Origin of the sequence: Nostoc sp. (assembly GCF_036917375.1) — a bacterium.
GTDB lineage: Bacteria > Cyanobacteriota > Cyanobacteriia > Cyanobacteriales > Nostocaceae > Nostoc.
In genome coordinates this window covers 1-57,671 of sequence record NZ_JBALDN010000037.1, presented here as the reverse complement: position 1 = coordinate 57,671, position 57,671 = coordinate 1, and the positions used below count along the sequence as shown (strand labels likewise).

Here is a 57,671-nt window from a genome sequence, read left to right as displayed (position 1 = left end):
CCGCCCCTTATCCCCAGAGGGGACCCCATCTTCCCCCTTACCCTTTACCCCGCCAAGTCACGAAAGCGAACTACTAGTCCACTCACAGCAATAATCGGCAAGAGCGGATTTATATCTTGCAGTGCGAATGGTAGTTGCTCCATCCATCTTAGCCACTCAACATAGACTAGTAATGCTTTCTTCAGAGACAATAGAAAAAACCCACATAATATCAACGCAGTTATGACAACCACACTTACCTCTGCTGTTAAACCAAGAGCCGAAGATAGTTTTGCCATTACCTTTGCACCATTGTCTCTGGAAGAAATCTACGCCAAATCCGACGATCCAGCCAATGGTGCTGTGGTTGTGATGAGTGGTATGGTTCGCAATCAAACCGATGGTAAACCTGTGATTGCTCTAGAGTATCAAGCTTATGAACCGATGGCGTTGCGGATATTTTATCAAATTGCTGCTGATATTCGCTTATCTATGTCTGATGTGAATCGAGTCGCGATTTATCATCGCGTTGGACGTTTGCAAGTTGGGGAAATCAGCGTTTTAATAGCTGTGGGTTCTCCTCATCGGAGTGAGGCGTTTGAAGCTTGCCAATATGCTATTGATACGCTCAAACATGAAGCACCCATTTGGAAGAAAGAACATTGGCAAGATGGTTCTAGTACCTGGGTAAGTATTGGTGCGTGTGAAACATCAGGAGAAAATTGTTGATTTGAAAAAGAATTCAGAAATCAGAATTCAGGAGTCAGATTGACAAAATCTTGACAAGTATAGGTAAATTGAACTCATCGACACCACTCGCCAGAACTTTGAAAACCGTTATAACTTCTCTACGAGACACTGCGCGAACTTTGACTGGTGTCGATTGTTTCCATAGTAAGGGTTTCAGGCTACAAAATCGATTGTTTGTCGCTGTGCAAAAGTACTCTTAACGAACTCTGCAATCTCTATACGATTCCCACCGGGATCTCGGAGGAAAAACCGCACGCATCCTGGAATTGGTCGTTGGTCGCGAATAATTTCTATCCCATGCTCTTTTAGGTGTTGTTCAAAGGCGTTCAAGTTATCGACTTGGAAACAAAAATGTCGTCTAGATGCTTGGTTATTGGCGTTTTTCTCTCTACTAACGTGCAGTTCAATATCTCCCAACTTGTACCACGCTCCTGAATCATTTTTGATGACATCAGGTCTGGGAATTTCACTCAATCCTAAAACTTTACTATAAAAAAACAGCATTGTATCCTCCACTTCTAGAGGATAGGTTACTTGAATATGATGAACTGCATTAAGCTTCATAAATTTTTCTCCTAATTTAGGTTAAATTTGGTGACGCTACAATTACCTTTTGCCGTAATACTGGCGTATTTCTAAAGTTTTTCTGTTCCAACGACAAGCTTTCCCATACTGATGCGTTCTTCAATGAGATAGCCAAGTTTTTTATAAAACTCAACTACTTCTGCGTTGGAGACACGAACTTGGAGATTGATTTTGAGGCATCCCATCGCTATCAATACTTTCTCTGCGTGCTGCACTAGCTTGCTACCAATACCCTGCCGTTGATACTGAGGACTGACTGCAACTGTGTATAGCCAACCGCGATGCCCGTCATATCCTGCCATGATAGTGCCTACAATTACAGAGTTAATCTCAGTAACGAAAAACAACTCTGGCTGTACAGCAAGCTTCTGACTGATTACCAACTTTGGGCTGCTGTGCGATGGGTTATTAGGAAACACCTCGTCCCACAAAGCACTGACTAATTCAGCATCAGATTGTTTGTATGGTCTTATATTCATCTACATCTCTCAAATCGAAAGACTTGCCTTTGCACATTGTTTGTGAAATACTACTCTTAAAACTACGGCAAATCGATATATTTTAAGTAGTATTGTACAAAAATTACCATAAAACATCGCGTCCTGAAAGCAATTACAGGCTAATCCGAAGATGACAAACACAGAAATTCGCACTGCTCAAGTTAAAGTTCCTAACGGAGATTTGCAAATTGATGCTTACTTAGCTGAACCAGCAAAAAAGGGAACCTTCCCAGCCGTTATTGTGATTCAGGAAATTTTTGGGGTTAATATTCACATTCGGGAAGTTGCTGAGAAATTTGCCAAAGAGGGGTATGTGGCGATCGCACCGACTTTATTTCAACGCACCGCTCCCGGTTTTGAGGGTGGATACACTCCTGAAGATGTTCAGCAAGGGAGAGGGTATAAAGAGCAGACAACAGCTGAGGAAATATTGAGTGATATTAAAGCTGCGATCGCCTATCTAAGAACCTTACCAAATGTGCAAGGAGATGCGATCGGCTCTATTGGTTTTTGCTTTGGTGGTCATGTCGTTTATCTAGCTGCCACCTTACCAGATATTAAAGTTACAGCTTCCTTTTATGGTGGCGGGATTCCCAATTCAACTCCCGGCGGTGGAGAACCAACCATCACCCGCACTCCAGAGATTAAAGGCCCCATTTACGCCTTCTTTGGTCTTGACGATCAGGGAATCCCCTTAGAACATACAGAACAGATTGAGGCTGAATTGAAGAAAAATCAGATTACTCACGCTATCTTCCGTTATCCCGGTGCAGGACATGGCTTTTTCTGCAATCATCGCGCCAGCTACAATGCCGAAGCTGCCGCCGATGCTTGGAAAAATGTTCAAGAACTGTTCCAAAAGAGCCTTCAGCTTCAAAAAGTCTAAATTTTTAGGTTACGAGCAATACAACACTAGAGGCGTACAGATGTGCGCCTCTACGACTGAACATAGGCAAAATATTAGCCAAATAAGTCCAAAAGCAAATTAAAAAACAAAGTTCACGTCCATGATTCCCGTCTTCAAACAGCCACAAGTTAAGATTTTCCAACGTTTTTCACTATTCCTTTTACCTGGATTATTAACAATTTCAACAACTTTAATCAGTTGCTCAGTCCAAACCCCAAATTCAGCAAATCAAGCCACTGGGTTGAAAACCAAAGTTGTCCGAATGGGATATCAAAGTTCTGGAGATATTTTCAGACTTAAAGGATCGATTGAAAAACGTCTAAAGCCTTTAGGTATTTCCGTGGAATGGGCGCAATTTGCTGCTGGTCCACAACTGATGGAAGCGATGAATGTGGGCAGGGTTGATATTGGCTCTGTAGGCGAGACTCCCCCGATATTTGCCCAAGCGGCTGGTACATCTTTAGTTTATGTTGCTAGTAATAAACCCAGTACTGGTAAAGGAAGCGGAATTATCGTTCAAAAGAATTCACCAATTCGGACTTTAGCCGATCTCAAAGGTAAAAAAGTAGTTTTTCAAAAGGGTTCTGCTTCTCATTACTTATTAATAAAAGCTTTGGAAGAGGCTGGTTTGAAATATAGTGATATTCAAGCGATTAGCCTGCCCCCTTCAGAAGCTCGTGATGCTTTTATTCAAGGAAAAATTGATGCCTGGGTAACTTGGGACCCTTATTTAGCCGTGGCCCAAAAAAAAGCAAATGCTCGTGTTTTGAGAGATGCTAGTGGCATTTCTACTCAGGGCGGATATTACATGGCAGCGCGAAAATTTGCCACAGAAAACCCGAAATTAGTGCGATTAGTTCTTGAGGAGATAGATAACACAGGTCAATGGGCTGAGAAAAACCGAGCAGAAGTTGTAAAACTGACTATTCCTCACCTCAAAATTGATGAAGATATTTTAACAACAATGGTTGAAAGGCGAACTTACGGTATAAGACCAATTACGCCTGAAATTATGGAAAAACAACAGAAGATTGCAAATTTGTTTGCCAAAGAAAAAGTGATTCCTAAACCCATCAATATTAAGGAAGCGATGCTGACTAGCGAACAATATGCAGCCATCACGCCAGAAACCATTAGTCAGAAATAGCGCACGGAGATAATCAAATGGAAGTTTTTTGGTATTTGCCGACACAGGGAGATGAGCGTTATTTAGGTACTACAATCGGCAGGCGACCAGCCACTTATCCCTATATGCAGCAAATCGCTCAAGCTGTTGATAAATTGGGCTATGGCGGGATGTTAATTGGTACGGGACAAAAACAAGATACTTGGATTGTCGCTACTTCATTAATTTCAGTTACAGAACGCTTGCGGTTTCTCGTAGCCTTTCGTCCGGCAATTATGTCGCCTTCTTTGGCGGTTAGAATGGCTGCTACTTTTGACCAGATTTCTAATGGTCGAATTATTCTGAATGTTGTCACTGGTGGCGACACAAAAGAACTTGCAAAAGATGGGATTTTCTTAGATCGCGATCAGCGTTATGAACTCACAGATGAGTTTTTGACAATTTGGCGATCGCTCATGCAAGGTGAAGAAGTAACCTTTAATGGTCGTCATCTAAAAGTTCAAGGTGCAAAACTCCAATTTTCTCCCGTACAAAAGCCTTATCCAACCTTATATTTTGGCGGTTCTTCAGATGCGGCGCTCCAAGTTGCTGCCAAACACATTGATGTGTATTTAACTTGGGGTGAACCACCAGATCGAGTTGCCCAAAAGATTGCAAAGGTACGTCGATTAGCAGCAGAACAAGGTAGAACAGTCCGGTTTGGGATTCGGATGCACGTTATAGTCCGCGAAACTACGCAAAAAGCTTGGGATGCGGCCAATGAACTGATTCAGTATGTCGATGATGAAACTATAGCAGCTGCACATCAGCGGTTTGCTCAGTCTGAATCAGAAGGACAACGCCGCATGGCTCAACTGCATAATGGCGATCGCAAAAACCTAGAAATTAGCCCCAACTTATGGGCAGGTGTTGGCTTAGTCCGTGGAGGTGCTGGGACTGCCTTAGTTGGAGATCCAGACACAGTTGCAGCGCGGATGCTGGAATATGCCGATTTAGGAATTGATACCTTCGTTTTCTCAGGTTATCCCCATCTCGAAGAAGCTTATAGAGTTGCAGAATTACTGTTTCCTCGCTTACCAGTGCAAACGCCAGGCATTGCATTACCGCAGCAGGTTGCAAGTACATTCAGTGAATTTGTTACCAAAACAGATTTACTCAAACCCCAGCCTGTGTAAGCAATTCAAAATTCAAAAAACTAGCGTGATTTAACTCATAACACCTTAGTACAACATTGCATAAATTCGGCAAAACTCTGCGTTCCTCTGCGCTTACTTTGCGTGCTTACCCTGCGGGAAGGCGTACCCTTCGGGAAGCAAGCTACGCGTAGCGTCTCGTAGAGAAGCGCCTATGCGTTTAAAAACACTACGATTTTACAGAAAAAAGCATGAGTACGAAAAAACCTCAACTTAGACTAGGTGCATTCTTGCCCAGCACTGGTCATCACGTAGCGTCATGGCGACACCCCGAAGCGCAAGCTAATGCTGGTTTAAGCTTTCAGCATTATAAAAGGCTCGCACAGACGGCAGAACGCGGCAAATTTGACATGATTTTCTTTGCAGATGGCGTGGGCATCGTCAGATTCTAGGCACACCAGAACAAATTGCCGACCAGCTAGAAGATTGGTTTGTCAATGGCGGGGCAGATGGCTTTAATATTATGCCGCCCTGGTTGCCCGGAGGATTGGATGAGTTTGTAGACTTGGTAATTCCTGAATTGCAACGTCGCGGTCTGTTCCGTACAGAGTATGAAGCACGAACCCTGCGCGAAAATCTTGGTTTACCTCGTCCAGTAAATCAGTTTAGCAAAGTTGCTACTCGTGAAGCGGCGATCGCCTAACTTTTTCTAAAGCGATTGCAGCAAAAAGGCTCAAGCATTCCTGCCTGAGCCATAACTAAATTCAATTTATAGATTAGCTTCAAGAACTATATCTTTCGATCGCTAGTGGATAAGCTCAGTTAAAATTTATCGCCATAGTAATGTAAGATAATTATCTGGATGATGTCTGGTTGAAATCTATAACCTAAACAAAATCTAAATTACTAAAGCTGGGAGTTGGGAAACTCCGGTGAAATTCCGGGACTGTGCCGCAGCTGTGATGGGATGACCCAAGTCAGAATGCCAACTCTCAGGATGTCCTCAAGACACACTCACCGTCTACTCCCTGCGTTGCACGGGGAAGGAGTTATAAGTTTGGTTTCTGGATTTGCCACTTGTCCTGGCTTGTTTTATGCTACTCCCGCCGCAGATGGTATATTATCTCGCGTTAGAATACCAGGTGGAATTATTAGTAGTCAGCAGTGCCGTGCGATCGCAGATATAGCAGAACAGCACGGTGGCGGCTATATAGATGTGACTAATCGAGCTAACCTGCAAGTTCGTGAAATCCGCACGGGGATAAATGCTGAGGTTCTGAAGTACCTACAAAATATGGGATTGGGTTCTGGCAATACTGTTGTAGACCAAATCCGCAATATTATGACCAGTCCAACTGCTGGTATCGATCCCCAAGAATTAATCGACACTCGCCCTTTTGTCCAAAGTTGGGATGATTATATTGCAGCACATCCGGCGCTTTCGGGACTGTCGGCCAAATTTAGCGTTTGCTTTGATGGTGGTGGGATAATTCAGGTGGGCGATCGCTTGAATGATATCGCCTTTGCAGCTGTCTTAGTTAACGATAATGTTTACTTTCGTCTCTATCTCAGTGTTGGTGAAAAGGGTCAACCCCCCAGCAATACGGGAATTTTGTTACCACCAGAGGACTGTTTGCCCGTCTTAGCAGCTTTGGCGGATGTCTATCTAGCTTATAGTCATCCTACGAGTAAGCGGCGGCTACGTCTGAGAGAGTTATTGAATACTTTGGGTTGTGAAAATTATCTCCAAGAAGTTGAGCAGCGTTTACCTTTTTCTCTTTTGTACAGTGACAGAAAAGACCTACTCCCTCAGCAAGGCAAGTTACAGTGTACACACAAGTCTGAAACAGTTCACTCATCTGAGTTTAAGCGTAAGTTTTACCCCTCCCTAACCCTCCCCTTGGAAAGGGGAGGGAACTGTATTTCTAGTTTCCCCCCTTTACAAGGGGGGATTAAGGGGGGTAATTCAACTTGTATGTACACCGTAGACCAAGGCAAGGGAGAGGAGAAATATCAGCATATTGGCATCCATTCCCAACGTCAGCAAGGCTTATTTTACATTGGTGTCGTCTTGCCCCTTGGCCGATTGGAAAGTAGACAGATGCGGGGTTTAGCAGATTTAGCAGCAAAATACGGTAGTGGAACTCTCAGGCTAACCCCTTGGCAAAATTTGCTCCTTACAGATATTCCTCAGCAATGGGTTGCTGATGTCCAACGTGAAATTGCTTTATTAGGATTAGATTCTTCTGCAACCAACATCAAGGGTGGATTAGTTGCCTGTTCGGGAAAAAAGGGTTGCGCCGCTTCTGCCACTGACACCAAAAGTCATGCATTGGCATTGGCAGAGTATCTTAAAACTCGCGTTACTCTCGATTACCCAGTTAATATCCACTTCACTGGCTGTGAAAAATCTTGTGCCCAGCATAGCAAAAGTGATATTACTCTCCTCGGCGTCAGCATTGAGGCTGAAAATACAACTGTGGAAGGCTATCACGTTTATGTTGGTGACAGCAATCAGAAATTTGGACGCGAACTATATCAATATGTAACTTTTGCCGAACTACCTGCATTAATAGAGCGGATGCTATATGTATATAAAATTCAACGCTTAAATTCTGATGAGTCCTTTGGAGAATTTGCTAATCGATTTGCACTGGAACAATTACAGCAATTATTTAATATAATCCCTCAATCAATTGCCAACAACAAGATTGTCACCTTTTCAGAGAAGTCGGCAATCTGAGCTTGTTGATTTTTATATGTCAATCCCAAATTTAAAATCCCAAATTTAATGCCCGACTATATCCGAGATGCCAACGAAATTTACCGTAATTCCTTTGCAATCATCCGGTCAGAAGCGAACTTAGATGTGCTGCCACCAGATGTAGCAAAAGTTGCTGTGCGTCTAATTCATGCCTGTGGTATGACGGATATTGTCACTGACTTGGGATACTCACCAACAGCAGTACAATCCGCAAGGGCAGCACTGGCAGCAGGAGCGCCAATTCTGTGCGATTGTCGGATGGTTGCCGACGGCGTTACCAGACGGCGGTTGTCTGCAAACAATCAAGTTATCTGTACCCTTAACGAGCCAGAAGTGCCAGAACTTGCCCAGCGTATGGGTACTACCCGGTCGGCGGCAGCTCTAGAATTATGGCGATCGCACCTAGAAGGCTCAGTGATCGCAATTGGTAATGCGCCCACCGCCCTGTTTAGGCTGTTAGAAATGCTCGATGCAGGAGCTAACAAACCTGCGATTATCTTGGGCTTTCCAGTGGGATTTGTCGGTGCAGCGGAATCAAAAGCCGCATTGGCAGCAGACAGCAGAAATGTACCATTTTTAACCTTACACGGTCGGCGCGGTGGAAGTGCGATCGCGGCAGCAGCAGTTAACGCCCTGGCAACGGAGGAAGAATGAATATGCAACCCAAAGGTCGTCTTTATGGAATTGGTGTCGGCCCAGGCGATCCCGAACTATTGACTCTGAAAGCGCTGCGGTTATTACGTGCGGCTCCTGTGGTAGCCTATCAATCAGCCACAGATAAAGAAAGTATCGCTAGAGCGATCGTGGCGCAGTATCTTCCTGGCAATCAAATCGAGGTACTATTTCACCTCCCCCGCGCTTTGGAACCAGAAAAAGCCAAGTCTATTTATGACCAGGAAATTGAACCAATCGCCGACCATTTAGCAGCCGGTCGAGATGTCGTGGTGTTATGCGAAGGCGATCCATTTTTCTATGGTTCGTTCATGTACCTGTTCACGCGGTTATGCGACCAGTACGAAACAGAAGTTGTCCCCGGAGTTTCCTCGCTGATGGCTTGTCCGGTAGCCTTGGGTGTACCTTTCACCTACTACACCGATATTCTCACCGTCCTACCTGCGCCATTGCCAGCAGAAGAACTGACTACACATCTGCTGATGACTGACGCAGCCGCAATTATGAAACTAGGTCGTCACTTTACCAAAGTACGAGATATCCTGCATAAATTAGGGCTAGCGTCACGAGCAAGATATATTGAGCGGGCATCAACATCACAACAACGCATCATCCCCCTAGATGAAGTCGATCCCGCCGAAGTACCCTATTTCTCAATGATTGTAATTCCCACCAAGAATCGACTATAGACTGACCTTTTCTTTTTAGTTAAGGTATTGTTTAACTGATGATTGAGACTTCACCATAAAGAAATACTTCAATAAAATTTGATGGCTTCTAATAGCACCTTCACTCCTAATACGATCGCTGCTGGCTTTCATGCCCTGTCTGACCCTCTACGGATTCAGGTATTAGAACTTCTGCGCTCTCAAGAACTATGCGTCTGTGACCTGTGTGACCACCTGGGAACCACTCAGTCTAAACTGTCTTTTCACCTCAAAACCCTGAAAGAAGCGGGTTTAGTTCGCGCTCGTCAAGAAGGGCGCTGGATTTACTACAGCCTCAATCTACCGCAGTTTGCTGCCTTAGAGCTGTATTTAGCAGAATTCCGCCGTTTTAGCCCCATATTACCTATTCGTCCTCCCTGCGAACCTTAAATATTCATCAATTTTTTTTGTAATATTTTGTTTAATTTGAGTTTTATCGGCATTGACAAATCAATTTTTTTTGAAATGATGGAGATATACTCTTGATATAACTCACGAATTTTAGATTTTCAATTTTGGATGTTGGATTGAACAATCTGAAATTCCTGCTCAAAGCTCCTGCATTCATGTATGGGGTTAATTGTAATGAACAAAAAAACTTCAAAACGCCTCTCCTTTTTTGACCGCTTCCTAACCTTATGGATTTTTTTAGCAATGGCGATCGGTGTTGGTTTAGGCTATTTTTTTCCTGGAGTAGAAGCCTTTATCAATCAGTTCCAGATGGGAGCAACCAATATACCGATCGCCATCGGGTTAATTCTGATGATGTATCCGCCCTTAGCCAAGGTGCGGTATGAAGAATTAGGGGATGTATTTCACAACGAAAAAATTCTTGGTGTTTCACTAATTCAGAATTGGATCGTTGGGCCAATTTTGATGTTTGCTCTGGCAGCTATCTTCTTACATGGTTATCCAGAATACATGACGGGATTAATTTTGATTGGATTAGCCCGGTGTATTGCAATGGTAGTTGTGTGGAGTGACTTGGCACGAGGCAATACAGAGTACACGGCTGGATTGGTTGCCTTTAACAGTATCTTTCAAGTCATCTTTTATAGTCCTTATGCCTGGTTTTTCATTACTGTACTGCCGCCACTGTTTGGCTTACAAGGCAGTGTTGTTAATGTCAGCATTGCTGAGATTGCCAAAAGCGTGCTTATCTATCTCGGTATTCCCTTTTTAGCTGGATTTTTCACTCGTTACTTCTTAATAAAAGTGAAAAGTAAGCAGTGGTATCACGAGGAATTTGTGCCTAAAATCAACCCGATCACACTGATTGCTCTGTTATTTACAATCGTCGTTATGTTCAGCTTGAAAGGGAATTTGATTGTTCAGATACCCTTCGATGTGGTGAAGATTGCAATTCCGTTGATCGTCTACTTCATCATCATGTTTCTGATCAGCTTTTACATGGCTTGGCGCGTTAAAACAGACTATTCTAGAGCCGCAAGTGTCGCCTTTACATCGGCAGGAAATAATTTTGAATTAGCGATCGCAGTTGCGATCGCAGTATTTGGTATTAATTCGGGTGTTGCTTTTGCCGCCGTGGTCGGGCCTCTGGTGGAAGTGCCTGTATTGATTGGTCTGGTTAATGTAGCTTTCTGGTTTGAAAAACGTTATTTTTCGCCATCTGAATCGAGAATCTTTTAAATTTAGCCAAATTATTCGGAGAATTTGAACCATGAAACGTGTGATGTTTGTCTGCAAAAAGAATTCTGCCCGTTCCCAAATGGCGGAAGGTTTTGCTAAAACTCTTGGTAAAGGAAAGATTGCAGCGATTAGCTCCGGGTTAGAAGCAAGTCAGGTTAGATCGGAAGCGATCGCAACTATGAAACAAATTGGTATCGACATTACCGATCAACACTCCAAACCCCTGAGTGATTTCCAAGCACAAGACTTTGATGTAGTGATTTCTTTGTGTGGTTGTGGGGTGAATTTGCCGCTTGAATGGGTTGTGCGGGAAGTATTTGAAGACTGGCAGTTAGACGATCCAGCAGAACAACCAGAAATTTTTCCGAGAGTCCGCGATGAAATCAAAGAACGGGTCACTCAATTAATTGAGTCTGTAAATAAAGAATTTACAACTGCTCGATAAATATTATTTGTAGCACCGGGATTAAACTAAGGCTCGAACCAATGGAGCAAGAAGCAATTCAACCAATTTCAGAGAACCTCTGGTGGGTGATTTTTGCGAGAGTTGGAAAAGAATAAGCAATTACCATGACGACATTTTGACTATTGAGTATCCAAAAAAAGATAACCTCCTGGCAGATTGAACCAGGAGATTTAAAAAAATTGATTCATCTTTACAAGCGTTGTAGCAGACTCAAACCGTGGCTATCAGTACCACAGGTATTGAAAAGAAAGTATTCATCAGCCAACTTTTGCACTTGTTCTGATTCTAATACGCTGGGTTTCCAGGGGTTAGGGTTATTGTAGGCATAGAAAGTTTCCACACCATCGATGCCCTTTTGTGCCGCAGCTGGAATTAAGTCGAAATGCGATCGCTTGTAACGAGCTGGATGAGCCAGAACTGCCAATCCTCCAGCTTCATGAATAGCGGCAATCACGTTACTTGCCTGATATTCTTGCCCTGTAGTCGGCCTTCTTTGCAGATAGGGTTTCATACTAGGGTGTTCTGTTGCAAAAGCGTAAGCCAAAATGTGAACTTCTATATTCAAAAGGTTGGCATTGATTTCCACGCCGCTCCACAGGTGAGGAGTGGTTGCATGAGGATTATTCCACTTCCAATCTTCTAGCCAAGCAAGGGCCGCTTGATAGCCGAGAATACCATGATGATCGGTGATGGCTAACCCTTTTAACCCAATAGCGATCGCTTGCTCCATCAATGCACTCGGCTGCAACTTGCCATCTGAGAAGACAGTGTGCATGTGAAAGTTGAATAACTTTGGACAACTATGTGCATCAATGTTGCGGAATACTTGCTTTAAAAGTTCTGCCGAAGTTGTAGTACGGGCCAAATTTACAACCATAACCCCCTCTGAATAAAAACATATTTTTTTAACACACTAAAATGCCACATCTCTGGATGAGAAACAACCAACACTAAAAATTAGTATCGGCTGCTACTTTCTCAGCTTTCTCAGCAAATTTTTCAATATGTTAAGACTACGTTAGCAAATCTTAATCTCAGTAGTCATGGGTAATACAAACTACTTTATTGTTAAGCAGTAGTAAATGTTACATTCAAATTTTCATAAATGCGTCTATAACATCTGTGTTAAATAGCTTATAAAATAAAGGTTTAGTAGATTAATTATCTTTAATAAGCCTGAAATACAAATTGATTTTGTGTGTAAAAAAATCAGTTGTCTCAGTAATTACAGCTTTTTTTTAATCAATAATGACTTTAGCGTAGGCGTAGCCCGCCGCAGGCATCGCATAAGTGAGTCTAAAATAGCTTCAAGATAAATTAGCGATGTCTACGATGGTCACTGAGCCTTGTCGAAGTGCGGGCTATGCATACGCTTGGGCTGCATTATACCCCTCGCGCAATTCCAAAAGAATCTCCCTTCAAGGTGACTCCAAGGGGTTCTATCACTACCTCGCGGGAAAGAGACGCTTCAACTCTTCCAGCGATCGCAGCCGAAAGTTGATGTTCTCTTGCAAGAAGGACAATTCTTTCTGCATCCTGCTCTGACTCTGTATAGAATGCAAATCCTGCACCGTAATTGAACACCGAAAGCATCGTCTCGACCCCGCCCTCAAGATGACTCTCAACAAATGTAAATATCTCTGGTACTGGGAGCATCGTTTCGATAACGTACCGAAGCGGCTTCACCGACCGCATCAGCTTTTGCCAACCATGACCAGTGATATTCTCCATCGCTGTGGGACGAATTCCTTCACCCAGCACCGCCTGTACAAGGGGCGTGTAGAGATACGACGCAGCATTCATCGCTTCCCAGAATTCCTGCCCACTCGGAAGTTTTGTTCTATAGCCATCAGGGAGCGACTCAGCAAGTTTTCGTAGTGGGGTAAAACCGTTCTCATGGGGGCCCGAACTTTCCACCAGAACAATAGTATTTCCGGCATCCAGACGCGAGCTATCAATAGGAGCGACACCAGCGGGCATAACCCCAAAAACTGAGCCGGCGATGTCGAGCCGCCCTGGAATCATCTTAGTTTTTAGTTGAGGAGTTTCCCCTGAGAGATAGACACACCCGACTTGTTTGCACCCCTCAACTACTCCATCAAGAAACCCATCAAGGAAAGCGGGGGTAAAAATTGTTTCAGGAGTACTCGAAGGTAGATAAAGACCGAGAAGTATAGTCTGCATACCTGAAGTTGCAGCATCGTTCGTCAGACACGAGATGATCTTAATCCCAATATTCCACCAGAATCGTCGAAGTTCTTCTTCGGAAAGATCGTCAGGGCGCGTATCGTCTGCGGTGCCCAGTCCTTCCGGCACAAGTGTCATCGAAAGTTCTCTAGCCCCCGCCTCTAGAAACGGAGCGAGGTTGAAGCTGAAAGCGTTAGCACTTGCTCCAAGACCCGATGCTGGGACGATGCCATAGGCGCTTGCAAAGCCAAGTGTGCGTTTTGCAGCATCGATGAAGCGTCGTTTTGCAGCATCGAGAGTATCGTAATCGACTTGATCGAGAGCTTGAGCCATCAGGTTGTGTTTTAAGTTCGGAGTTAGGAGTTAGGAGTTAAGAGTTAGGAAAACTCATAACTCCTCACTTTAAAATACCTCATCTTCAATACCACGCCACCATTCACCCAATTTCATCAAGTCTTGGTAAATATCTTCTAATTCTTTGGTATAAACATCGTTTGTCAGAGTGGCTCGACGCTCTTGCAATTTTTTGAGACGCAGTTGTACCAATACCCAAGGTTTGGAGATGCTATTCGTTGCTTCGATGTATTGCGCTAGTTCTTTGCTATCCATATATTTTGATTTATCTAACAGAATTCAGGAGTCAGAATTCAGAATAAATTCTTTCCTCCTGCCTCCCGCCTCCTGCCTTCTGCCTTTCTTTGGGCAAGTAATTAAGCTTTAGCCAAGTTTTCAGCAGCAAAGTCCCAGTTGACCAAGTTATCTAGGAAATTCTTGATAAACGCTGGACGGGCGTTTTTATAGTCAATGTAGTAGGCGTGTTCCCAAACATCCAAGGTTAAGAGTGCCTTCTTACCATGAGCTAGGGGATTTTCTGCATTTGGTGTTTTGATCACCTTTAGCGTACCACCATCATCGATCAGCCAAGACCATCCACTGCCGAATTGAGTTGCAGCCGCGTTAGAGAACTCTTCCTTAAATTTGTCGAAGCTACCAAAATCTTTATCGATTTTGGCTGCGAGTTCACCTGTGGGTGTACCACCACCTTGTGGTTTCAAAGAATTCCAGAAGAAGGTGTGGTTCCAAACTTGGGCAGCGTTGTTGAAGATTCCTACCTTAGAGGAGTCTTGGAAAGAAATTTTGATTACTTCTTCCAGGGACTTATCAGCAAGTTCTGTACCTTCAGTGAGCTTGTTGAGGTTGTCTACATAAGCTTTGTGATGCTTGCCATAGTGATACTCGAAAGTTTCAGCTTTCATGCCAAAAGGCTCTAGAGCATCTTTTTCAAAAGGTAGTGGGGGCTGTACAAATGCCATTGTGTCAAATCCTCTCTTTACCGGTTTCTAGTTTGTAAGCTATTGCAGAAGTTTGGGAAATTAATAGCTTTTATTTTTAGAAGTTTTATGCCTTTGATTAGTGAAACATAAAACTTAACATCGTCATTCTACTACCAAAGTGAAGACAAAGTGAAGACGTAAACAAATGTACTTCAGTGATAAGTCAAATCGCTAGGAATTCCTAACTATAAATAAAAATGACTAATATCTTATAACTAAAGACCAATAACTAACTAGCATTTAGCAATTAAAGCTTTCATACTTCTATCTTTAGTAGGATTAATTACGATATTAAAAATCAGTCGAAAGCGAGATGATTTAATATTTAAATAAATGTAAAATATATTTATGTATAAATATTAATTTTTAAAAAAGATAAGCAGTAGTAAAATATATTTTTTATTTTTAAATATAATTTTGAGGATGGTAAGTGAATAATCACTCACCTACCACCCTTTGAAACTAAAAAACTAACAGCAAATAACAGTAATTAACGCTGAGATAAACGCTGTTGGTAATACTTAACAATCTGTGCCGTGACTTCAGACACGTCCAAACCATCAGTTTGAAGTTCGATCGCATCTGTTGCTTTCTGCAAAGGAGAAACCTTGCGTGTACTATCTTTCCAGTCACGTTCGGCGATGTCGTGTTCCAACTGCTCTAAACTCACTTCAGGTTGACCTTGGGTGTTAAAGTCTTGCTGGCGGCGACGGGCGCGTTCGCCGACAGAAGCCGTTAAGAAGATTTTCACTTCAGCATCGGGAAATACGTGAGTACCAATATCCCGACCTTCAGCAACTAAACCACCTTTTTTACCCCAGCTTTGCTGTTGTTTAACCAGTGCTTGACGGACAGCGCTTTGTGCCGCGATCGCAGATACAAGAGAAGTTACCTCAATGGTGCGAATTACCTGGGTAACATCAGTACCGTTAATCCAAACCCGCACGGACGATTGTAAATCCTGGGTGGGAGTCAGCTCAATTTTGCACTGATTAGTTAATTCGGCGATCGCACACTCATCGTCAATAGCAATTCCCTTTTGCAGTACTAACCAAGTGACAGCACGGTACATCGCTCCTGTATCTAAATACACTAAATTCAGGTTTGCTGCCACTTGCCGCGCCACTGTGGATTTTCCAGCCCCAGCTGGGCCATCAATGGCGATAATGGGTTGGCGATCGCGCAATATGATATTGTCAATCAAACGTGTAGCACCAAAACGAGCTGCGATCGCCAACATTCCTTCCTCCTCAACTTTTTCTAAAGACATCAACGTAGTCGGTTCAACCAATTCAATATATTCCACTGAGACCGTGCTGACCATTGCCACTTCTTGCTGTGCCACTGCTATCAACTTGTTGCTATTGCGATCGCCTGCAATGAATGCAGCTTCCGCTCGTCGCAAACCCCGATATAACACCGCCGCTTGCTCTTTTGCCGTTGCAGTCAAATATTGATTGCGAGAACTGAAGGCCAGACCCGACGCTTCCCGTACTGTTGGACAAGCAACAATTTCTACTGGCAAATTTAAGTCAGCTACTAAGCGTTTAATAATTGCTAGTTGCTGACCATCCTTTTCACCAAAGTAGGCACGGTCAGGCTGTACCAAATTGAAAAGTTTGGTAACAATCGTAGCGACACCCTGAAAATGACCTTGCCGAGAACGACCACACAAGCCTGTCATCATAGCAGATGGAGGGATAACTTGTGTAACCTTTGATTCTTGTATACTCTTCTGGGGAACTGCCATTTCTTCCGGAGTCGGTGCAAAAATGGCATCTACCCCAGCTTGTTCGCAAAGTTGTTGGTCTTGCTCTAAAGTGCGGGGATAGCGTTGATAATCCTCATTAGGAGCAAATTGCAGGGGATTGACGAAAATACTCACAATCACCGTAGAATTTTCGTGCCGCGCCCGTTGGATCAAGCTTAAATGACCTTGATGCAAATTTCCCATCGTTGGCACCAGACCGACTGCCGTCTGATACCAGCCAGTCATCTCATCTAGTCTCAGATCCTCAGCAACCGCAATTAGCTTGTTTTCTGAGCAGCGTTTAGTTAAATAGCAGCGTAAAGCTGCGACTGTTGTCAGCAGGCGCACAAAAAAATACCCCTAGTTCTTATCGATCCCTCCCCCGTTAGTTTATATCTGAAATAGAGGGAAGAGTTGATTGAACTAGGGGAATTAAGTGATACGGAACTGGGATTGGGGATTGGGCATAGAGAAGAGACAAGGAAGAGGGGAAAGACAAGGAAGAGACTTGTTCAATAATTCCCCCTTGTCTGTTAATCCTTTCCTGTCCCTGCCTCCTGCCTCCTACTTGATTATTTCCCTAAGACCTCAATATGCACTGGTGCTACGCCACTGCCCATCATTCCTAAAATTCGAGCCGCGCCGGCAGACACGTCAATGACTCGACCCCGAATGTATGGGCCTCGGTCATTAATCCGCAGCACTACGGAACGACCGTTGCGAGTGTTGGTTACACGCACTTGCGTACCAAAGGGTAAACTGCGATGGGCGGCAGTCATTGCTTCGGGATTAAATCTCTGACCGCTAGCAGTACGATTACCAGAACCGTCATAGCCGTAATAAGAAGCCATGCCTCTCAGGGTGGCTCGCACTACTCCGACGGCAATCTGTTGCGGTAGCTTTGGTATTGATATTTGTTGACGCACTGGTAAATTTGCAATCTCTTTTATGGGAGATGCATTGCCTAGTAGTCTCCGCAAGCGATTGGTTGCTTGCAATGCATCTTGCGCTAGATCGTTGGTAGTACCTGCTAATCGCGTACCTTCGTTGATTTCGACCAACTCTTCGCCATTAATTTTAATTACATAGCGATCGCCATTTTGTTGGACAGGGACACTTTTGTTTTGCGCTTGATTGGCAGTAGATTTTTCCCCTGCTTTCCAACTGACGGTAATCTTACTCCCGTCCGCGTTTTCCCGATTCAACTGGTTGATTTTAGCTGCTATTACACCAGCTATCTGAACCGGGTCATCGTCAGCGGAGCTAATCTGGTTACTCACATCTGTTACGTTCCCAGTATTTAATGCATTTGATGAATTGTTAGCAATAAGGGCGTACGATTGTACGCCCTCAGTATTGCCAATTGCACCAACTTTTTTAGTCTCAAGATTCGTATTTGATACAGAACTCAAAAAGGTGAGAACAGGTATATTTTTGATAAAAAGGGTTGCCGCCTTACGTCCTCTAATGTTGTGAGGATGAATTTCTGTAATCACAGCATCCAAGGTTTGTTTCCCTGCTGTTGATTGGTACTCTCCCACCTTAACCACATTAGGGGCAGGTGATTTTTGGGATGCTAGCGCATTTCCCTTGGTGGTTTGAGTGCAACCGACTGAGGGTACTCCCAAAACAGCCATAAGCAGGGCAACAATAGTCCACAAATGTCTTTGATTCATGCGTCCGTTTTTGAAAGCGACTGTAGAACTTAAAGTTTTATAACTTGTGGGATTTATCACTAATGAAAGTGATTTCCCTTTTGAAAAACTCGAACTCGTTCCGTTTTCACTTTGTTCTTTATAACTGCAACAGACTAACACGAACCTTTTGGCTTGGGGATCAGGGTTTTAGCGTAACTATCGGCCACTTTCTCAAATTCCCATTCCAATTAGAAGGTCGAAACCTTTCTCAAAAGCGGACTTTGGCTATGTAACGCTTTTTTCCGTAAGTCAAAAATTTCTTAAAAAAACTTTACGCCTATTTCACACTAAAGTAGCAATACCCTATTCACATCACTTCTAAAGGCTCACAACTCTTCGTGTATTCTAGATCACATTGTTTTTAGCTATTTCCTATAAGAGGCTAATATAACTTTAATTAAATAGCATCGGCATAAATACTTAAAATCATTTATTTAATGAAATATTTAGATTTAACTATGAATAAGTCACGATCTGAGTTACATCTTAAAAAATTATGCAAATTAATTTGAGTCTGATATCTTTTTTCAAAGTTTTTTCTACTTACATCAATCATTACTTTTATTCTCCACAACTAGACTGATATTAGTAATAAATATCACCTTTATTTACCGTATTGCTGAGTATAAAAAAAAGGACAATACTCAAATTAATATTTTTCAGGATTAATGACTTAAAAATTAAGAAAACTTTGCGATCGCTTAAACAACAGATATTGCATGTAACATAAATTACATCTTATTTTGCTTATCTTCAGTAATTGCTCAAGTATGATTTTTTAGAGCAAGCTATTTTTGACAAAATCTTTGTAACTGTAGGGATGTACAGCTGTACCTCTTCTATATATAGTAAGTATTTTGGGAAATGCCATCAGCCTAATGACAAATCAAGGAGATATAGAAATAGAACCATCGCCATTAAAAGCTGTTCTCAACGAGTTACATTCCCAGTACAAGTCTCTGCGGGAGGGTGCAGTAGCGAAATACATTCCCGAACTGGCAAAGGCAAACCCGGATTTGTTCAGCATTTGCATTGTGACAGTAGACGGTCAGGTTTATAAAGTTGGAGACTACGAGCAACTTTTTACCATTCAGTCAATTTCCAAGGTGTTTGCTTATGGACTTGCCTTAGAAGATCATGGACTGGATTATGTTTTAACTAGAGTTGGCGTCGAACCGACAGGGGATGCATTCAACGCGATTGTTTTGGATGAGCAATCGAAGCGACCTTATAATCCAATGGTAAATGCAGGTGCGATCGCCACCACTAGCTTAATCAAAGGTTCCGGTCCAACCGAACGCCTCAATCGGATGCTAGATATGTTTCGCCGATATATCGGCCGCGACGTATTCGTTGACATTTCAGTTTTTACCTCAGAACGGAGTACAGGGCATCGCAACCGCGCAATGGCGCATTTGATGCTCAACTTTGGCATGATTGACCGAAACATTGAAGAGGCGCTGGATCTTTATTTTCAGCAGTGTGCTGTAATGGTGAATTGCCAAGACTTAGCATTGATGGCGGCTACCCTTGCTAACAGAGGTATTAACCCCATTACCAAAGAACGGGCGGTAGATAAGCGTTACATCAAAGATATTCTGAGTGTGATGTATACCTGTGGAATGTACAACTTTGCAGGTGAGTGGGCTTATAAAATTGGGATTCCGGCGAAAAGTGGCATTTGTGGTGGGATTATTGCCGTTGTACCCAATAAAATGGGCATCGGAGTTTTTTCGCCCCTGTTGGATGTGCGTGGTAATAGTGTGCGTGGGGTAAAGGTTTGTGAAGAACTTTCCCAACGATTAGGTTTACATCTATTTGATTGTTCAGGTCAAGAGGTGAAATTTGATTGAAGGAGGGAAGAGGCAGGAGGTAGGAGATTTGAACCTTGAGTTTTATTAGCGCTATTTGAAGTCATTTATGACTTTTTCTAAATACTTTGTGCAAGCAGCTTCTGCTTGAGAGCGGAGAATCAACTCTGGCATTGTTAATGTAGAGCGAAGGTGGCAGTACAAGCGAATGGTATGTTGAAGCGATCGCGCAATTTCATGTCGATCGTGTTTAGCGGGAATAGTCTGCCGAAAATCGCTCAAATAAGACGGAATTTCCCTTTCCAAATTTCTCACGCCGCGTGGAAGCAGTCCGGCTTGCACCTTAGCTAATGGGGCCAGAACTTGCCCACGCAGAAAAGAAAGAAAATCAATGGCTTCAAAGAGTTCACCTCTTCCTAATTTAGTTGCACCGTAGTGTACCCAGACCCAGAAGCGGTCTTCAATCCACTGCGGGTCAAAGGGTGGATAGTTCCGTGGGTTCTTTGAAACAGCTAAAGTTAGTAGATTTCCTCGCTCCCATAGAATAATCGGATTTTCTACGCGGTCTGTTTGAAAATCTTCTAAAAGCAAAAACTTCAAATCGACGTGTACAAGAGGACTGTCATAAAGACAGATTAACAATCTAGGTTCGCCGACGTGTTCACCGGTAAAAGCTGCTAGAAGTTTCCCAAGCCTGGTGGCTAAAAGCCGACGCTCCTTTAAAACTTCCTGATAATGAACATTATCTATAACAATAATGAGATCCAGGTCGGAATACTCATCCATTTCTCCAGTCAAATAGGAACCACCGATCGCTACACCCAGTACACGCTCATCCGTCTGCAACTTTGCCAGAATTTGTTCTAAAAGCTCTTGTTGTGGTTCAGGAACAAGCATACTATCTCAAATTACAGTAGCGATCGCAAAATAAAACTATTATATAGTCGCCAAATTTTAAATTATCCCTTTTCGCGTGTCCGTCCAACCGTATGCAACCTCAATTAGCTGCACAGTGGCAATCTCGATTTGCTTTTGGTTCACCTGCTGACCACCAAGACTTTGATAGAACCTGGAAGCGGGATTATCAGCTAAAACCCACACTAACATTGAACTAATACCTGACTCGATCAACTTTGTTGCGATGGTGGAGATCAGGCGATATCCTAAACCTTGGCGCTGATACTTCTCCAGAATATAGATAGCGTACAGCTCACCTTGATAAAAGCGATCGCCTGTCCTCTCTTGACCTCCACTGGCAAAACCAACTATTTGTCCAATTTCATCCTCAACAATATATGTGAAATTATCCTGAGCTATATTGCTCAAAATTTTTACCCATTTTGCCTCTCGTTCTTCATAAGATAAATCTGCCAGGAACTTTGCTGGCATTAAGTTTTTGTAGGTTGTCCGCCAAGCGTCTACATGCACTCTGGCAATCGCGGGTGCATCGGCTAAGTTTGCTTTTCGGATCGCCATCAGCTATCTCCTGGCAAGAGTTCGATAGTTCTTTCTAGCTAGTTTATAATTCTTCTGCTTGCGGAAGTGGGAAGATTTCACCAGCTAAGTAAGCTTGAAAATGCTTTTGGAAGTACAACCAAGAAGTCATATCTTCTCCATCTATCAATGCTTTTGGGGCTTGTTTATATAGAGGGATACGGTTATTAATTTCGTCTTGCAGCACTGGGGGCAGTTCTGTTAAACCATTGACTTTGCTGCCAATAGCACTGTAGATTAGTTGACCGGGGCGATCGCCCATTTTCATCCAGGGAAGCCATTGACCAATCCGATCCCAACTCAGTTTGAGTTCAGAAACTGATTTAAGTGCTGGGTTGAATAAATCTGCGGTTGGCACAGTTAATTTAAACAATTCCGCTGCTTGATAAATTGGATTTGGGCTGTATTCGGCAAATTTGCGATCGTCTGCTAAGGGATTGGGGTAATAAGGAAATATATCAAAAACGAAGGTCGTGCTGTCGCCGTCTACTTGCGCAGGGAAATTTCCCTCAAACTTTCCCTGTACAGGATTATTGGCAACGTGAATCACCGGAACTGTCTCGCCTGTCCAAGGATTCTCCCATTTGGATAAAACCTCATCTGTTTTTGGGTTCAGGTAGTAAGTTAGTTCCCTAGAAGTAAAATCCCAGCTACCCTCTGCTGTAGGAATACATCGGCTAACGCTTAATCCCAGCATCTTAAACAGGAGTTGTCTTTTCTCACCGGGAATAAAAGCGTAAATTTTACCTTTCCAAATCAGGAAAGTGGATTCGCTAGGATCGAGGGAAGAACGAGTTTTAACCCAGTGCTGCGCTTCAAGTTCTTGAATTTGGGCAACCATCTAAAGCATCCTTAGTATTTGGATAACAACAAAAGAATAAGCTATCAGCATTCAAGTTGCATTTTTAAAAGTGGGAAGTGGGGAGATCGGAGAAACAACGTGAATAATAACCAATGCCCCATGCTCCATTCCCAATGCCTTCATCAATTAAACTGGTTCAGAAAGTTGCTTATCTAGACGGCGAAACAGAAATACCCAAAGAGGCAGAGAACTATTAATCGCAATTAGTCGCACTAAATGACCAGTTGTGACAATTTCAACATTATGATTCAATGCTAGGGAAACTAAGATCATTTCTGCCGATCCTCCTGGTGCTGTAACTAAAAGACAAGTTAACCAGTCCCAAGAGGTTAATTGCATCGCAAGTATAGCAGCGATCGCTCCGGCTACGAGAGTCATCCCCACAGACATCAAGGCATAGGCGACAGTCCGCTTTTTAAAGTTGGGTTTGTCTCCCCAATATTCACCAATCGTAATTCCCAGGAGCATTTGACCCAATAAGTTTATTAAAGGTGGCGGACTAAAGCTAATATCACCTACAAAAGGCAGCCAATGTAGCAAAGGATTAAACCCGATACCAATCAACAATGCACCAAAGAAATCGCCAGCAGGTATTTTAAATAATATAGCTGGATAAACTACTAATCCAGTAATTACTAGTACTAACAAGAGTAATTCTAGTTGAGATGGATCGAGATTGAGCCAAGCAGCTTTGATTGGGAGTGTTTGCGGGTAGTAATTACCAGTTGATGTTTTAGCGATGAAGGGAATTAGAACAACTACACAGGTGACGCGAATCGCCTGAACTAGGGCAACCAAGCTAACATTTTTATTGTAATCGGCTGCGATCGCCGCCATAATTCCTACGCCACCAGGAACTGTAGCTAGCATTGCTGTAAATAGGTTGGTTTTGCTGACGCGGGAGTAAATGTAACCGATACAACTTCCACTTAGCAGCAGAAATAAGGTAAGAAAAATAAATATGGGAATACCGGAAGCAATACTAGCTAGATTAGCATTGGCATTGGAAGCGCCGACAGTTAAGCCGACAAGTGCCATTCCCACTTTTCTAGCAGTGCGATTAGGTGGGGGGGAATATTGATAAAAAATTCGACACCCTTGGAGAATCACTGTACCTGCGGCAATCCCACCAAATATCCAGGCAATCCTGCCAATTTGGAATTTTGCGAGGAGTAAACCTAGAGGTAATGCCAGAAGCATTTCCAAGACAAGGACAATTAGTTGCTTCCTAAATAGCTGTTGTTTGGTAGCAACAGGATTTTGATGAGTGTGTTCTTCCAGGCTGGGAGTAGCACTTAGACTTTGATTCATCGATACTAAGCTTTTTTTTAAGTCTAAGCTATAGGTCAATACGGTTCAGTTAAGGCTAACAAGCTGAGGAGTGATGTGAAATTTCGGAACTTCTACTCGTTGTCCAGTGCCTCTGTGTTGCGGCTTTTTAGAACGAAACTTTGATACAGGTTTTTTCACAACTCTGGGATTAATACGGTGAACCCGTTCAGGTAACAATGTATCTATAATTTCTACAATTAACCAATCGAAAAAAAGGGAAAATCTTCTGGCTGTAAGTCTTGAAACTTAGGAATAGCTCGACGAATAACTCGTAATGTACCTGTAAAACTTAAGCGTAATGGTGGAATCCCAGCAGTAGTTGCGGCTTGAAACATTAATATTCGTACTGACCAATGACCTAATTGTTCTTGAGCGCTGTTAAATGCAGCCCGGAAAATTTCTTGGGCGTGCTTGGGTAAGTTTTCTTTGACTGAATCTGGTAAGTCTGCAATTTGTTTGTAAGGCATAACTTTTATTTCCCCAGTCTCATGTTTATCCTTTGCTTTGGTGTAGAAAGCTATACTGGATTATGCCTTCATTAGCATCAAACTACTTGGAGGTTTAGAAGAGTATCAAACCTTCATTAGCAAATCGCTAAATTTTGAGGCAGTAATTCCAGAGAATCAATATCGCTGATAACTGTTGCAATTTAGTCCAACAATCACATTTTTTAAATAATTCGTAATTAAATTGTTAACTACGAATTACGAATTCTTTGTTCTTTAAAGACGTGATGTTGTCAAAAAACTAATTGTTTGTAGCTTGAAACTCGATACGCTATCCCAATAATTAACCTGGTTAATATTCACCTTCAGCAAAGCAATATCGGGTTCATCTAGTCCTTTAGGAAACCAGGTTTGAAGTTCCGGCTTCCATAGCTCTCGCATCTTGTTGCGCTCTTTCACAAGTTGTGCTGTACCTGAGATAGAAACGTATCGCTGCTGCTCGGGTGAAGAGAAACTAATATTAACCTGCTCATGGTGTTCAATTTCAGTCACCTTATGGGAACCAGCATAAGTAAAAAACCAGAGTATGCTGTCAGAGTTAATCTCACCACTCTTTGACATGGGGTAACTATGCAAGCTGCCATCATCATCGACTGTGGTAAACATACCATAATCAATATCTTTGATGAGTTCACGCAGTTTTTGAATCTGTTGCTCTCGGTCTGTAGAAGTTGCCATTGTTTGTACTTTTTTCTCTATTTATCTATTTGTTTGTTGTCTAGCCTGTAATTTTTGATTACAACCAGATTTAATTTTGATAAAGTTATTTTTTAGTATTAACCTTTTGAGTTGAAATTGCGTGAGCCTAAAGGTGTAATTATAATAAAAATAGCTTTTTTAGTTATATCTATAGAGATATTTGTTGAGAGTGACTATTCTGTGCATAGACCATTTCTAAGTATAGTCAGGTTAAGTTTGTGCTTATTTCTTTAGACAGAAATTTGATAAAGTTTGTACTAAATTCAAAGTGCCTCTGTAACTTTAGACGATCAAGTCAGAATTTAGCAGACATATAGAAATCCGGTTTGATTCCTGAATTTACTTGCGTGGGTAGGGAACAGGTGTAGAGCGACGAATTATGTGACCGTAGCGACAAATTAAAAGTCAAGTTTTTTACACCTACAAGCTTTACTGAAAGGGCATCTAATTTTTAGGGTTTCTGCTATAAAGTTTTAGAAATTGCTTGAAAAGGCGATGCAGAAGGATTTGGATTAGTGACAAAGAATCTGTCGCTTTGGTCAAATAATTTGTCGCTCTACAACAGTGGCAAAGATACAATAAATTGTGTTTTGCCGGGGATGCTCTCTACGGTAATACCGCCCCCGTGCTTTTCAATCATTTTTTGAACGATAGTCAAGCCCAAACCGCTTCCTTCTCCCATTTGTTTTGTGGTGAAGAAGGGTTCAAAAATTTTTGATCGAATATCTTGAGGAATACCACTCCCTGTGTCAGTGATGCCAATTTGAACTTGATCACCCAAATGATCTGTAGAAATTGTGAGAATTCCTTTGTAATTCATTGCTTGCAAAGCGTTTTGAATCAAGTTTGTCCAGACTTGATTGAGATCATCGGGAAAGCAAGATACGGTTGGTAGCTCTGCATACTGCCGAATAACTTCAACATTGTGTTTAATTTGATTATGATAGAGCGTTAGTGCGGTTTCAATGCTATCAATCAAGTTGGTTTTTATCTTGGTACCCGTAAAGTCTTGATGGGCGTAACTTTTTAATGCCAACACCACTTTCGATGCCCGATCGCTGGCTGTAATAATGGTCTGCGTACTCTTCTGGATACTAATTAACTCATAGGCAGTATTCAGGATTTCACCGTTATCTTCAGCTTGCAGCAGAGGTAGAAGCGGATCAATGTCATCATAAATTCCAATATCAATCAAGGTATCTGCGATCGCGTCAGCATCAGCAATCCTAAATGCTTCAAGCTGTTGAATCAAGTTGCGCTTGTGCTGACGTTTTTCCTTGCTAGAAAGCGTCGAAAAGTGACTATTCGTTTGGGTTGAGCGATTAAGTAGGGTGAAGAAATCCTGTTTTCGCTCTGGTGAGAGCGATTGCAGAAACTGGGGCAAGGCTTCTAGGCTGTGATGGAGGAACGTGGCAATGTTATCAGAGGACGATCGAATGGCCCCTAACGGTGTATTGATTTCATGGGCAACGTTGGCAACGAGTTGACCTAAAATTGCCATTTTCTCCGATTGAATCAGTTGTGCTTGCGTGGTTTGCAGTTCATGGAGTGTTTGTTCTAAATCGTGATTTTTTTGCTGTAAATGGATTTGGAGCGATTTCATCGCTAAGTGGGTATTAATTCGAGCTAAAACCTCTTCAATTTGAAAGGGCTTTGTAATGTAATCCACTCCTCCAATCGCAAACGCTTTGACTTTATCAAACACATCATTTAAGGCGCTTAGAAAAATCACTGGAATATCTCGCGTTCGCTCATCCGCTTTAAGCTGCTCACAAACCTGATATCCATCCATTTCGGGCATATTAATATCTAGTAGAATCAAGTCGGGTGGCATTCCTTGAGCCGCCGATAATGCCATTTTGCCACTTGTCACTGGACGAATTTTGTAGCCTTGTTCGGTGAGTAATCCCACGAGCAAGCGCAAATTATCTGGAGTATCATCGACAACCAAAATGCTAAAGCTAGATTGATTCGTCTTGCTGGTGGTCATAGCGATGTCTCTTAAATGAATTAATGGATCATTTGAATTGCAGCTAAAATTTGCTCATACTCAAAGTTGTCAATTTGTTTTTTCAATGTAGAAGCAAGTTCAGAATTAATGCTGTTAATTTCTTTAATTAAGTCTGAGAGAGCATCTAAATCGACGTTGTGAAGAGATTTGTGTAACTCATTGATTAGATCGACAGATAGCGAGCGCAGTTGCTCCGATAAGGATTTGCTAGAGAGGATTGGTTGACTGTTGGTCTCCGTTGGGAGACTACTGGCTTCTGATGCATAGATATAGCGCACGCCAATGTGCTCTTGCATGGCGGCAAAAATCTCTGCTTGCTGGAATGGCTTGCGGATAAAGCCATCACATCCCGCCGACAAAACGATCGCTTTTTGCTCCTCCAAGGCACTAGCCGTCAGGGCAATCACCGCAGTGGCTTGTCCTTTTGTCGTGGCTTTAATCTGTTTTGTCGCTTCATATCCGTCCATAATCGGCATTCGCATATCCATCCAAATCAGATGCGGTTCCCATTCCTGGAAAATCGCGATTGCTTCTTGACCATTGCTGGCTTCTCGAAGTTCAAACCCGAAGGGCGACAATAGCTTGACGAGCAACTGGCGATTCACAGGCTTATCATCAACCACGAGAATGCGGTAATTGGATTGACCCGGTTCTAAGCCGATTACCTGGCGAATAGGATGGCGTTGATCCGTCGATGCGACGATCGCAGCCTGAATGTTAAATCGAAAGGTCGTCCCTTGGTGCAATGCACTATTCACTGAAATCTTACCACCCATTAGTTCGATAAACTGACGACTAATGGCTAACCCCAAACCTGTTCCCTCGTGGGTTTTACCTGCCTGGGTTTGGGAAAAGGCAATAAATAGATTGTTGGCTTCCTCAGGTGCAATGCCGATACCCGTGTCTTCAATCTCAAATAGAATGGAGACTTGAGGTGTTGTAATAGAAGATGGTTTCGCTTTTAGGAGTCCGCTGTCTGCGTCTTCAGGCATGACCCGTAGCGTAATCTTGCCCTGCTCTGTAAACTTGATGGCATTGCTCAAAAGATTAATCAGAACTTGACGGAGTTTTACTTGATCGGTGCGAATGTATTGGGGTAATTGAGAGCGACGATCGCATACAAGCTGCAATTTCTTTTCTTCTGCTCTTAGCGTAAACATGGTTTCTACATCATGTAGTAATTGGTGCAGATTGAAGTTACTTTCATTCAACGTTGTCTGCCCAGCTTCAATTTTCGATAAATCTAAAACGTTGTTGATTAAGGTCAACAAATGTTCGCCACTGTGAATAATGGTGTCAACGTTTTCCTGTTGTTCGTGGTTTAATGTTTGGCTCCGGTGGAGCAGTTGGGAAAACCCAAGAATAGCATTCAAGGGCGATCGTAGCTCATGGCTCATATTAGCTAAAAATTCACTCTTAGCTTTACTCGCGGCATCGGCTGCTGCTTTTGCCTGCCGCAGTTCTTCTTCCATGACTTTGCGTTGAGTCACGTCTCGCGCAATGCCAACGCAATACAGCACGTTGCCCGCGTCATCCTGCACAGCGGAAATATTGGAAATATGCCAGCACCAACTCCCGTCTTTGTGCTTGACCAGATATTCCAATCCCCAAATGGTTTGACCCGTTTCCACCAAACCCTGAACGGCATCGATACAAAGCTGAAGATAATCGGGATGAATGATCGGGGCCAAATGATTCCCCACCAGTTCGACTGGCTCATACTGGAGGGCATCTGTCAAACTGGGAGAAATATAAGCAAAAGTCCCATCTGGATTCAGGATGTAAATCACATCATTGACATTCTCAAGAATGCTACGCAATCTCAACTCACTTTCAAACAACACTTCTTCTATGTGTTTGCGCTCCGAAATATCGAACCCAACGGATAAAATTTCAACCAATTCACCCTGCTCATTCAAAATCGCTTTATTAGCCCACTTGACCCATACCTTCTTTCCATCACTACGGATATTTTCATTCTCATTGTCCTGATAGTTCGCTGGATTCTGACAAATGTCTGTCATCAAAGCTTTCAAGTCACGCCCAGACACCTCTATCTCAGGAACAATGGTACCGATGACATGACGGCCCAGAATCTCGCTCTCCTGAAAACCAAAGAATTTTTGACCGTATTGATTGATAAACGTGATTTGACCCGTTGTGTCCCAGCGCAGAATAATGCTGTTTGCTGTTTGCACCAAATCACGATACTTAATTTCGCTTTCACGCAGGGCTTCTTCTGCCAGTTTTAAGTCAGTTATGTCGATCACGACCCCAGACCAGACAGTTTCCCCATTTTTTAGACGCTGGGGCATAGAGCGGCAATGAACCCACTTGATTTGACCGCTAGGGGTACGCTGGCGAAATTGCAGGTTGAATACGGATAGATTTTGCATCGATGTTTCCGTGGCAGCTAGAACCTGTGGCAAATCTGCCTCGCATATCTGGTTGTAGAATGCGCTTGCATCCTTTAAGATGGCTTCCGGCCTAACTTCTGCAATTTGCTCAATTCCAGCACTGATGTACGTGAAGCGATCGCGCCTATCCAGTCCTCGAATCTGCTGATAAATGGCCCCATTGCTCAGGTTGTCGCCAATCGAACGAAGCATCGCTTCCCGCTCTTGCAAGGCCAGTTCGCTTTGTTCACGGATTTGAGCAATGGTGATTAGTTCCCCAACAACCTGCACTAATTGAATATGCTCTGGATTCCAGGTTTTTCTGGCATGGACGTGGTTCAGACCAATTAGCCCATAAACTTTACTGTTATAGATAATAGGAACAAGGACAAACGATTGGATGCCAAGCGGCTCCAAAGCATTTTTTTCGGGTGTAGCCTCCGGTGGTAGATCGGCAACCGATGGTACATGAACCACCTGCCCATCGAGAACCTGCCCCCAGGCCCAAAAGAATTGCTCGATCGGAACCTGCTGAAAGATAGGCCGGAATGGATTAATCCTATTTGTACACCATTCATGGGTGGTGCTCCATTCGCGTAAATCGCTGTCGTATTTCAGGATGTAACAGCGATCGCTACCGGTAAAGTTCGCCAGCTTTTGCAGTGTGTCGGTGATTGTCGCCTCCGTATCCTGGTTTAGAAAAGCGCGGGAAATATTGGTCAACAGGTTATCTTGCTGGGCACGCTGCTGAATTGCTTCTTCGGTGTGCTTCCGTTCCAGTTCCGCCCCAGCACGAGCCGCAAAGATTTTCAGAATGAGTTCGCGATCGAGATCGGTGCTCATTGGTTTGACATCCAGAACTGCCAGATGCCCCAGAATTTGACCCACAGAGTTCATCAAAGGCATTCCCAGATAACTCACGACACCCATTTCAATCAGATCGTGGTCATCCGCAAACTGAGTTTGAACATTATTTGGGTAGTAACGCATTTGACCCGCCAGCACCGTTTCACAGGGGGTTGCTCGAATGGGATATTCGATCGGTTCGCTCCAGTCACTCCCCGTCCAATACGCCAGAGAACAAACTCGCGTTTTTTCAGCATTGGCGAACTCAGATACAATTGCATACTGAACCTGTAACACTTCCGCTAAATAACGCACACAGGCTCGGAAGAAGCTATCGCCAGTCTGTGCTGCTGTCCCCTCGACAATGAGCTTCAATGCTTCTTTACTGTGTTGTAACGCTATTTCTGTTCGCTTGTGCTGTTGAATTTCACGCTCTAACGCTTGTGTGCGTTCTGACACTTTTGTTTCTAGCGATCGGGCATAGTCTTGTAATTGCTGGCGAGAGGCTTTGATTTGCTGGCTCATCCAATTAAAGGCATCTGCCAGGTTTTTTACCTCTTGAATGGCAGAGCCTGCGATCGGTTGTTCCAGTTCTCCACTAACAATCTTATGGCTGGCAACACTCATTTGAACAATGGGTCGGGTGACTCGACGTGCCGTAAACCCGCCAACTGCAATGGCTAGACCCAAGGCTCCCAGACATAGCCAAAGAGTCATTTCCGTGTTGGCATCAACGCGCGCCATAAAATCCGATTCGGGAACCACGACCACGATTCGCCAATCTAGTCCAGTATCCTTGGGCAGTGAAGTCACACGAAGAAAGTACAACTGTCCCTTGTGATTGAACTCCAATGTCTGACTCTGCTGCGTTCCAGCCAAAGTACCAGAGTCTTGCAGCAACTTGGCAGCGTGCTGAATCACAGGATGATTAAGTTCAGAAATATTCAAACGTCGATTTTGTTGATTAAAGGAGGGGCGATCGGTAGACGTGGCAATGAGTGCGCCCGATCGTTCCGTGATGAAAATAACCCCAGACTGCCCTACTTTGGTCTGTCGGAGTAAGTCGTCAATTTTGAAAAACAGACAATCAACTCCCAAAACTCCTTGGAATTTGCCAGTCGCATCATACACAGGTTGGCTGAGGGCAATTTTGAGGCTTTGTTGGTTAATGTCAGGGTAAACCTTGCTCCAAGTTGTCGTTCTAGCCTGAGTTGCGGCTCTATACCAGGGACGAACTCTCGGATCAAATGGAATATCCCTTTTTAATAGTGTGCTTGCTCGACCTTGAGCATCCGTGGCATAGCTGAAGTAGTGGCCTTGGGTACTGTGTCCCGATCGCCCAATTCGCCAAGTATTGCTCGGACGATGCCGACTTAACCCAGTAAACTCTCCCTGAGGGGTACCAAAATACATGGCTGCCCCACAGACATTGTCGAATAAAAAGCGTTGTTGCCAGAAATGACGGGTAAGGGCATTCGGATCTTGAGGATTGAGTTGCCCGGTTTGAATGGCATTGGCATTGAGGCGGTTGATGACCTGAGCGTTGCTCAAATAGGCCGAGAGTTGATTCTGCACACGCTCGCTTACTTCACCCATGAGCTGCTGGGCTAAATCTTCGATCGCCTGTTGCCCATTCTTGTAAGAAAGATAGCCAGTTAAGCCAATCGCACCGATAATTGGTATGACGAAAGACGCAATCAGAATCGATTGCAATGGGAAGTGATAGGCGCTTCGCCTTACATTTGAATAACTCGATGGTTGAGTTTGTTTCATCCCCATCTCGTTATTCCTCACCATCACAGATTAAGACTTGGAACTTGAACGGTGAACATCGTCCAACCAGAATCACTGCTGACTTCGATTGTACCGTGAAGTCGCTCTACCTGCTTCTTAACCAGCGCAAGCCCTAAGCCCGTACCTCCCTGTTTTCGTGAGTCGCTATTATGAATGCGATAAAACTTATCAAAAATAAGATCGTATTTACTGGCAGGAATCTCAACACCAGAATTTTTAATATGAATTGCGAATCTTGCCCCGTTCTTATTAACCGTCAACAGAATTGTTTCTCCGATCGGGGTGTATTTACACGCATTATGTAGCAGTTCACTCAGTACTCGTTCTAGATAGAATGAATCGGTATTTAAGTCTGCAATATCAGAGGCAATATCTACCATTAATTGTTGCTGTTGACTACGCGCCTGTTCAATAAATGGATCGATAACGATGGGTAACCAGAGTGGGAGGTTGATTGTTGCTACATTGAGAGGTGCAGCACCAGCTTCTAAACGTGCCATATCAAGCAAATCATTGATCAAGTTCGTTTCGCGCTGACATTGATTCTTAAGAATTTGAATCCATCGAGCCACGTTGCTTGGTTCGTTGCTAACTACAGCAGTGGACTGTAATACGCCTTCCAGCACCCCGATTGCCGTGTACATCGTTGCCAGCGGCGATCGCAGTTCATGGGAAATGTTGTTGAGAAAATCATCTTTAACCTGGCTCAATCGCTTTAGCTCTTCTACCTGGGTTTGCGAAAGTTGATACAGGCGTGATTGGCGCAGGGCGATCGCACATTGATCCGCCACATGCTCTACAACCCTCACTGCTACATCATCAAATACCTCTGATGAGGACTTGAATAACCAGACATCACCAATAACTTCCTTTTCATCTCTAAGAGGACAAATAAGCAACGTCGATCGCTGCTTTAACTGGTAGTAGGGTTCAGACGGCGATGGTAGAATACAACACTGAATTGAGTTGCCCTGAAGGACTTGACCATAAAGGTCAAGTGAATCATCCAACTGAATAATTGTCCCTTGGGCAGAATCAGCTTTGACCCGAATTGCTTCATAGCAAATCGTAGCGGTACGATGATTCAGGTCGTACAAAGTAGCGGCACAACAACTTAAATTCAATTCAGCCACCAACTCCTGCACCACCGTCTGAAGAATTTGGCTCTCATTCAGGCTTTCACGCGCTTTGTCTGTAATCCGCTTTAGCAGGGCTTCAAACTCTAACAACTGTTTGAGTTGGGCTGTGCGTTCTTCTACCTTCTGTTCCAACTCAACGTTAAACGCTTTCACTTGCTGGTAGAGTTGTTGCAGTTGCGCCGTTTGAGCTTCTAGCTTGCGGTCTTGCAAAAAGCTTTGAATTGCCTCAATCACGCTCGATCGAAGGTCATCAGGCTGCCAGGGTTTGGCAATATAGCGAAACAGCTTCGCTTCTCGAATCGCATTACTCACTGCTTGCAGGTCAGCCTGTCCGCTGAGCATAATATTGAGGGTATGGGGCGATCGAGCATGAATTTCGCGCAGTAACTCATCGCCTTTAATGTCTGGCATGATGTAATCCACCACGACCAGAGCAACTTCATACTCTTCTTCCTGCAACTCATCAATCAACTCTAGTGCTTCCTCACCACCATCAGCCGTCTCAACCAAACAGGAATCCCCTAACACCCGCTTGAGTTCTATCTTTAAACTTTCTAAGACAGTTGGTTCGTCATCCACACAAACAATGACGGGTTTACTCATGGCTGTACGTTTCTAAATCGAGTTGCGGATTCGGTTACTACTGGTGTGTTGGTTGATACTACACTCTAAGAAGCCTTAGGGTATGGTTTTCTTCGTATATCCTAAGACAGAATGACAGAATGACAGATAGACAGTATTTCCCAGCTCTACAGTTGTAGCTATCAAACCCAAAACTTACATCCCCGCATTAACCTGGAGAAGTAGTAAATCCAGCGTAGTGATCGGGGTTTGAGTAGTAGGCGATCCTGTTGGCGAATGTCTTATACATCCAGTTCGGCCCACCGTAGAGCGTGTAAGCCCAACCTAAACCAAGCACTATCAAAAACAAGGGTAGCACGAAAGCACCCCCAACCAAGCTCTGACTTTTCACGGGATGTGGAAAAGGGGAAATGGTTCGCGAAAAATTTGACTTATATACAAAAATTACAACAATATGAGCAGGCATTTACCAGAGCAACGCAGCAGCAGTATCCTTTGAATACAACGCAGCGTAATCAACTGCGGCAAGAGCAGCAAAGGTTGGGAATTAAGAATGAAGATGTAGCTCCAATTGAAGCCAGAGTTAGAGCTGAGATTGAAGCCTATCTACAAAAGTTACAACAGTATGAAGAGGCATTTACCAGAGCAACACAGCAGCAGTATCCCTTGAGTGCAACGCAGCGTAATCAACTGCGGCAAGAGCAGCAAGTCTTAGGTCTAAAAGATGAAAATATTGCTCCGATTGAAAACCGAATTCAAGTTGAGATTGAAGCCTATGTGCAAAAATTAGAACAGTATGAACAAGCACTAATTCAAACAATTGAGCATGAGTATCCGTTTAGTGAGGAGGTTCGTAAGGAATTAAAGCGATATCAGCAAATTTTAGAACTTGGGGATGAAGAAGTAGCAGAAATTGAAGAAAAAGTTGTTAGACAAATAGAGATAAATCAAACTCAAATTCAGCTATTGAGTACTTTTGAACCGCCAGAAATAGCAACACAGTCACCAATATTTTCAAGTCAGTTTGTCTCAAACCAAAAAACTCCAAAAATTAAGCCAGTTAAGACTAACGAATCACTGATACCGTCGATAGTTGCCTTATTATTAATCGTAGTTTCAGGTATTTTTGGATTGTTCGTCAAACAACTGCGATCGCAACCAGTCCTTCCAATTTTCTCTTCCAATTCCACGCCAACTCCAAGCCCCACTGTTTCAGCCACACAGCCACAGAGAACCCTAGCTAATCTTTCTCCTGGTTGGGTAATTAAAACCAATAATGACATATCCTTGGGAAACAACCAATCACTCCCCCGTGGGACTTTTTTAGAAGTTATTGAGAAAAAATCAAATCCAAATCCTGCTTCTGGCAGTTTTTTGGTGTCTATGCGAGTCTGTGCCAATAAAAGTACCCAAACTCCAGCTAATCCTAATAACCCAGCTGTAACTACCTCAGTTCCCGCAAATTCAAAACCTTTGCCAGCAACAGTATTGCTAAACTCCTCCCAAGTCAACCGTTTTGGCATTGTTTTACAATCAGACGCACCAAATCCATGTAGAACTGTCACGCAACCGCCAGTTACCGAACCATCTGACACCAGTCCAACTTAATCAAATACTCGATACAACTACGGGTTTGAGTACTGTATAATTTCAATAATTTTATTAATAACCTCTGTTAATTTTTCAAGTTTTATTTGACCTGCTTGATATAAAATAATTTGTTTATCAGCAGTAAAAACTCGATTTGGTCTAATATTACTTGGCTGATTTAATCGACCGTAGCTAAAATCACTATTATCTAATTGAATGGCATAGATATCGCCAACAGCTTGGCTAGTAATTTGGCAAAGAATCAGATCGTCTCCCTGAAAAGTAGCAATAACTAAAGCAGGTCTGCGTTTTGTACCAGTTAAGTCTGAAAATGGAAATGCAAGAATAACAACATCTCCTTTTACAAATCCTGCCATGCTGTATCTTCCTCTGGTCTTAACCAATCTTTTTGCAATGATGATTCACTCATAATAGTAATTTCTAAGGTTTTTTCTTTTTGGTACTTGGCTTGTAAGAACTGAACAAAATCTAAAATTTCCTGTAACAGAGGTTCAGGTAATTTTTCTAGCTCTTGTGTAATCTGTTCTTTAAGCATAATTCTTTTGTTTTGTGCTTATGGCAATATCTAAAATAATATTTATCATATCTGTTTTTGAATAAAAACATAAAATCAAAGAAATTCTACTTCTTAAAGCTTAAAGCTAATATACTTATCCTGCACTAGGCAGAAGCAGCAAAGCTTTAATAGTGAAAGTTTATTAAGATATTGGAGATGCGATCGCATCTCGTGACAATCGTTATTACATTTGCGATCGCCACTAATGACTTATTATTTGCATATTGAAGTATTAAAATTTACGCAATAAAGTATTTTTACCCTAAGAGGTTAAAATTATACCCTATGAATGAGCCTGTTCAACCCATAGCAGGAGTATCAATTTCCATTCAGCGTCTACTATAAACAACTAGGAAATCAAATTGCAGTATATCTGCCTTTTAAATTATGGACTGGAAGTACAGGTGGAAAAATGGTTATCGACCAAGCCGAGACGAAGCAGCAAAAAATCCTCATTTATTAGATGAGAGCCAGTTCGAGAACGAACAAGACCGAAAGCTTGCTGAAGAAACTGCAAGAAAACATTTGGGCGTACCCGCACCAACTTTAGACGAAGATCAATCAATACTACCTCATGCAGCTTCGCCTAATGACAAAGTTTAATCCTAAGACATAGGCATTTTTTGCTTATGTCTACTTTATACCATTATCCAGTTTAACAAAATGCAGATTTCGCAACTTTTCAATCGATTAAATAATAAGAAATTTACTAAGTTACTCACTCAGACTGTAGCTTTAGGTGTAGGAGCTATTGTTCTATTTTCAACTACTAATGCTAATGCTGCCGAGCAAGTTGTTTTAAAATACGGTACTTTTCAGGGGCAAGTATCTGTTGAAGAATTAAGTCAGTTTACAGAAACTGGCAAGACTACCCCAACATTAAGAGCTTATTTAGAGGCGGCGCAACAAGACCCCGCAGTAGCTCGTAAGGCATTGAAAGCCCCAATAAAAGCTGATGCTGCTTTTTTAAATAACTTACTAGCTAGTTGGGCAGGGCCCATTTTAGTTAACCAAATTGGTGAGGTAGTTCATCCTCCCGCAGGACAATTAGACCAGCAAGCATTGCGAAGTGCTTTAAGTACATCTATTCAACAAAATGGTGAAGTGACATTACTTGGAGCCATTCAGAATTATCCAAATACTTCTGTTGAACTTGAAGGCGATCGTCTTATTTCTGTTTATGAACGTCTAAGCAATCTTGCAGAACTCTTATAGGGTCACTTAGAGACAATGCAGTTGCGATCTAACGATGGATTTAGTATCTCAATAGTCGTAAATTTTAGTCGCGATCGCAATGAAGTTAATACTGATGAGTCTATCTTAGGGTTCATACTGTGTTAATTAAAAATTCCCTAACCTAAATGTAGAGTTTAGTCTAAAAATAGAAAAAGGATTTTTATGACAACCGACGTTTCTAGAGAAACTAACAAAAATGTGAATGGCTCACTGATAACAGGTGTTGTCTTGAGTATTTTAGGGGTTATTGCGATCGCAGCACCTAATTTCACCACCCTATTCGCCGAAACTTGGATTGCTACAATTTTGATTTTCGCCGGATTTACAAAACTGGTTTATGCCACTCAAACCCGCCACCAAGGAGGTTTTATTTGGAAACTTCTATTGAGCGGACTCTATATTGCAACCGGTATCATGCTGTTTGTCTATCCTTTCACAGGTGTACTCACACTAACTCTGTTGCTTGGCAGCTTTTTACTGGCTGAAGGTACATTCGAGTTAATTCTGGCATTCCGGTTACGTCCACAAGAAAACTGGACGTGGATACTCGGTGATGGGATTATTACGCTGATATTAGGTGCAATGATTTGGTTCCAGTGGCCCTTCAACGCACCCTGGCTTCTGGGTACACTAGTTGGTGTCAGCATTATTTTCACTGGCATTTCACGCGTGATGCTAGCCTTGAATGCACGTTCTACCTCGAATCCTCCTGACCAAACTGCAAGCGCTACTTAGTAGATAGAAGTCGGGAGTGGGGGAGCAATACTGCTCGGTTAAAGGGAAAAGGGTAAGGGGGAAAAGGATTGGAAGTCCCGATATATAAGGTTTTTTCCCTTTCCCCATTTCCCTTTCCCCCTTCCCCATTCATTTCCCATTCCCAAACTTAAGTAGTCAAAGTTTACAATAAATTGCAGCAGCGATGCCTATGGCTTCCTATGCCTACGCCAACAAAATTGCTAAATTAACAAAGGAAATCAAAATCAAGGCCAGCTAGCTGCAATTAACAATGGTATCTATTGCAACTCCATTTTCGGATATTCAAAACCATTGGGCACGCTTATTTATCACAGCCTTAGCCCAACGCGGTATTGTAAGTGGGTTGCCTAATGGCACTTATCGCCCCGATAATTCACTTACCCGTGCTGAATTTGCCGCTATTATTGCTAACGCATTTGGGACAGTTTCCAAGAAGCGGCAGTATGTTTCCTTTGTTGATGTACCCACGAATTATTGGGCAGCAGCAGCCATCAAAACAGCTTACGAAAAAGCATTTATTAGCGGTTTCCCTGATAAAACTTTCCGTTTCGCTAACCGAATTACTAGAGTAGAAGTCTTAGTTTCCTTGGTAGCAGGCTTAGAAATTGCTACCAAGGTTAAACCTGACCTACTCTCAAAACTCTCACAAATTTATCAGGATTCTGTTCAGATTCCTGAGTATGCTAGAAATCACGTAGCTATTGCCACCAGCGCTGGATTAGTGGTTAGTTTTCCAAATATTAAATTACTTAATCCTAATCTCGCAGCCACTCGTGCAGATGTGGCAGTGATTATTTATCAAGCCTTGGTGTATTTAGGTCAGGCAGAAAAAATTGCCTCTAGTTACCTAGTACAGCCGCCAATATTAACGCCAACGCCAACGCCAACTCCAACGCCAACTCCAACGCCAACTCCAACGCCAACTCCAACTCCAACGCCAACGCCAATTCCAACTCCAACGCCAACGCCAATTCCAACTCCAACGCCAACGCCAATTCCAACTCCAACGCCAACGCCAATTCCAACTCCAACGCCAACTCCAACGCCCACACCTATCGGTAGGGTTAGGGTAAATCATAGCCGGGAATTCCGGGGAGCATGGGTAGTATCTGTGTGGAATGGTGATTGGCCTTCCAAACCGGGACTTTCTGTTGCTCAACAAAAAGCAGAACTTACCGAGATTATTACTAAATTACAAGCGCTAAACTTCAATGCTCTGATTTTCCAGGTGCGACCAGAGGGAGACGCTTTGTATGAATCTCAATTAGAACCTTGGAGTGCTTGGATTACAGGAACTCAGGGTAAAGCACCGGAACCATTTTACGATCCTTTAGCGTTTGCGATCGCAGAATGTCATAAGCATAATCTTGAACTCCATGCTTGGTTTAACCCTTACCGCGCTAGCACTTCCACCGACCCAGCTAAAACAGTCCGTCCCCACATTGCAGCTACTAATCCAGAAAGCGTTTATTTGTGGAAAACACAACGTTGGATGGACCCAGGACTAAAAATAGTTCAGGATAGAGCGTATAACGTAATTCTCGATGTGGTGAAGCGCTACGATGTTGATGGCATTCACTTAGATGATTATTTCTATCCATATCCCATCGAGGGACAGTCTTTCCCCGATGATAAAACCTACGCTGCATATAAAGCAGCTGGTGGTACATTCAGCCTTGGCGACTGGCGACGAGACAATGTTAACAAAATGGTACAGCGCCTTTGGCAAGGGATTAAAACAACCAAACCCGACGTTAAATTTGGTATCAGTCCTTTTGGAATTTATCGCCCCGGACAACCCGCGGGTATTACTGGATTAGATGCTTACAACGTGCTGTATGCTGACTCAAAGAAATGGTTAGAAGAAGGCTGGATTGATTATATTGCTCCTCAACTTTACTGGCGCACAGACCAACCACAACAAAGTTATCCAGCGTTGCTACAGTGGTGGACACAGGTAAACACAAAGCAAAGACACGTTTACGCTGGTAATAATCTGACAGAACCAAGCAACAAGAGTCGCGAGAGTGATGAGATTGAAAAGCAGGTGAAAATTAGTCGTAGCCAAGCTGGACGATTGTCACTGGGGAATATCTTCTTTAATCTCAGTGTTTTGACAGAAAATAGTCAGGGCATTGCTGATAAATTCCAAAGTCTGCTATATAACAAACCTGCGCTACCGCCAACTTTGCCTTGGCAGGATACAACACCACCATCTCCACCCATTGGACTACAAGTCAATAACCGCAAACTGAGTTGGCAGCCTGGAGATAATCAGCCAGTTCGTTCCTGGACACTTTATCGGCTGAGTGGCGATACTTGGACAATTCAGCGAATTTTATCTGCTGGCACAACCTTCGCTACCGTCCAACAAGCGGGAACCTATGCCGTATGTGCAGTAGATAGATTAGCTAACGAGAGTTTGGGAACAGTTATTACAGTTAGTTGAGCAAAAGTACTGCCCAGATTCCTGATAACTTTATATGGATACAACTGACGAATAGGAGTCTGACTCTTCAAGATATAGCAGTTGTCAGGTAGATTAGGACATAATGACAAGCGTAAATCTCAGGAATAGCAAGGTTTTTACCTCCTGCCTGGTTGTTGAGTTTCGACTACGCTCAACTGCCGCGTAGTCGAAACACTGCCTCCTGCCTTCTGCTATAAAACCAGTCTAATAATAGTGTAACTGCGGCATCAAAACCATCATTACCCGCGCAAACATTTACGATGGAAATTTTTTGAATAATTAACTCTTATAAGCAAAAAAATATTTTTAACCTTTTCATAACTTAAGATTAACCAAAATTTATCCGGTCTCAGCTCTAGAATTTCTGAAGTAAACATTGTACAAAAAAGCTAGGACGTACAGGATATAAATTACATGACTCGAAAAGCCAGTAAAGTGTTTATACAGTCTGGGGTAATTCCTTACAGAGTGAACAATGGTAAAGTTGAAATCTTACTAATTACAACTCGTGACTTTCAACACTGGGTGATTCCAAAAGGAGATATTCCTAATGGCATGAGTCCACCTGATTCCGCAGCCAAAGAGGCGTGGGAAGAAGCAGGGATAATTGGGCAAGTGGATGCAAATGAATTAGGAACTTACAAGTACCGCAAACAAGGCAAAATTTACTGCGTCAAGATGTATTTACTATCAGTTGATATGCTGAGTGAAGATTATCCAGAAGCAACTAAAAGAAAACGGCAGTGGGTAGAAGTGAAGAAAGCTATTAGGCGGGTTAAGTTTAATTCACTCAAACGAATCCTGAAAGGTTTTTTCCAGGTCGAATCTCAATTTTGTTCATTACGATGTTAAGTAACAACCACAATAAATCAAACTAAATTATACGATATAAAATCAATTAAAGGTTTGGAGCCTTTGACCACAAACCTTTGTTTATTCACACCTACTTACTTAAATCCATAGTAAAGCTACCCAAGTTTTTATACCGACAATTCCATCAGCCTGCAATTTTTTAGATGTTTGAAAACTAACAATTGCATTCTTAACTGACTCAGAAAAACGCCCATCGATGGCATCAGTATATAAGCCAATATCTTTTAATTGCTGTTGTAATTGTTTTACTCTTAGCCCAGAATCTCCTAGCTGCAATCCATTAAATCTATTTAAATCGGCTCGACCACTAACACCAGTTACACCAGATATATCACCTTCATATTGATGGATTAAGTATTGTCCCTGCCAAGCACCAGGAATAGTTGGGTTCCTAGTTTCGTAGTGGGCAATCCATAACGGATAACTAGCAAAATCAGATGGATTACCAATTTCCGTCCAAAAACTGGGGAAGGTATAAATAATTGGTTTGATTGGTTTTTTTGTTTGTTGCAAAAGGGCTTTTTCTACCTCTGCTAACCACAACTTCGCTCCATTAATTACAGCTTGGCTACTTCCTTTATCAGTTACTTCTACATCCAAAACTGGTGGTAAGTCTCCCGGTTCTAATTTGCCCAGTGTTTTTAAGAATTCCTTTGCTTGCTGAACCGGGTCAGATGTATGAGGGTGAAAGAAATGATAAGCACCCCGAATAATACCAACAGCTTTCATGGTTTGCCAGTGATGAGCAAAAGTAGAATCTTTAATGCTAACTCCTTCTGTGGCTTTGACAAACGCAAAAGTTTTACCAGAGTTTTTTACTGCTGTCCAATCTACTCTGCCGTCTTGATCGGCAACATCAATTCCTTCCATAGAATTTTTTAACCTTTTTGATTAGTACAATCCTGAACTTATCAGAGGCTTTGATTAAATTTATGCTTTTTCTGGGTATTTGAGTAAATTACAGAACTTTACTAAGGTTGAGTGTTAACGGCTCGTACTGGAGTCACTCTAACTTTGCCTGTACAAGGCTTGATTTGTTCTGTAAGGGTAAAGTGCTGGTAAGCATTAGGAGGCGTGATTTCGATTTTACTAGATATTGGGCAGTTTTGATCTGGGGAACTAATGTGGTTATAAGCTATCTGAAATGAGGCTTGTTTTCCAGGAGCTAGAGTTACTTGTTGACGAGGTTGCTTACTCGAAAAGTAAGTATCCTTGGAACGAATAACTTTAATCCCCTGCAAAGGTCGATCTTTTGCATCAAGTAGTGCCAATCCCGGATAACCGTTAAGGGTGCAAGGGGATGAGGTGTTATTGGTGAAGGCGTAGGTAAGTGCAACATTCCCAACGCCAGCATCTTCGGAAACTCGGCGCACTGACAATTGACTAGTTTCACAGCGCGTCGGATTTGTGGCAGTAGTGGCTTCAGGGGTAGAATGCTGTATGGGTTTTGCAGTCGGTGTAGGTGTTGAGTTTAACACAGCTTCTTTCGTCGGCTGTTCAGTGCTTGCCGGCAAGGCTTGCGGCTGTTTTGTAACAGAGGAAGAACCGACACAGCCAGTCGTCATCGCAGTTAGGAGCAACAACATACCGCTTTCCACAATTAGAATTCGCATATCTTCTTTTTTTGTAGTGAATTACTTACACTGATGCTTCATATACAGTATAAGTTTCCAAATTTACAAGAGTTAGCGTTGCTATGTATATACCATCTTTAGTGTAGATATGAGTGATGCCATTGAAGCTCAGGGCAGTACCTTTTTCTGTTGTCTGCACATATATGTTAATTAATGCGGGAGGTAAATAATGGTCTGGGAAATTACTGCTGAGGAGTTGCTGGAGCGGTATGCTGATGGGGAACGTAACTTTGCTGGAATCAAATTGGCTCATTATGGACTCTATGGATTTCGCCGCTCCAAACATAGTGGACTCGATCTCGATGGTGTGATTTTGCGAGACATCAACCTGCGAGGGGCTGATTTGCGTAGTGTCTATCTGATTGGAGCCGATTTGACTGGAGCCGATTTGGGTGGTATTTTCTTGGAAAGTTGTTGTTTGGAAGGAGCAATTATCCGTGATGCTAATTTGTTTGCTGCTAACGTGACGCACAGTTCCTTCGATAAAGCCGACTTGCGGGGCAGCATTTTGAGTCAAATGAATGCCACATTTGGTCATTTCTGGGAAGTTCAAATGCGAAGTCTCGAAGATGCTATTCTCATCGAAGCTGATTTCAGAGGCGCTCATACCGATGACGGCTTGATTTGCCGAGGCATGAATTTGATTTGGAACACCACTATGCCCAGTGGAACTGTCATTCGCGGCCCCCAGTGGGGGAATGGTCGTGATAACAGATGATAAAAATTCTTCATCTTTTGCCGCTACAATAATTCGGAATGTCAACTTTAATTGTTAGCGATCGCATCAAAATTACCATTAAACAAAATAGCTACGACAAAATCACCTCACATCCTGGGAAAGATTACCTAACCGAATTAAATATTATCTGTTGCCTCAATCAAAGCACTACAAATTCCTGGTTCGCTCATCGAATGTCCGGCATCAGGAACCACTATAAACTCGGCTTCTGGCCAAGCTCGATGTAATTCCCAAGCTGATATCATTGGGCAAACTACATCATAGCGTCCCTGAACAATTACAGCCGGAATATGGCGGATACGGTCTACATTTAAGAGTAATTGATCTTCTGTTTCCAAAAATCCTTTATTCATAAAGTAATGGCATTCAATGCGTGCGAAAGCTGAAGCAAATTCACTCTCGCCAAATTTTTGCATCAGTTCTGGGTCTAAGAAAAGTCTACTGGTACTACCTTCCCAAATTGACCAAGCACGCGCTGCTGTTAATTGAATTTCTAAATCTGGATTGGTCAAACGTTTGTAATATGCTGCGATTAAATCATCACGTTCATCTACAGGAATTGGTTTGAGATATTCTTCCCAAGCATCAGGAAAAATATAGCTAGCACCCTCTTGGTAGAACCAGCGTAACTCTTTTTGTCTCAGCATGAAGATCCCACGCAGAATTAATCCTGTGCATCGAGAGGGATGGGTTTGACTGTAGGCTAATGATAAAGTGCTACCCCAACTACCACCGAAAACCGCCCACTTTTCTATACCTAAATGTTGGCGCAGTTTTTCGATATCACTGACTAAATCCCAAGTGGTGTTTTCTCGTAATTCTGCATGGGGAGTACTTTGACCACAACCGCGCTGGTCAAACATGACTAACCGCCATTTTTCTGGGTGGAAATATTGCCGATAAAAAGCTGGACATCCACCACCAGGGCCCCCATGCAGCAAAACTATGGGTTGACCTTGCGGGTTTCCTGACTCTTCAAAATGAATGGTATGAAGGTCGGAAACTTGTAAACTACCTTCTAAATAAGGCTCGATCGCTGGGTAAAGTTCTCGCATTTTGCATATTTTATCAGTAATGTTGTGATGGCGATCGCTATGTCTTGGTGAAACAACTCCCTTCTCCCAATTTTGCGAGAAAGGGGATTTACGCCAGAGGTTTAATTTTTTTACCTGGGAACTGGTACTTGATTAATTACCGAGGCAATTACCGCATCTATTTGTAAACCATCCAGCATCGCTTCTGGTTTCAATATGAGACGATGACGTAGCAACGGTGATGCAACTGCTTTTACATCATCTGGCGTTACAAAATCCCTTCCCGCTAACCACGCTAGAGCTTGAGATGTCTGCAACCAAGCACCGGTAGCGCGGGGTGATGCACCCAAAGTCAAATCAGGATATTGACGCGATATTGTCACCAACGCCAACAAATAATCAACGATCGCTTCTGATACTTTAACTTCTTTGACTGCTTGTCGTGCTTGCAAAATGTCGGCTACTGTTGCAATTGGTTTCAAACGGCTAATATCTAAACGTCGTGCTGCAAAACCCGCCTGACGATTGAGTAACATTTGCTTTTCAGCCGCTCGATCGGGGTAATCTACCATCAGCTTAAATAAAAATCTGTCTAACTGGGCCTCTGGTAAAGGATAAGTACCCTCAAATTCCAGGGGATTTTGGGTTGCAATTACCCAAAATAAATCTGGTAAAGGCAAACTTTCACCATCCAGTGTTACCTGCATCTCTTCCATTGCTTCTAGCAGCGCCGCTTGTGTCTTGGGTGGAGTCCGGTTGATTTCGTCCGCTAGCAATACTTCAGTAAATATTGGCCCTTTTTTCAAAGTGAAATTGCGGCTATTCAAGTCAAAAATATTAGTACCAGTAATATCTGAAGGTAAAACATCTGGTGTTAATTGAATCCGGCGAAAATCCCCTTGAATTAACTGCGCTAACACTTTTACGAGTAGGGTTTTACCAGTTCCCGGTACTCCTTCTAAAATTACATGCCCACCCGCTAGTAGCGCTACTAAGAGTTGCTGTATTAAGCTAGATTGTCCGACAATTACTTGATTAAGACCTTGACCAAGCCGAATTAAGATAGGATGGGTTTCGCTCATATTTCTTATTGATAAATAACCAACGCAGAGTACAATTACAAAAAAAATAATTACGAATTATGAATTACGAATTACGAATTAATCTAATGGTTCGCCATTTCCCCAACCAGCTTAACAGCTCTCGTTCACTGATGGGTTGTTTGCGAGATTGTAGCTTTAAAACTGCATCTAATTCGGCTGCACTTGCACCTGTTTTTTCCATCCAAAAATCGATCAAGGCTTGACGTTCTAATAGTACTTGCCCTAATCCCAAGGCTTTTTGGAGTTGTAGTTGTTCTTGTTTACCCACCATTTCAACAACAAAGTCGGTGGTATCAGCTTTCTGCAACACCCCGGCTAAAGCTTGGATGTATGCTTCGCTATTATCTACAACTGGTGTATCTAAAGCTACTAGCTTACCAAAGCGGCGATTCTGCGCCCAAACTAGCACTAATAGCAAGATACCTACCTGTATCAAAATTGGAAGTAAAGGAGTTTTGGCAAAAAAGCTAGATAAATCTCCTTCGCTTTCTTTCTTCCTGATATCGGCATCTTTATAGCCGTGGATGTATTCATCGACAAAGACTGTGTTATTTTTTTCAGTAACCAAACTAGCTAAATACTTGAAATTACTTAAATAATCTTGGTAGGCGTTGGCAGCTAAATAAGGAGTGGTAGAAAAAATCACCTTTCCTTTTTTGTAATTTTCTTTCCAGACAACAGCACCAAAGCGATCGCCTAAATTAACTTGCTGGGAGTTAGCTTTTTTATATCGTCTACGTGTATCAATTTTAATATCACCTTCAGGAGATTTTTGCATAGTGCTAAACTCCGCTTCTGTAACCCGCGCCTTTGCACCCAAAATTACCAAAGTATTCCCTTTTTCTACCCATTCCCGCTCTTGACTATCTAGTGTGGTTTCTCTGGGATAGCCGCCTACCTGTAGGAAGGTAACTGGACTGTTCTCTGGCTGAATATCACTAAAAGGCTTTTGCCAACGCTTGATAGAAATTCCCTGTTGTTGCATAAAAGCATACCAAGCACCATAGCCATCAGAGTTACGGTTATAGGTAGAGCCAGCGTTAATTTTAGTATTATTGGGAGCCGCGAACAAACTAAGTAAAACGATCGCAGCGAGTGCGATCGCACCCATCCAAGCAAGGCGATTTGGACGTTTCATTTTCGACTTTCATAGCCTTTGAATATCACTGTTAATACTTACTTATTTTTCAGTTAAAGTCAAAATATACTTTCTTTAACTTCTTGCAGCGATCGCCTGTTTGATGAATGCTTCTAAATTTTGGGTAGCAGTGGGATTGTCAAACAGAACCTTGCTTGAGATTTTTAGGGCTTCACGAACTGAGTATCGCCACTCAATATCTTCGGCTAATCGCACTGCAATCTGAATATATTGCGAGTTATCATCTGCAATTGTTTGTGTTACAGCGATCGCTTGCAAAAAACCATAAGAATGACGCCCCCGCATAAACTCACCAGGACAAGTGACAATTGGTAAATGACAGGCGATCGCATCCAGTGTAGTGTTACCACCCGCCCAATCAAAGGTATCTAAATAAATGTCTGCTAAAGAAAGCAAGTCAAAGTAATCATCACGCGGTAGAACAGGAGAGAATACACAATAGTCAAGACTATCTAACCCGACAGCCGCGAATGCTCGTTTCAGACGTTCTAGAGAAATCCCAGAGCGAAGAAACATAAACTGAGCATTGGGAACTTGACGAGCAATTTCTGCATAAACGTAATCGTACTGCGGTAGATATTTATAAGCAGCTTGACTAGAGATGTAGACGATCGCATCTTCTCGTAATCCAAAAAATAATCGGTTGCGGCTAACTGAGTCAACTTTGATCGTAGGATAGGAAATCCCAACACCAGGCAAACGTACAAGGCTTTCGGTGTAGTGATATTGGCCATTCACAGGCTCCATCAGTTCGCTAGATAAAAAATAGTCAATAGTGGGTAATCCAGAAGTTACAGGTTGCCCCCAAGCCATACATTGAATCGGCGCTAACCGGAGTCCAGCAATACATAGTGTTGTGGCATCCATTCCTAATTCTGGAAAAATTAACACATCAAGGCGATCGTCAAGAACTTGTTGACAAATCTGTTCTAAATTATTCGGCAAATGATAAAACTTCGTACTATGAGACTGAAATAATTGAGTAGCAGCATCAATTTGATGCCCGATGTGATATGAATAAATTTCAAAATTTTGACGCTCTGCATATTTAAGCCAGTTTAAGAACAAAACTGTTCCACTCCAGCTACATAAAAAATAGGAAAGATAGCCAATTTTAATCCTTCGATTGTTGCTAATAGAAGAAATTGGACGCACCTGACTCCATTGCGGATAATTTGTCGCCATAATTTGGTGAACTAGCTGTCCATATTGCTGCTGTAATACCAGGTCATTTTTTGCCTGATATGCAAGAAAAAAGTTTGTATGATGGCTGATTCCGATGAGAGCTTTTTTCTGTTCATCTGGGCTATTCATGGTTATTTCTTGAATCAATTTTTCTAGCCCATTTTGAAACCATGCTCGATAGGTATCAATCTCTTGAGGAGTATGATAAGTTTCTGGAAGCATAAGATAGCTCAACATTTTAAATACGTAGTTTTCAGGAAACTTCTCTGTAACCTGTTGAGCGAAGTTACGAGCTTCCAAATAGTTCTGGCTTTGCTTTAGACGAATAATCAGCCAGTAATAGAGTTCTTCTGCTTGAGGGCAATTGCTAATACCATTTTGCAATGTTGTGATAGCCGCTGGCATCTGACCAGTTTTATGCAAAACATCACTTAACTTCAGATAATAGTTAATTTGGTGCGGACAACTAGATAAATACTTGCTGTAATATGAGATAGCGTTTTCAGGCGATTCACTATTTGCGAAATAGTCACCCCATCTTTGCCAAGATTCTAGCCGAGCCGCTTCATAAATAGTTGGCTGTTCAATTTCTGACAACTCACATCTGGGAACTTGTGCAATTTCTAGCTCCTGGATAATGTAGCGATCTTCGTTATTAATTGGGATACGAAAATTAATGAATGATTTAATAATAGACCATTCTTGGGTGGTTAACTGACCCGTCAGCCCTACATTTAGGTCTTCCGAGACAACCTCTTCTAAACTAAGTTTCAGAACTGTCTCAAAAAGTAATGAGTTAGCATTATCCTGTAGTTCATCCGATAAACTTTGACTGTAAATTAGCAGTGTTATGTCTTGTCTAGCTGGATGTGTGAAAAGAGTTCTGAGAACATTTGTCAAGTCTTCTGCGTTAGCGTTCGCGGAGCGTCTCGAAGAGAAGCTCGCCGTTGGCGCAGCCTCTCGTAGAGAAGGCATCGCAGTTTCTAAATTAGACCAGTCAGGAAAAATAATCAAATTAATATTTCTTAATTCATTAATTAACATAGCGTTGCAATTACTAATGATACGCTCGCCTATTAAACTCGAAAAATCCTAAAAAGTCTTCAGTTTCCCCAGCGACTCAAAAAACTTTTGCACTGGCTCATTTAGTGTAGCTGAACATACTTAAATAATGTAAATAACTACGGTGTCACTTGTAATATCGCTAATCAAGAGAACCTAAACAATTGCTGTAATCCCTTATAAGCCAATACGGTTCAGTTAAGGCTAAAAACTAAAACTGGCGTAGGTTGGGTTGAGGAACGAAACCCAACATTATCAAGGCTTTGTTGGGTAACGCTTAAGCTTAACCCAAGCGTATTGCCTTATAGGCTATGAGTTACAACTACGATTTTTGGAAATAAAGTCAATACTGCATTTGGCTGCATTATCGCTTATGTTTTAAAAGAGAAGATTGTTCGTGCTATTTGAGCGGTGTTGTATGGATAGAAGCAATTCGTAATAAACAAATTGAAAGCCGTGCAATCGCCACAGATACCGCTATAGTTAAAGCGATAACCCAACTTAATCCAAGAACATTCTTAGATACTAGACGCGGTGAGGAATGGTTGTCTCGACAGCTTTTCTTTAGGAATTGATGGCTAATACCATTTTGGATTTTAGATTTTAGATTTTGGATTGTGAAACATCCATTGGATAAGTGTTTCAGTTTCCCATCTGTCGCAATCATTTTTTAAATTGGTATAAGGTGTTGATTTTTGCGCCGATCTCAAAGTTCCCCTGCTAACTGTTGAGCTACCAGTTTGGCAAATAACCCTGATTGGGCAATCAATTCCGAAAAATTACCTACCTGCACGACATGACCAGCGTCGATAACATAGATGCGATCGGCATTACGAATTGTGCTGAGGCGATGGGCAATTACCACTCTGGTAGCATTTAATTTAGCTAAACTTTCAGTTACAATTGCCTGGGTGCGGTTGTCTAAAGCACTGGTTGCTTCATCCATCAAGATAATTTTAGGCTTGGAAACAAGCGATCGCGCAATCAATAATCTTTGCCGTTGTCCACCGGAAAGATTACTACCACCCTCGGCAACGATCGTATGCATCCCCATTGGCATTTGCTTGATATCATCAGCAAAACCTGCCATTTGTGCTGCTGACCAAGCTTCTTCTAGGGAAACTAAAGCCCCGGCGGTGATGTTATCAAAAACCGAGCCTGTACCGATTTTACCATTTTGCAGTACCACTCCTAACTGTCTTCGCACAGCCTGGAGTTCCATCTCTGCTAAATCTTTGCCATCATAATAGATGCTACCTGTCAACGGAGTTTCAAAGCCCAATAACAACCGCAATATCGTTGATTTTCCGCTTCCAGAAGACCCAACGATCGCAATAAATTCCCCTGGTTCGGCATGGAGGCTGACATCATTGAGGATTAAGCTGCCATTTTCCGAGTAGCGAAAGCTGACACGATTTAGGGCAATGCGACCGTTTAATTGACCGGGGTTAACCTTGGTTGAGTCATATTCAGGCTGCGATCGCCAAATCGGTTTTGCTCGTTCCCATATTGGTACAATACTCCAAATTTCCGATACAGTATTGCTCAGATCAATTATTCCTTTGATAAAAATTGCCAAAGCATAGTTAAAAGCAACAAATGTACCCAGTGTTAGGCGTGTCTGCATTAATAGCATGGCAAACCCAAACAGCAGTATAGAACTTACCAAAGGGAGTGCTTCGTTAAATATAGAAATACCATCTTTTATCTCTTGCCAACTCGCCTTCAAGCGGATTTGCTGGCTGTATTTTTTCGCCCAAGCTGCAAATGCGCGTTCTTCTGCCATTGTCACTCGCAGCTTGGCGACACCGTTGATTAGTTGTACCGTGAGTCCCTGAATTGCCCCATTGAGTTCTTGCTCTTTTTTCGATTTCTTTACCAACAGGAAACTTGCAACAGTCGTAACTATAGCGGCAAATATTGCTAAACCAACGCCCACAAGCGCTAGTTGCCAACTGTAAATAAACATCAGTACTAAGTTGAATAAGGCAAAGACTCCACTCAACAACGTCCGTTGCGTAGCACCACTGAGTTTTTTATGAATTTCCCGCACCGCCATAACGCGGTTGACCAAATCTCCAGAAGTGTACTGACGAAAAAAGCTAGGACTTAATCTGAGTAACCGATCCCAGATTGCTGGCTGCAATATGCTATCAGTGGCACTTTCCACTCGTAGAGTAATAATGCTTTGGGCAACTTGAAAAGCTAACTGTCCAAAAGCGACTGCAAACATGACCAATCCGATCTGCCAAAGCATTGCGCGATCGCTATCGGGAATGGCATGATTGATTAATATTGCTGTTGCTTGTGGTGCAACCATGCCCAATATTGTGCCCATTAACCCTACCACCAAAATACTGGCAATGTCTTTTTCATAACCCTTAACCCCAAACCGCAGTAGGTCGATGGCGGTGAGCGCAACTTGGGGTAACGGTCGATACAGAATGTAAGCTAATGGTGACAGTGTTTTTGCTAGCGATTCATTTACAGGTGTTCGAGTCTGCGCTACGGGGTCAAAGATCGTATAATCCCGATTATCTGTAGGTAACAACGCCACTGGGCGCTTTTCCAACTGAGTATAAGCTAACATCGCCCCTTGGTCTTGACGCCACCAGCCATCTGCTAAAGTTATACGCCGAATCCGAATTTGTGATGCTTGCGCGATCGCAGCTACAGGGTCTTTAATAGAATTCAAATCCTCTGCTGGTGGACGAATCTCTATCCCCAGCGATCGCCCAACTGCACCAAATGCTATTAATAAGGGCGGCCCTTCCTGAGAAAAAACCGCCTCCTGCTGTGGCTGCAATACTGTTGCTAAATCAGAGAGTGCCCCCTCTATTACTTGTTGATTAAATTGTTCGCGTTCTTGAAACTGCCGAAATTCTGCTTCTGCTTCTTTATTTGCCAGCAAACTGAAGTAGTGAAAGAAATAAGTATGCAAACTGGCTAAACCTGCCAGAAGTTCCTCGAAATTTTCTAAATCTGCCGTTGGTAACATCTCTCCAATAACCGCATTTTCTGCCTCCAGCCACATATCACTCGTGAGTGGAAACGCTGGTGAAGTAGAATTAAAGGTTAATTCCTCAACTCCCATCCAATGAATATTGCCCTGCTGCAACTTTACCCATAGGAGTGTTTGTTGTCTTCCCTGTAGCGTTTCACCAGGCGATAATGAAAAATCCCGCCCTAATGTCTGCACAAGGTTTAATGGCGTTGTCAAAACTGTCTGCTGGGCACTAAGAGATTGTCCTAAATGATTTACCCAACCTTCTAAAAGTTCTATGGCTTGAGAGTCAGCCGCCGCGATTCCCTTAACCAAATCAACCATTGACATCTGGCATAATTGGCTGGGTTCAATTGCGATCGCTACAAAATTCCATTGGCTTTGTGCTATTACTTCCGGTAACAATGCTTCACCAGCGTTGACATGAAACAAATAGCGGCGATGCTCCTTTGGTAAACTGTTTTTAACTCTATTTGCAAACACTGCTAATGTTCCAGACTGAACTATCCAGAGAGTTTCTGAGCTATCCAACAGTACTGGTTCGTTTGCTTGAAGGGAGTAGATTTTAGAAGAAGGATTCACCTGCGGGCTACTCATTACTCAATTAATGGGATATTTGACGATCTAGAAATCTTTTGCTATATCAGTACTTTTATTTAGTACATAGCGTTTACAATATATAATTTTAGAAAAAAATATTGCGTATTACTATTGAAAATTTGGCATTAAAAAATACTATTAATGTAATTCGATACTCCCTGATGACCATCTCCAAAGTCTTGTATAAATTCATCAATTACTCTATTTGCACAACTATCTATCTCTTCGGAAAGGGAATTTTGATGCAGTATTTGATGCGCTGATTTACGTAAAACCTCAAATAATTTAGAACTGTAATCAGAGTCTTCGCTCAAGAAATTCCACAGTTCTTTGCCAATCAAAGTTTGCATTTCCCAATCAGGCAGTATTTGTTTTAATAAACCAATTGTTACTGTTTTACTTGTTCTTTTACCATAAGTAAATCCTATATACGCTTTATTTCCTTCTTTAACCTTTTCTTGAATTTTTTCAGCCCAGTAAACTACTTGGTCTTTATCCATATTGTTTGGGCCGCTTTTTATTTGCAGCCAAAATTTTTCACCATCACTCGTAGTTTTAACCAAATCCCATCCTGATTTATTAGGAGCTTTTTCAACGGTATCAGAATTAGTAAGTAACAGGTCTTCTATAAAAAATCCCATAGATGTAACGATTGAGCGAGTAGCCGCCATATAAACATTTAATCTGACAACTGCATCTGGAGTATCTAAATTAAGCGCTCTAATTAAAAATGGGTTAGGATTTAAGTTCTTTAAAGATAGGTTTCTAACCATATTTAATTGTTTTTGGGTGAATACCCTACTAATAATGGCTAAATAATTTTCCGCAACTGTAAGTTCTGCTGATAAAGAGCCTGATTCCCTATATCTAGACAAATTAGTAATTTCTTCGTCTGTTAACTTTAAAACGTTTTTACCAGATATACTCTTGAGGTTTTTGAGTTTTTCTTCTTCAAATTCTAAGAAATCTTTTATATCTGCAAAATATGAGGCAAGAGAACGTGCTTTGTTAAGTGTAAAACCTACCTCATTTTTTAGAGCGTATGCTAACATTTCATGAAACTGTTCGGACACTTTTTTTATCCTAAATCTAATAAAATAAATTTCATAAAACTAAATCTTTCAAAAGTTCACCTAAAAAAGTGAAAGCTGTTCAAAAACATTTGTTGATTCTGGTTTCTCATTTTTGATTATTTTAGATAAATATTGTCCTATTGCGTGAGACAGTTTAACCGGAACAGAATTACCTATTTGTCTATATCTAGAGGATAGAGAACCATAAAATACCCAAGTATCAGGAAAAGTTTGAATTCTTGCATATTCTCGTACACTCAGAGGTCGTAATTCAACAGGATGACACATATCCGTAGCTTTCTGATGTGGGCTTGTTGTCACCGTAGGAGAGGGTTTATCCCAAGACAATCTTCTATAAAATCCAACTTTGCCACCTCCAGATTTGTAAGCACCTCCCATTGCTTCAGGCTTTAATTCATCTGGTAAATGTCTCCAGTTTTGACCTTCTTTCAATAAAGCAAGATATTTTAGACGTTGTTTTGAATAAGGGATGTATTCTGGAATTGGGTCGGATAAATGAGACAGAGCATCTCTAAGAGTTCGCCATTTATGAAGTCCTTTTAAGCCGTTTTTATCATGAGTTGGTTTAGGAAAAGTTAGAATTTCACCATTTTTTGAACCAATAAATATTACTCTCGCTCTCGTTTGCGGTACACCATAATCAGCAGCTTGTACTAGCATAGGAGGAGCTACTTCATAACCAATTGCTTTCATTTGGGCTAATACAACCTTAAGGGCTGCACCCTCAGTTTCATCTGGTTCTAAAGAAGGGTATCCAACACCTCTTTGATTATGAGGTCTATGCCGAATCGGAGATGAAAGTAATCCTTTGACGTTCTCCATTAAAAAAAAACGAGGTTGAATTTCTTTCACAATGCGAATGAAATCCATAAATAAACTTCCTTGTGGATCTATAACAGAACCACGCTTACCCGCAGTGCTGAATGGCTGACAGGGCGGCCCTCCTGTTACTAGGTCTACTTCACCAGGTAAAAGAGGTCTACCAAGTTTTAAAACACGTCCTCCCTCTTCTAGCAATGTTTGTGCTGAAATCTGCCTAATATCTCTTGGTACAGCACTTTCTCTAAGGTGGGGGCGGTTCAGAATAATAGTTTTTGTTGCATCAGCATCTATTTCAACTACGCTGACAGTATAAAAACCTGCTTCTTCTATACCCAAATCAAGACCGAAAGCTCCTGCAAACAGAGCAATGGATATTAATTGGTTATTAATCACTTTTTCCTCAGATTTACAAAATCAATTTTACTCACATTTAAACCTAATAGATTTTTATAATTCCCACAAAATTTTTACTTGGAAATCCCTTACATTGTCGTCTAAGTTTTTTATAAATACTAGCTTGCCTCTGCCGCGTGAAGTAGGCGAACATAAGTTCCGCCTTGCTGCCATAATTCCTCATGAGTGCCACGCTGCACGATTTTACCTTGGTCTAGGACAATAATTTCATGGCAATCGCGGATTGTGCTAAGGCGGTGGGCTACTACAATACACGAACAACCACGCTGTTGCAAGTTACGGTTAATAATCAACTCCGTTTCTGCATCCAGGGCGCTGGTTGCTTCATCCAGTACTAAGACTGTAGGATTTCTCACCAAAGCGCGGGCAATTTCTAAACGCTGGCGTTGTCCACCACTAATATTCATACCGCCTTCAATCAACTCAAAATCATATTTCCCAGGCATAGATGCGATCGCATCATGAATGGCTGCATCCTGACAAGCTTGCACCAAATCAGCTTCTGGCACAGTTGAATCCCAAAGAGTGATGTTTTCTCGCACAGTCCCGGCAAATAAAAAGATATCCTGTTCAACCATTGCCAACCAGTTAGCCAGAACAGAACGCTTAATTTGCGATCGCTCTACACCATCAAAGCAGATTTCTCCTTCCCAAGGTTGATAAAGCCCGCAAATTAATTTAGCAACTGTGGATTTACCAGAACCACTTCCCCCTACAAGCGCTATTCTTTGCCCTGGCTTGACAGTCAAACTCAAATTCTCAATCAACGGAGGTTCTACACGACTATAGCCAAAAGTGACATTTCGTAACTCAACATTACCCTCTAATTGCCACATTGGGCATTGGGCATTGGGCATTGGGCATTGGGCACTTGTACTGAGCGTAGTCGAAGTATTGGGCATGGGGACTACTTGTAATAAGTTCCCCTCTGCTCCTCTGCTCCTCTGCTCCTCGGTCACTGAGCGTAGCCGAAGTGCTGCTCCCTTGCCTGGCTCGACTTCCAAATCAACGGGGTTTTGCAATACATCATCAAGGCGGTTTAAATCAGCTTCTAAATCTTGGAGTGTACTGCCGAAGTTAACGAGGCTATTAACTGGCTCTAAGAAGCTCAGTGTTAAACTTTGGTAGGCAACCAGCATTCCAATACTGAGATTGCCTTTAATTACCTGTAAACCACCAACTAGCAGAATAGAAGCTGTGGCTAGGGCTGTCAAAATTGTGGGTAATGTGGTGAGAATTTGAGTTTGTAAGCCTAATTTTTGTTGGGCGTTGAGTGCTTTAGCATAGTAACCCGCAAACCGAGCAAATAAGTCTGACTCCAGCCCAGAAGCTTTGATGGTTTCTATCGTTTGGATGCCACTAACCGTTACTCCGCCTACCTTGCCATATTCCTGAGCTAGGCGCATGTTTGCATCTACACGAGTTTGCGATAAAAATAAGAGAGCGAGAATGTTGATTGCAGCAAAACCAACTGCGATCGCACTCAGCAATGGGTCATACTGAATCATAATCAGCAGGTAAAAGACCATCATCACCGCGTCAATTACTGTAGTTGCCAAAGACCCTGAGAGTACTTGTGCCACCCGGTCATTCAGTTGTACCCGGTTACTGATTTCCCCAGCAAAGCGTTGATCGTAAAACCCAACAGGCAATCGCAGAATATGCCAGAGAAATAGTCCTGATGTGCTGACTGATAACTTAACCATCAATCGCCGCAGGTAGGTAAGCCGCAGTCTGGCAAGGAATGCCCGTAATAAAGTAGTTAACAGCATTCCTAACAGCAAAGGTCGTAACCAATCTTGCCGGTCTTGGATTAAAATCTCATCGATAAATACCTGAGAAAAGGCTGGTACAGCTAACCGAGGCAGTGTTAGCAATAATCCAGCTAGCAAGCAAAATAAGATAGTAACTCGTGAGTTTTGTAAGCGGCTACTTAAGGCTGAGACAATGTGATTTTTTTTGCCTCCCTTCTGAAAGTCCGCTCCTGGTTCCATTGTCAGCACAACACCCGTGTATGCGCGATCGAACTCTTCCCAACTTACTGTTCTCCGACCATTTGCAGGATCGTTGAGGTAAACGCGTTTTTTGCTATATCCTTCTACCACGAGAAAATGGTTAAAATTCCAAAAGGCAATGTAGGGGAGACGGGTAGTTTTGACGTTTTCCAGAGACAGTTTTAAACCTTTAGCATTGAGTCCATAGTTCTTGGCAGCTTTGAGGATATTAAAAGCTTTGCTGCCATCCCGCGAAACACCGCATTCTTCACGCAGTTTAGCCAGTGGCACAATCCGCCCGTAATAGCTAAGAATTATTCCCAAAGCAGCCGCACCACATTCGACCGCTTCCATTTGCAAAAGTGTAGAAGTGCGGACACGATTTGGTTTAAATTTTGGAATTGGGAATGGGGGATTGGGCATGGGAAAGGGGGAAGGGGTAAGATTTTATTATTTTAATGACTGATTTATGGATTGAATTTGATTAGATAGCATACGGCTCAACTCCATAGCTTGATTATGAAGTTGTGTATAATTTGGTTGGTCTAAATACAATACGGTTCAGTTAAGGCTGAAAGACTGATTAGTGATATGAAATTTAGGAGCTTCAACTCGTTGTCCAGTACCTCTATGTTTTGGCTTTTTA

Annotated in this window: 48 protein-coding genes, 3 pseudogenes and 1 riboswitch; of the genes and pseudogenes, 20 read left to right on the top strand and 31 right to left on the bottom strand. The window is 42.4% G+C overall.

Annotated elements, in window-relative coordinates; translation table 11 throughout:
• Positions 1 to 44 precede the first annotated feature (44 nt).
• Positions 45 to 233: a hypothetical protein gene (locus V7K45_RS09190; RefSeq protein WP_335002553.1), complete on the bottom strand. Its 189-nt coding sequence runs from the start codon at positions 231 to 233 to the stop codon at positions 45 to 47.
• Between V7K45_RS09190 and V7K45_RS09185 the strand changes: the two genes are divergently transcribed.
• The gene (locus tag V7K45_RS09185) at positions 223 to 708 is read left to right on the top strand and encodes a molybdenum cofactor biosynthesis protein MoaE (RefSeq protein WP_335002551.1); all 486 of its coding nucleotides are present in this window, start codon (positions 223 to 225) and stop codon (positions 706 to 708) included. The two genes, V7K45_RS09190 and V7K45_RS09185, sit on opposite strands and share 11 nt — an antisense overlap.
• Positions 709 to 882: 174 nt before the next feature.
• Here the strand turns inward: V7K45_RS09185 and V7K45_RS09180 are convergent, their stop codons facing one another.
• Positions 883 to 1,293: a VOC family protein gene (locus V7K45_RS09180; RefSeq protein WP_335002549.1), complete on the bottom strand. Its 411-nt coding sequence runs from the start codon at positions 1,291 to 1,293 to the stop codon at positions 883 to 885.
• Between the two features lie 71 nt (positions 1,294 to 1,364).
• Positions 1,365 to 1,793 (bottom strand): GNAT family acetyltransferase, encoded by a 429-nt coding sequence (locus tag V7K45_RS09175; protein WP_335002547.1) that lies wholly within the window; start codon positions 1,791 to 1,793, stop codon positions 1,365 to 1,367.
• A gap of 151 nt (positions 1,794 to 1,944) precedes the next feature.
• On the opposite strand from V7K45_RS09175, the gene V7K45_RS09170 reads away from it, so the two are divergent.
• The 11 genes and pseudogenes from V7K45_RS09170 (at position 1,945) to arsC (ending at position 11,218) form a co-directional block, all read left to right on the top strand.
• Positions 1,945 to 2,700, top strand: a complete 756-nt coding sequence (locus tag V7K45_RS09170; RefSeq protein WP_335002545.1) for a dienelactone hydrolase family protein — start codon at positions 1,945 to 1,947, stop codon at positions 2,698 to 2,700.
• Positions 2,701 to 2,821: 121 nt separating this feature from the next.
• Positions 2,822 to 3,868, top strand: coding sequence for a sulfonate ABC transporter substrate-binding protein (locus V7K45_RS09165; RefSeq protein ID WP_335002543.1), 1,047 nt, complete (start codon positions 2,822 to 2,824; stop codon positions 3,866 to 3,868).
• 17 nt (positions 3,869 to 3,885) lie between these two features.
• Entirely contained in the window at positions 3,886 to 5,022 is a 1,137-nt protein-coding gene (gene ssuD, locus V7K45_RS09160) for an FMNH2-dependent alkanesulfonate monooxygenase (protein WP_335002540.1), read from the top strand.
• 209 nt (positions 5,023 to 5,231) lie between these two features.
• Positions 5,232 to 5,432, top strand: coding sequence for a hypothetical protein (locus tag V7K45_RS09155; protein WP_335002538.1), 201 nt, complete (start codon positions 5,232 to 5,234; stop codon positions 5,430 to 5,432).
• A pseudogene (locus tag V7K45_RS09150) lies at positions 5,411 to 5,683 on the top strand (nitrilotriacetate monooxygenase); the annotation flags it as partial. The gene V7K45_RS09155 and the pseudogene V7K45_RS09150, both read left to right, overlap by 22 nt.
• Positions 5,684 to 5,892: 209 nt before the next feature.
• Positions 5,893 to 5,976, top strand: a riboswitch (adenosylcobalamin-variant (AdoCbl-variant) riboswitch).
• A complete protein-coding gene (gene cobG / locus V7K45_RS09145; RefSeq protein ID WP_335002563.1) occupies positions 5,963 to 7,723 on the top strand; it encodes a precorrin-3B synthase in 1,761 nt (586 codons plus the stop codon). (Overlaps the previous riboswitch by 14 nt.)
• A gap of 48 nt (positions 7,724 to 7,771) precedes the next feature.
• Complete coding sequence (locus tag V7K45_RS09140; protein ID WP_335002536.1) at positions 7,772 to 8,398, top strand: precorrin-8X methylmutase; 627 nt, start codon at positions 7,772 to 7,774, stop codon at positions 8,396 to 8,398.
• Between the two features lie 2 nt (positions 8,399 to 8,400).
• Positions 8,401 to 9,105, top strand: a complete 705-nt coding sequence (locus V7K45_RS09135; RefSeq protein ID WP_334822650.1) for a precorrin-2 C(20)-methyltransferase — start codon at positions 8,401 to 8,403, stop codon at positions 9,103 to 9,105.
• Positions 9,106 to 9,186: 81 nt separating this feature from the next.
• The gene (locus V7K45_RS09130) at positions 9,187 to 9,513 is read left to right on the top strand and encodes an ArsR/SmtB family transcription factor (RefSeq protein WP_335002534.1); all 327 of its coding nucleotides are present in this window, start codon (positions 9,187 to 9,189) and stop codon (positions 9,511 to 9,513) included.
• Positions 9,514 to 9,708: 195 nt separating this feature from the next.
• A complete protein-coding gene (gene arsB, locus V7K45_RS09125) occupies positions 9,709 to 10,773 on the top strand; it encodes an ACR3 family arsenite efflux transporter (protein ID WP_335002531.1) in 1,065 nt (354 codons plus the stop codon).
• A gap of 31 nt (positions 10,774 to 10,804) precedes the next feature.
• The gene (arsC, locus tag V7K45_RS09120; RefSeq protein WP_335002529.1) at positions 10,805 to 11,218 is read left to right on the top strand and encodes an arsenate reductase, glutathione/glutaredoxin type; all 414 of its coding nucleotides are present in this window, start codon (positions 10,805 to 10,807) and stop codon (positions 11,216 to 11,218) included.
• Positions 11,219 to 11,429: 211 nt separating this feature from the next.
• Here arsC and V7K45_RS09115 read toward each other — a convergent pair whose 3' ends face one another.
• The 6 genes from V7K45_RS09115 to V7K45_RS09090 all read right to left on the bottom strand — a co-directional run bounded on the left by V7K45_RS09115 (position 11,430) and on the right by V7K45_RS09090 (position 18,186).
• Positions 11,430 to 12,116 carry a PHP domain-containing protein gene (locus V7K45_RS09115; RefSeq protein WP_335002526.1) on the bottom strand — a complete coding sequence of 229 codons (687 nt, stop codon included), beginning with the start codon at positions 12,114 to 12,116 and terminating at the stop codon, positions 11,430 to 11,432.
• 506 nt (positions 12,117 to 12,622) lie between these two features.
• A complete protein-coding gene (locus tag V7K45_RS09110) occupies positions 12,623 to 13,564 on the bottom strand; it encodes an AIR synthase related protein (protein WP_335002561.1) in 942 nt (313 codons plus the stop codon).
• A gap of 264 nt (positions 13,565 to 13,828) precedes the next feature.
• Positions 13,829 to 14,035, bottom strand: coding sequence for a hypothetical protein (locus V7K45_RS09105; RefSeq protein ID WP_099099470.1), 207 nt, complete (start codon positions 14,033 to 14,035; stop codon positions 13,829 to 13,831).
• 101 nt (positions 14,036 to 14,136) lie between these two features.
• Complete coding sequence (locus tag V7K45_RS09100) at positions 14,137 to 14,739, bottom strand: superoxide dismutase (protein WP_335002524.1); 603 nt, start codon at positions 14,737 to 14,739, stop codon at positions 14,137 to 14,139.
• Positions 14,740 to 15,250: 511 nt separating this feature from the next.
• Entirely contained in the window at positions 15,251 to 16,858 is a 1,608-nt protein-coding gene (locus V7K45_RS09095; RefSeq protein ID WP_335002522.1) for a bifunctional pantoate--beta-alanine ligase/(d)CMP kinase, read from the bottom strand.
• Between the two features lie 224 nt (positions 16,859 to 17,082).
• Positions 17,083 to 18,186, bottom strand: a complete 1,104-nt coding sequence (locus tag V7K45_RS09090; protein WP_335002520.1) for a septal ring lytic transglycosylase RlpA family protein — start codon at positions 18,184 to 18,186, stop codon at positions 17,083 to 17,085.
• Between the two features lie 890 nt (positions 18,187 to 19,076).
• Here V7K45_RS09090 and glsA point away from each other — a divergent pair.
• On the top strand, positions 19,077 to 20,060 hold the full coding sequence (gene glsA, locus V7K45_RS09085) for a glutaminase A (RefSeq protein WP_335002559.1): 984 nt from the start codon (positions 19,077 to 19,079) through the stop codon (positions 20,058 to 20,060).
• A gap of 51 nt (positions 20,061 to 20,111) precedes the next feature.
• Here the strand turns inward: glsA and V7K45_RS09080 are convergent, their stop codons facing one another.
• The 10 genes and pseudogenes from V7K45_RS09080 to V7K45_RS09035 all read right to left on the bottom strand — a co-directional run bounded on the left by V7K45_RS09080 (position 20,112) and on the right by V7K45_RS09035 (position 33,700).
• On the bottom strand, positions 20,112 to 20,915 hold the full coding sequence (locus V7K45_RS09080; RefSeq protein ID WP_335002518.1) for a nucleotidyltransferase domain-containing protein: 804 nt from the start codon (positions 20,913 to 20,915) through the stop codon (positions 20,112 to 20,114).
• A gap of 57 nt (positions 20,916 to 20,972) precedes the next feature.
• Positions 20,973 to 21,494, bottom strand: coding sequence for a GNAT family N-acetyltransferase (locus V7K45_RS09075; RefSeq protein ID WP_335002517.1), 522 nt, complete (start codon positions 21,492 to 21,494; stop codon positions 20,973 to 20,975).
• 43 nt (positions 21,495 to 21,537) lie between these two features.
• Positions 21,538 to 22,353, bottom strand: coding sequence for a DUF1838 domain-containing protein (locus V7K45_RS09070; protein ID WP_335002515.1), 816 nt, complete (start codon positions 22,351 to 22,353; stop codon positions 21,538 to 21,540).
• 147 nt (positions 22,354 to 22,500) lie between these two features.
• A complete protein-coding gene (locus tag V7K45_RS09065; protein ID WP_335002513.1) occupies positions 22,501 to 23,685 on the bottom strand; it encodes an AbrB family transcriptional regulator in 1,185 nt (394 codons plus the stop codon).
• Positions 23,686 to 23,903: 218 nt separating this feature from the next.
• A pseudogene (locus V7K45_RS09060) lies at positions 23,904 to 24,068 on the bottom strand (IS4 family transposase); the annotation flags it as partial.
• Positions 24,069 to 24,074: 6 nt separating this feature from the next.
• Positions 24,075 to 24,173, bottom strand: a pseudogene (locus V7K45_RS09055) (ChaB family protein); the annotation flags it as partial.
• A gap of 255 nt (positions 24,174 to 24,428) precedes the next feature.
• Positions 24,429 to 24,890, bottom strand: coding sequence for a pyridoxamine 5'-phosphate oxidase family protein (locus V7K45_RS09050; protein ID WP_335002511.1), 462 nt, complete (start codon positions 24,888 to 24,890; stop codon positions 24,429 to 24,431).
• A 577-nt stretch (positions 24,891 to 25,467) separates the two neighbouring features.
• Positions 25,468 to 26,901, bottom strand: coding sequence for a hybrid sensor histidine kinase/response regulator (locus tag V7K45_RS09045; RefSeq protein WP_335002509.1), 1,434 nt, complete (start codon positions 26,899 to 26,901; stop codon positions 25,468 to 25,470).
• 20 nt (positions 26,902 to 26,921) lie between these two features.
• Positions 26,922 to 31,937, bottom strand: a complete 5,016-nt coding sequence (locus V7K45_RS09040; protein ID WP_335002507.1) for a PAS domain S-box protein — start codon at positions 31,935 to 31,937, stop codon at positions 26,922 to 26,924.
• A gap of 23 nt (positions 31,938 to 31,960) precedes the next feature.
• Positions 31,961 to 33,700: an ATP-binding protein gene (locus V7K45_RS09035; protein ID WP_335002505.1), complete on the bottom strand. Its 1,740-nt coding sequence runs from the start codon at positions 33,698 to 33,700 to the stop codon at positions 31,961 to 31,963.
• A 405-nt stretch (positions 33,701 to 34,105) separates the two neighbouring features.
• Here V7K45_RS09035 and V7K45_RS09030 point away from each other — a divergent pair, with 405 nt between their 5' ends.
• On the top strand, positions 34,106 to 35,287 hold the full coding sequence (locus V7K45_RS09030; RefSeq protein WP_335002503.1) for a hypothetical protein: 1,182 nt from the start codon (positions 34,106 to 34,108) through the stop codon (positions 35,285 to 35,287).
• A 17-nt stretch (positions 35,288 to 35,304) separates the two neighbouring features.
• On the opposite strand, the gene V7K45_RS09025 is transcribed toward V7K45_RS09030, so the two are convergent.
• Positions 35,305 to 35,646: a type II toxin-antitoxin system PemK/MazF family toxin gene (locus V7K45_RS09025; RefSeq protein WP_335002501.1), complete on the bottom strand. Its 342-nt coding sequence runs from the start codon at positions 35,644 to 35,646 to the stop codon at positions 35,305 to 35,307.
• Positions 35,631 to 35,825 (bottom strand): DUF2281 domain-containing protein, encoded by a 195-nt coding sequence (locus V7K45_RS09020; protein WP_335002499.1) that lies wholly within the window; start codon positions 35,823 to 35,825, stop codon positions 35,631 to 35,633. The genes V7K45_RS09025 and V7K45_RS09020 overlap by 16 nt, the downstream gene beginning before the upstream one ends.
• A 408-nt stretch (positions 35,826 to 36,233) precedes the next feature.
• Between V7K45_RS09020 and V7K45_RS09015 the strand changes: the two genes are divergently transcribed.
• The 5 genes from V7K45_RS09015 (at position 36,234) to V7K45_RS08995 (ending at position 41,160) form a co-directional block, all read left to right on the top strand.
• Complete coding sequence (locus V7K45_RS09015) at positions 36,234 to 36,449, top strand: bromodomain-containing protein (RefSeq protein WP_335002497.1); 216 nt, start codon at positions 36,234 to 36,236, stop codon at positions 36,447 to 36,449.
• Between the two features lie 60 nt (positions 36,450 to 36,509).
• Complete coding sequence (locus tag V7K45_RS09010; RefSeq protein WP_335002495.1) at positions 36,510 to 37,061, top strand: alpha/beta hydrolase; 552 nt, start codon at positions 36,510 to 36,512, stop codon at positions 37,059 to 37,061.
• A 183-nt stretch (positions 37,062 to 37,244) separates the two neighbouring features.
• A complete protein-coding gene (locus V7K45_RS09005) occupies positions 37,245 to 37,817 on the top strand; it encodes an HdeD family acid-resistance protein (RefSeq protein WP_335002493.1) in 573 nt (190 codons plus the stop codon).
• Between the two features lie 271 nt (positions 37,818 to 38,088).
• Positions 38,089 to 40,287 carry a glycoside hydrolase family 10 protein gene (locus V7K45_RS09000; protein ID WP_335002492.1) on the top strand — a complete coding sequence of 733 codons (2,199 nt, stop codon included), beginning with the start codon at positions 38,089 to 38,091 and terminating at the stop codon, positions 40,285 to 40,287.
• A 435-nt stretch (positions 40,288 to 40,722) separates the two neighbouring features.
• Positions 40,723 to 41,160: an NUDIX hydrolase gene (locus tag V7K45_RS08995; protein WP_335002491.1), complete on the top strand. Its 438-nt coding sequence runs from the start codon at positions 40,723 to 40,725 to the stop codon at positions 41,158 to 41,160.
• A gap of 99 nt (positions 41,161 to 41,259) precedes the next feature.
• On the opposite strand, the gene V7K45_RS08990 is transcribed toward V7K45_RS08995, so the two are convergent.
• Both V7K45_RS08990 and V7K45_RS08985 read right to left on the bottom strand, forming a co-directional pair.
• Entirely contained in the window at positions 41,260 to 42,051 is a 792-nt protein-coding gene (locus V7K45_RS08990; RefSeq protein WP_335002489.1) for a GH25 family lysozyme, read from the bottom strand.
• A 101-nt stretch (positions 42,052 to 42,152) separates the two neighbouring features.
• On the bottom strand, positions 42,153 to 42,794 hold the full coding sequence (locus V7K45_RS08985) for a DUF4232 domain-containing protein (protein WP_335002487.1): 642 nt from the start codon (positions 42,792 to 42,794) through the stop codon (positions 42,153 to 42,155).
• A 190-nt stretch (positions 42,795 to 42,984) separates the two neighbouring features.
• On the opposite strand from V7K45_RS08985, the gene V7K45_RS08980 reads away from it, so the two are divergent.
• Complete coding sequence (locus tag V7K45_RS08980) at positions 42,985 to 43,533, top strand: pentapeptide repeat-containing protein (protein WP_335002485.1); 549 nt, start codon at positions 42,985 to 42,987, stop codon at positions 43,531 to 43,533.
• Positions 43,534 to 43,670: 137 nt separating this feature from the next.
• Here the strand turns inward: V7K45_RS08980 and pip are convergent, their stop codons facing one another.
• The 8 genes from pip to V7K45_RS08940 all read right to left on the bottom strand — a co-directional run bounded on the left by pip (position 43,671) and on the right by V7K45_RS08940 (position 57,448).
• Positions 43,671 to 44,609: a prolyl aminopeptidase gene (pip, locus tag V7K45_RS08975; protein WP_334846511.1), complete on the bottom strand. Its 939-nt coding sequence runs from the start codon at positions 44,607 to 44,609 to the stop codon at positions 43,671 to 43,673.
• Positions 44,610 to 44,719: 110 nt separating this feature from the next.
• Positions 44,720 to 45,670, bottom strand: coding sequence for an AAA family ATPase (locus V7K45_RS08970; RefSeq protein ID WP_335002483.1), 951 nt, complete (start codon positions 45,668 to 45,670; stop codon positions 44,720 to 44,722).
• A gap of 64 nt (positions 45,671 to 45,734) precedes the next feature.
• Positions 45,735 to 46,829, bottom strand: a complete 1,095-nt coding sequence (locus V7K45_RS08965) for a DUF4350 domain-containing protein (protein WP_335002481.1) — start codon at positions 46,827 to 46,829, stop codon at positions 45,735 to 45,737.
• Between the two features lie 75 nt (positions 46,830 to 46,904).
• Positions 46,905 to 49,079, bottom strand: coding sequence for an O-linked N-acetylglucosamine transferase, SPINDLY family protein (locus V7K45_RS08960; RefSeq protein WP_335002479.1), 2,175 nt, complete (start codon positions 49,077 to 49,079; stop codon positions 46,905 to 46,907).
• Positions 49,080 to 49,803: 724 nt separating this feature from the next.
• Positions 49,804 to 52,698 carry an NHLP bacteriocin export ABC transporter permease/ATPase subunit gene (locus V7K45_RS08955; RefSeq protein ID WP_335002477.1) on the bottom strand — a complete coding sequence of 965 codons (2,895 nt, stop codon included), beginning with the start codon at positions 52,696 to 52,698 and terminating at the stop codon, positions 49,804 to 49,806.
• Positions 52,699 to 52,826: 128 nt separating this feature from the next.
• A complete protein-coding gene (locus V7K45_RS08950) occupies positions 52,827 to 53,774 on the bottom strand; it encodes a PmeII family type II restriction endonuclease (RefSeq protein WP_335002475.1) in 948 nt (315 codons plus the stop codon).
• 60 nt (positions 53,775 to 53,834) lie between these two features.
• The gene (locus V7K45_RS08945) at positions 53,835 to 55,010 is read right to left on the bottom strand and encodes a DNA cytosine methyltransferase (protein WP_335002472.1); all 1,176 of its coding nucleotides are present in this window, start codon (positions 55,008 to 55,010) and stop codon (positions 53,835 to 53,837) included.
• A gap of 119 nt (positions 55,011 to 55,129) precedes the next feature.
• Positions 55,130 to 57,448: an NHLP family bacteriocin export ABC transporter peptidase/permease/ATPase subunit gene (locus tag V7K45_RS08940; protein ID WP_335002470.1), complete on the bottom strand. Its 2,319-nt coding sequence runs from the start codon at positions 57,446 to 57,448 to the stop codon at positions 55,130 to 55,132.
• Positions 57,449 to 57,671: the final 223 nt, after the last annotated feature.

Coding starts and splice junctions, on each gene's coding strand:
- V7K45_RS09185 (WP_335002551.1), top strand. CDS start 223: ATGACAACCACACTTACCTCTGCTGTTAAACCAAGAGCCGAAGATAGT.
- V7K45_RS09180 (WP_335002549.1), bottom strand. CDS start 1,293: ATGAAGCTTAATGCAGTTCATCATATTCAAGTAACCTATCCTCTAGAA.
- V7K45_RS09175 (WP_335002547.1), bottom strand. CDS start 1,793: ATGAATATAAGACCATACAAACAATCTGATGCTGAATTAGTCAGTGCT.
- V7K45_RS09170 (WP_335002545.1), top strand. CDS start 1,945: ATGACAAACACAGAAATTCGCACTGCTCAAGTTAAAGTTCCTAACGGA.
- V7K45_RS09165 (WP_335002543.1), top strand. CDS start 2,822: ATGATTCCCGTCTTCAAACAGCCACAAGTTAAGATTTTCCAACGTTTT.
- ssuD (WP_335002540.1), top strand. CDS start 3,886: ATGGAAGTTTTTTGGTATTTGCCGACACAGGGAGATGAGCGTTATTTA.
- V7K45_RS09155 (WP_335002538.1), top strand. CDS start 5,232: ATGAGTACGAAAAAACCTCAACTTAGACTAGGTGCATTCTTGCCCAGC.
- cobG (WP_335002563.1), top strand. CDS start 5,963: ATGCCAACTCTCAGGATGTCCTCAAGACACACTCACCGTCTACTCCCT.
- V7K45_RS09140 (WP_335002536.1), top strand. CDS start 7,772: ATGCCCGACTATATCCGAGATGCCAACGAAATTTACCGTAATTCCTTT.
- V7K45_RS09135 (WP_334822650.1), top strand. CDS start 8,401: ATGCAACCCAAAGGTCGTCTTTATGGAATTGGTGTCGGCCCAGGCGAT.
- V7K45_RS09130 (WP_335002534.1), top strand. CDS start 9,187: ATGGCTTCTAATAGCACCTTCACTCCTAATACGATCGCTGCTGGCTTT.
- arsB (WP_335002531.1), top strand. CDS start 9,709: ATGAACAAAAAAACTTCAAAACGCCTCTCCTTTTTTGACCGCTTCCTA.
- arsC (WP_335002529.1), top strand. CDS start 10,805: ATGAAACGTGTGATGTTTGTCTGCAAAAAGAATTCTGCCCGTTCCCAA.
- V7K45_RS09115 (WP_335002526.1), bottom strand. CDS start 12,116: ATGGTTGTAAATTTGGCCCGTACTACAACTTCGGCAGAACTTTTAAAG.
- V7K45_RS09110 (WP_335002561.1), bottom strand. CDS start 13,564: ATGACACTTGTGCCGGAAGGACTGGGCACCGCAGACGATACGCGCCCT.
- V7K45_RS09105 (WP_099099470.1), bottom strand. CDS start 14,035: ATGGATAGCAAAGAACTAGCGCAATACATCGAAGCAACGAATAGCATC.
- V7K45_RS09100 (WP_335002524.1), bottom strand. CDS start 14,739: ATGGCATTTGTACAGCCCCCACTACCTTTTGAAAAAGATGCTCTAGAG.
- V7K45_RS09090 (WP_335002520.1), bottom strand. CDS start 18,186: ATGAATCAAAGACATTTGTGGACTATTGTTGCCCTGCTTATGGCTGTT.
- V7K45_RS09080 (WP_335002518.1), bottom strand. CDS start 20,915: ATGCTTGTTCCTGAACCACAACAAGAGCTTTTAGAACAAATTCTGGCA.
- V7K45_RS09075 (WP_335002517.1), bottom strand. CDS start 21,494: ATGGCGATCCGAAAAGCAAACTTAGCCGATGCACCCGCGATTGCCAGA.
- V7K45_RS09070 (WP_335002515.1), bottom strand. CDS start 22,353: ATGGTTGCCCAAATTCAAGAACTTGAAGCGCAGCACTGGGTTAAAACT.
- V7K45_RS09065 (WP_335002513.1), bottom strand. CDS start 23,685: ATGAATCAAAGTCTAAGTGCTACTCCCAGCCTGGAAGAACACACTCAT.
- V7K45_RS09050 (WP_335002511.1), bottom strand. CDS start 24,890: ATGGCAACTTCTACAGACCGAGAGCAACAGATTCAAAAACTGCGTGAA.
- V7K45_RS09045 (WP_335002509.1), bottom strand. CDS start 26,901: ATGACCACCAGCAAGACGAATCAATCTAGCTTTAGCATTTTGGTTGTC.
- V7K45_RS09040 (WP_335002507.1), bottom strand. CDS start 31,937: ATGAAACAAACTCAACCATCGAGTTATTCAAATGTAAGGCGAAGCGCC.
- V7K45_RS09035 (WP_335002505.1), bottom strand. CDS start 33,700: ATGAGTAAACCCGTCATTGTTTGTGTGGATGACGAACCAACTGTCTTA.
- V7K45_RS09025 (WP_335002501.1), bottom strand. CDS start 35,646: ATGGCAGGATTTGTAAAAGGAGATGTTGTTATTCTTGCATTTCCATTT.
- V7K45_RS09020 (WP_335002499.1), bottom strand. CDS start 35,825: ATGCTTAAAGAACAGATTACACAAGAGCTAGAAAAATTACCTGAACCT.
- V7K45_RS09015 (WP_335002497.1), top strand. CDS start 36,234: ATGGACTGGAAGTACAGGTGGAAAAATGGTTATCGACCAAGCCGAGAC.
- V7K45_RS09010 (WP_335002495.1), top strand. CDS start 36,510: ATGCAGATTTCGCAACTTTTCAATCGATTAAATAATAAGAAATTTACT.
- V7K45_RS09005 (WP_335002493.1), top strand. CDS start 37,245: ATGACAACCGACGTTTCTAGAGAAACTAACAAAAATGTGAATGGCTCA.
- V7K45_RS09000 (WP_335002492.1), top strand. CDS start 38,089: ATGGTATCTATTGCAACTCCATTTTCGGATATTCAAAACCATTGGGCA.
- V7K45_RS08995 (WP_335002491.1), top strand. CDS start 40,723: ATGACTCGAAAAGCCAGTAAAGTGTTTATACAGTCTGGGGTAATTCCT.
- V7K45_RS08990 (WP_335002489.1), bottom strand. CDS start 42,051: ATGGAAGGAATTGATGTTGCCGATCAAGACGGCAGAGTAGATTGGACA.
- V7K45_RS08985 (WP_335002487.1), bottom strand. CDS start 42,794: ATGCGAATTCTAATTGTGGAAAGCGGTATGTTGTTGCTCCTAACTGCG.
- V7K45_RS08980 (WP_335002485.1), top strand. CDS start 42,985: ATGGTCTGGGAAATTACTGCTGAGGAGTTGCTGGAGCGGTATGCTGAT.
- pip (WP_334846511.1), bottom strand. CDS start 44,609: ATGCGAGAACTTTACCCAGCGATCGAGCCTTATTTAGAAGGTAGTTTA.
- V7K45_RS08970 (WP_335002483.1), bottom strand. CDS start 45,670: ATGAGCGAAACCCATCCTATCTTAATTCGGCTTGGTCAAGGTCTTAAT.
- V7K45_RS08965 (WP_335002481.1), bottom strand. CDS start 46,829: ATGAAACGTCCAAATCGCCTTGCTTGGATGGGTGCGATCGCACTCGCT.
- V7K45_RS08960 (WP_335002479.1), bottom strand. CDS start 49,079: ATGTTAATTAATGAATTAAGAAATATTAATTTGATTATTTTTCCTGAC.
- V7K45_RS08955 (WP_335002477.1), bottom strand. CDS start 52,698: ATGAGTAGCCCGCAGGTGAATCCTTCTTCTAAAATCTACTCCCTTCAA.
- V7K45_RS08940 (WP_335002470.1), bottom strand. CDS start 57,448: ATGCCCAATCCCCCATTCCCAATTCCAAAATTTAAACCAAATCGTGTC.